The sequence below is a fragment of the Sphingomonas sp. Ant H11 genome (genome assembly GCF_000797515.1).
In the GTDB taxonomy this organism is placed as follows: Bacteria; Pseudomonadota; Alphaproteobacteria; order Sphingomonadales; family Sphingomonadaceae; genus Sphingomonas.
In genome coordinates this window covers 1-57,671 of record NZ_JSBN01000007.1, presented here as the reverse complement: position 1 = coordinate 57,671, position 57,671 = coordinate 1, and the positions used below count along the sequence as shown (strand labels likewise).

Here is a 57,671-nt window from a genome sequence, read left to right as displayed (position 1 = left end):
CCGCCCCTATATCGAGACGACCAAGCTGTTCAGCGTCAATCCGGGCGGCGAATGGGAAATCTCGGACACGCTCAAGCTGACGGCGCAGGGCAATTACTCGCGTTCGACCTTCCACCGCGAAAGCCCGACGGTCGGCGCGACCACCCCGCTTGGCGTGGGCACGACGGTCACCTACGCCAACACCGATAACGGCCCGGTGATCACGCCGAACATCGATCTCAACAATCCGGCGAACTTCGGCTGGAACGCCGGCTCCCGCGTCAACATCCAGGACGAGCGGCGCATCAACAAGACCAAGGGCGCGCGCGCCGATCTGACCTGGGGCGGCCCCAAGCTGAACCTCAAGGTCGGCGGTGATTATGACGACGTCTCCCGCCTGATCCAGGGCTTCGACAACAGCCAGGCGTGGCAGAATGCGGTCTGCGGCAACAATCCCAGCATCTTTGTGGGGTCGCCCAACAGCCAGCCGCCATGCGCAGGGATCAATTCGCCCGGCGCGGCTCCTGCAGGCTACCCGACCTATCCCGGCTACGGCACCGGCGCGACCGCCGGGCAGACCGGCACCGTCAGCTATGGCGGCTCGCTCGTCCCCAACAGCGCGTTTCCAAGCTATCTGATCCCGGGGCCGGCCGGCTTCGTCACGGTCGACTTCCCGAAATTCGCCAATGCGACCAATTATCAGCAGTTCCACGATAACGAGCCCGCCTCGGGCGGGGCGAACACCGGCGCAAGCGGCGGCTATATTCGCGAGGTCGTCAAGTCGGCCTTCGCCACGCTGAACGGATCGCAGGAGCTTGGCGGCAACACGCTGCGCTTCAATGCAGGCCTGCGCTTCGTCGACACGATCCAGACGATCACGGGGACGGTGTCGCTGCCGGATCCGCGCAACACGCTCGCCGGCGGTGCCTCGCTGCCCGATGGCAGCCGGTATCCGAACATCTCGACGAGCGTGACTACGCGCAACGAATATCGCAACTGGCTGCCCGCCGCGACCTTCGCTTACGACATTGGCGCGCATGCCGTCGTCCGTGTCGCCGGGTCGCGCACCATGACCCGGCCCGATCCCTCGGCGCAGCTGCCCGGCGTCAACTTCGGCGCACCCTCGGCCGACCAGGCAACGATCGGCAATCCCGCGCTCAAACCCTATCTGTCGACCAATCTCGACCTCGGCTTCGAATATTATACCGGTCGTGAAGGGGTGATCAGCGTCAACGCCTTCCGCAAGTCGATCACCGGCTTCACCACCACCAATATCACGACGGTGCCGTTCAGCTTCCTGGCGCAATATGGCATCACCTACGACACGCTGAACCCGACGCAGCAAATCGCGCTCAATTCGCGCGGCGGCCCGACCCAGGCGCAGGTCCAACTTACGTCGCAGACCAACGTGCCCGACAAATTGACGATCAACGGCCTCGAATTCCAGTGGGTCCAGCCGCTCGACTTCCTGACCAAGCACATCGGCGTGACCGGCTTCGGCTTCAACGCCAACGCGACGATCGTCGACCAGACGAGCAAGGGCGCCGCGATCGCTTATGGCGTCGCTCCCTTCACCTACAATATCACCGGCTATTACGAGAAGCATGGCGTGATGTTGCGCGTCTCGACGACGTCCCGCCGTGGTTCGCAAAGCAGCGGTGCCGCGCAGAACGGCATTCCGGCTGCGGCGTTGTTCAACAATGACTATACGTCGTACGATTTCTCGTCGGCATTCGATCTCGACAAGATCTTCGGCATCAAAAATCTGCCGCAACTAACGGTAAACGTCGCGAACTTCACCGATGCGACGTTGAAATCCTATTTCCAGTTCAGCAACGACACCTTCACCCAGTATAAGCCGGGTCGACAGGTTCTGGTCGGGTTGCGCGGTACTTTCTAATCCCCCCTCGGGACCCTTAGCGGGAGCGGCGCGGCCGCTCCCGCCATTTTTTCGCAGGCGGGCTGGCGCTTTTAGTCGATCTGCGCCTCGATACCCGCCAGCCTGGACAACCGGGCAAAGCGGTTGGGGCAACCAGCGGATGTGAAACGGCTAGGTATGGGTGCGTTTTGTTGGCAGCACCCGCACCGGACGGTGTCACACTTTACCCGTGATCGACCTGATGACGCCGTTTGCCAACTTTACCTTGTTGCCATCGCATCCCCGCGAACTTGCAGCAGTACCACATCGTTGGCAGGAACCGTGAAGGTCGAGACCTGCGGGTCGAGCGCAACCCCCGTCCAGACGTCGCGCATCGCCGTGAACGACCCCAACCCGATATCGGCCGGGCGTAGCGTCAGGGTAACGGGCGCATCGGCACGATTGAACAATGCAATCGCATATGCCCCACCTGCCAGCGGCTTGAGCCAGATTTCCGAGCCGCCATCCTTGCGCACCGCCTTGCCCTGCACACCCCTGACATCCTGATCGATGGCGATCACACCGCGGTTTTCAAGCAGGCGTTTCGCCGCCTCGCTCGTCGTACGGACATCGTGGCCCATCATCAGTGGGGCGGCCGACATCGCCCATAGGGTCATATGCGTGCGATAGGCGCTTTCGGACATGCCGCCATTGCCGATTTCGAGCATGTCGGGGTCGTTCCACCCGCCCGGACCGGCGTCGCCTGGATCGCCATTCTTCTCGAATCCAATCCGCGCCATCGTCGCATAATCGTCGGTGATGTCACCCGTCGTGCGCCACAGATGACCGCCCACCGCCCTGCCCCAACTGCCGACGTGGAACCGGCCATATTCGCACAAGGAATAGACGATCGGCCGCCCGGTCGCGCGGAGCGCAACGCCCATTTCGTAATAGCTGCGCTGAACGGTGTCGGCATCGGCGTAGAAATATTCGCCGGAGCACAGATCGTATTTGAGATAGTCGACGCCCCAGCCTGCGAAGGTGTTCGCGTCCTGCCGGACATGACCGTAGCTCCCTTCATAGCCGGCGCAGGTGCGTGGCCCGGGCGAGGAATAGAGGCCAAGCTTCAGCCCGCGCGCGTGAACATAGTCGGCGAGCGCCTTCATGTCAGGAAATTTGGCGTTGGGCCGGATCTGCCCGTCGGGCCCGCGCCCGCCTTGCCAGCCATCGTCGATATTGACGTAGGTGTAGCCCGCATCGCGCAATCCGGTCGAGACCATCGCATCGGCGATCGCGCGGATCGTGGTGTCGTCGATCTTGTCGGCGAACTTGTTCCAGCTGCTCCACCCCATTGGCGGGGTCAAAGCGAGGCCGTCGGGCGCAAGCGTACCGAGCGCCGGCAGCGTGGTTTCGTGGAACGTCAGCGCGGTGCGTTCGGCAGCGGTGGCGCGGTGCCCGGTCAGAGCGACCGTCGACTCCCAGATGCCACCGTCGAGCAGCACGCTCTGCCCGCGAACGCGCGCGCGCCAATGACGGATGGGCACACCCGGCGTGTTGAGATTGCGCATGTCGAAACTGAGCAGCGTCGGCGTCACGACGATCTGCTGCATCGTCATTCGGCCATACCAGTCCGACGTCACCCAGCCCGACACGCTCCCGTCGGCGGCGCGGTGCAGCTCGAGCATGCGGATGCCGGGGTTGGCCGGTGCGCCGGGGAACACGAACGCGATGTCATAGGCCCCCTGCGCCGGGGTGAAGCTGAGCGGGTGCGCGACGGCTGGCGATCCGGCGAGCAGCATTCCCAGCCACGCTACCGCACCCGCGACCATGTGCCGCCATGGTCGCACGCTCAAAGCGCCGCGACCGATGCCGCGCGCGCCGTCACGTCGCTATGCTGTCGGCTGTAGGCGAAGTAGATGACCAGGCCGATCACGTTCCAGCCCGCGAAACGCACCAACGTCATCGGTGGCAGGCTGACCATCAGATACAGGCAGCCGATGATCGTCAGCGTGCCGACCACATAGGGGGCGGGTGCGCGGAACAACCGCTTGGCATCGGGCGCGGTGCGGCGCAGCACCATCAGGCACGCGCCAACGGAAATAAAGGCGAGCAAGGTCCCAGCATTGGCGAGTTCGGCGATCTCGTCGAGCCGGAATATCCCCGCGACCAGCGCGATCGTCACGCCGGTCAACACGGTGATCAGCGTCGGCGCGCCGGTACGCTGCGAGACTTTCGCGAGGCGACGCGGCAGCAAGCCATCGCGCGCCATCACGAAGAAGACGCGGCTTTGACCGTACATCATCACCAAGATAACCGAGGGCAACGCGATGATCGCGGCCAATGCGATGAGATGCGCCGCGAGCGGCTGCCCGAGATTGCGCAGCACCAAAGCGAGCGGCTCGGGCGAATTGGCGAGCGCGGTGAACGGCAGCGCACCGACCGCAGCGATCGCCACCGCCATATAGATGATCGTGCACAATACCATCGACCCGATGATGCCGATCTTGAGATCGCGCGCGGGGTTCTTGGTCTCCTCGGCCGAGGTCGCGACCGCATCGAAGCCGTAGAACGCGAAGAATACGATCGCCGCCGCCGCCATCACGCCATGCTTGCCGTCGCTGCCGAAGCCATAGGGCATGAACGGATGCAAGTTGGCGGTGTGGAAATTGGGCGCGGCAAAGGCGACGAAGACGCCGAGCGCCACTAGCTTGATTACCACCAGGATGATGTTGAGCGTCGCGCTTTCGCGCGTTCCCGCGATCAACATGCCCATCACGGCGAGTGCCACCGCGACCGCTGGCAAATTGACGATGCCGCCGCCATGCAGCCCGACCAGCAGCGCGTGCGGCAGATGCACGCCTGCGGACTCGATCCAACCGACCAGATAGCCCGACCAGCCCACCGCCACGGTCGAGCAGGCGAGCGAATATTCGAGGATCAAGCTCCAGCCGACGATCCAGGCGATGCCTTCGCCGAGCGCGGCGTAACTGAACGTATAGGCGCTGCCCGCCGCAGGGATCATCGTTGCGAGCTCGGCATAGGCCAAGGCGGCACATCCGCATACGAGCCCGCAGATGACGAAGGCGAGGATCACCGCCGGGCCGGCGCGTTCGGCCCCGACGCCGACCAGAGTGTAGATACCCGTGCCAACGATCGCGCCGACCCCCAGCGCGATCAGATGCGGCCAACTTAACGTTTTGGCGAGGCGCGCGTTCTTGGGGTGACTCGTAACGCTGTCGAGCGGCTTACGTGGTCCGAACATGACCTCTCCTGGAATGATGAATCAGGTCGCGGCGGCTGCCGCAAACTCAATGCGCAGATCGTCGAGCGTGGCGGCGATATGCTCGCTCAGCATCGACTCGATAGTGGTTTCGTCGCGCGCCAGCCAGGCATCAAGCAGCCCGCGATGCTCGACATGTGCGCGTTCGTCGCGGCCGGCCGGTGCCAGATGCGCGATGACATACCGCTCGGCGAGGATCGTGAGACGTTCGACCACCTGGGTGGTCAGGATACGATCCCCCGGGCGGACGAGGGCTGTGTGGAAGTCGCGATTGCGGATCGCCACCTCGGCGAGATTTCCTTCCGCAGCTTGATCGAGCCGCTCGAAGCTTTCGATCGCCGCCCGGCGGTCGGCTTCGGTGGCGACGCGCGCGGCACGCGCCGCCGCAACCGGCTCGACCGCAAGCCGCAGCTCGAAGATTTCCTCGGCTTGGGCGCTCGACATCGGCTGGACGAAATAGCCGCGATTGGCCTGGCTGGTCAGCAGCCCTTCCTGCTCGAGCCGCGCCAGCGCCTCGCGCAGCGGGATCTTGCTGACCCCCAACTCGGCCGCCAGCGCATCCTGGCGGATCGGCAAATCGTGCGGCAACTGCCCAGTGACGATTTGCTCGCGGACGATCTCGAATACGCGTTCCGATAAAGTGCGAACGACGATGCTCATGCGGGCGTGCTCCGGAGAAACGGCGGGTTTGCTCATTTAACCTGGAAACCTTCCCAGAAGTGATCGGCACGATCAATCCAGATCGTATTAAATCCGGTGGCGATCGCCGATCCTTCGATCGACGGGATAATCGCCGGCAGATCGCCAAGCATGGTATCCGCTTCAACGCGACCGATGAAGCGGCTGCCGATATAGCTTTCGTGTACGAAGCGGTCCCCCACCTTCAGCCGCCCTGTCGCAGCCAGGTGTGCCAGCCGCGCCGAGGTGCCCGTGCCGCACGGCGATCGATCGATCGCCTTGTCCCCATAGAAGACCGCGTTGCGACCGTCGGCGTCGTTGGCGAGCGGCGCGTCGGCCCACAAGATGTGGCTGACGCCGCGGATCGTCGGGTCGAGCGGATGGACGGGCTCGTATTGCGCGCGCACCGCTTCGCGAATGCGCCCGCTCAGCTCGACCAGCCGCGCCGCGCCGAGCGCATCAAGCCCGGTATAGGCCCCCTGCGGCTCGATGATCGCGTAGAAATTGCCGCCATAAGCGACGTCGATCGTCAGTGGGCCGATCCCCTCGACATCGACCGCGATGCCGCGCTGCGCGACATAGGCAGGGACGTTGGTGATGGTCACCGCCGTCACCTTATCGCCGTCGGTCGTGTAGCGCACGTCGATCACCCCGGCCGGCACCTCGATCCGCAATTCGCCAGGGGTCGCGGGCTGGATCAGCCCATGTTCGAGCCCGAACGTGACCATGCCGATGGTGCCATGCCCACACATCGGCAAGCACCCCGATGTCTCGATGAACAGGATCCCGATATCGGCATCGGCCGTGGTCGGCGGATAGAGGAAACCGCCCGACATCATGTCGTGCCCGCGCGGCTCGAAGCACAGCCCCGTGCGGATCCAGTCGAACCGCGACAGGAAATCCTGCCGCCGCGCCGACATGCTGTCGCCTTTCAGGAGCGGCGCGCCACCCGCCACCAGACGAACCGGGTTTCCGGCGGTGTGGCCGTCTATGCAGAAGAAAGTGTGGCGCACGCTCTACCTTCAGGCCGCCTTGGCCACTTCGATCGTCGGACGCGTCGCCGCAGCCTTTTCGACCATCGCAATCACCTTTGCGCGGCGTTCGCCGATCAGCGGCAAGCGCGGCGGGAGCACGCGTTCCGACCCGCGCCCCATCACTTCTTCGGCCAGCTTGATCGATTGCACAAGATCATGCTCGGCATCGAGATGCAGCAGCGGCATGAACCAGCGATAGATTTCGAGCGCCTTGGCGTGATCGCCGCGCTCGAACGCGCGCACCAGTTCGACCGATTCCTGCGGGAACGCGTTGGTGAGGCCGGACACCCAGCCCTGCGCGCCGAGATAGAGCCCTTCCAGGGCGACGTCGTCCAGCCCGGCGAACAAGACATAGCGGTCGCCGAAATGGTTGCGGAAATCGGTGAAGCGGCGGGTGTCGGGCGCCGATTCCTTTACGCAGACGATGTTGGGCGTATCGACCAGCTCGGTCAGCACCGCCTTGTCGATCACGGTGCGATAGGCCGGCGGGTTGTTGTAGAGCATGATCGGCAGCGCGGTGTTGTTCGCGACGCCCTTGAAGTGCGCGACGAGCTCATGTGGTTGCGGCACATAGACCATCGGCGGCAGCAGCATGAGGCCGTCGGCACCGATCTTCTCCGCCGCCTGCGCATAACGCACCGCGCGGCGCGTATCATATTCGGAAACGCCAGTGAGCACGGGCACGCGGCCGGCCACGACTTCGACGATCGCCGAGAGCACCGAGACCTTCTCATCATATTCGAGCGAGTTGTTTTCACCGACCGTGCCAAGCGCGATCACACCGGTGACGCCGTCGCGGATCAGGTCGTCGACAACGCGCTGCGTGTCGGCCAGGTCGATTGACAGATCCGCGCGCAACTGCGTCGTTACAGCGGGGAAAACACCCCTCCAACCGATTGCCATTTTCCGTGATCCGTCCTTTTGTTTGATCTGGAATACGGTATACGAAGTGAAATGCTGCAGGGCAACAGGAGAAAGTCAAAAGTGAAAATCGCGGTGATCGGCGGCGGCGTGGTCGGCCTCAGCTGCGCGCTACGGCTCGCGCGGGCGGGGCATGCAGTGGTTGTGGTCGAACGCTCGACACGCCGTGATGCCGCATCCTGGGGCAATGCCGGGCATATCGCAACCGAGCAAACTGCCCCGCTTGCCTCGATCGCGACGTTGCGCTCGGCGGGGGACCGTCTGTTCGCACGCGGTGGAGCACTCGATCTGCCGCTCGCCGCGATCGGGGAGTGGCTCCCGTTCGCTTTGCGCATGGTCGCCGCCGCCCGACCGACACGCTTCGCCGCGGGCAAACGTGCGCTCGCGGGATTGCTCGCGGACGCCCTGCCCGCCTGGCGACGCCTGGTGACGGCGATCGAGGCACCCGATCTGCTGCGCGAAGCCGGTCACCTGGTCGTTTGGGAAAGCGCCGCGACCGCAGCTTCAGGACGCGCGGCGTGGGCGCAAGCGGATACCGGCACCGCGCGCTTTGCCGCGGCAACACCTGCGCAAATCGCGGCGTTCGAAAGCGCGACGACGGCGTCGCTTGCCGGTGCCATCCAGTTCTGCGGTACCGGCCAGATCACCGATCTCGCCAGGCTCGCCGCCATGCTGAGCGAAGCGTTTTGCGCGGCGGGTGGCACGATCGTCGAGCAGGAGGCGACGTTGGTGCGCGAGGGCGGACACGCGACGATCCCCGGCCTGGACGCCGACTGCGTGCTCGTTACCGCAGGCGTGCGCTCGGCACCGCTCGTCGCGGCGATCGGGCATCGCGCGCCGATCATCGCCGAGCGCGGCTATCACATTCGCGGAACCGCTGCCGGCTGGCCACAGGACCTCCCGCCGGTCGTGTTCGAGGATCGCTCGATGATCGTCACGCGCTTTGGCGAGCAAGTGCAGGCGGCAAGCTTTGTCGAGCTCGGCACTGTCGACGGCCCGCCCGACCCGCGCAAATGGGAGCGGCTCGAACAGCATGTTGGCGACCTCGGCCTTGCCATTGGCGGACCCTTCACGCGCTGGATGGGCAGCCGTCCGACCCTGCCCGATTATCTCCCGGCGATCGGCCGGTCGCGCCGCGCCGACAATCTTTTCTACGCGTTCGGGCACCAGCATCTCGGGCTCACGCTTGCCCCGGTGACGGCGGAAATCGTCGCCGGGATGATCACCGGGCACCCGGATCCTATCGACATGGCCCCGTTCGACCTCGAACGGTTTGGCGGCAAGGGAGGCAGACGATGATCGGCGGATCCACGGCGGACGAACAACTGGCGAACCTCGGTCGATGGCAGATACCCGCCACGCCGATCGCACCGGCGGAGCGACGCGACCGGCTCGACCGCGCCCGCGCCCTGACCGAAGCCTCCGGCGCGACCGCGTTGCTGGTCAATGCCGGGGCGAGCCTGCGCTATTTCACGGGCCTGCCATGGTCCCCGACCGAGCGGCTGGTCGCATTGCTCTTACCGCTGACCGGTACACCGCGATTGATCTGTCCGGCGTTCGAACTGGGCTCGCTCGAAGCGGGCCTGGCCGTCGCTGCCGAGCCTTTGCTGTGGGAGGAAGACGAAGACCCTAGCGCGCTAGTCGCAGACGCGCTGCCGCGCGGTACGACGCTTGCGGTCGATCCGCTGTTGCCGTTCCATTATGGCGAGCGTCTGCGCCAGCATGGTCTAACGCTGATCGACGGTGCCGCCGCGATCGACGGCTGTCGCATGATCAAGTCCGCCGCCGAACTCGCGCTGATGCAGCAAGCCAAAGCGATGACGCTCGAAGTCCAGCGGCGCGCCGCGCGCATCCTCAGGCCCGGCATCGCAGCAAGCGAGGTGATCCGCTTCATCGACGCCGCACACCGCGCGCTTGGCGCGGCAGGCTCGACCTTCTGCGCCGTCCAGTTCGGGCGTGCGACCGCGTTCCCGCACGGTCTGCCTGGCGATCAGCAACTCGAAGACGACAGTCTCGTCTTGATCGACACCGGCTGCACAGTCGATGGCTATCACAGCGACATCACCCGAACCTACGCCTTCGGGCAGGTCGAAGACGATGTACGCGCACTCTGGTCGCTGGAGCAGGAAGCACAGGCCGCTGCCTTCGCCGCGGTCGAGCCCGGCGTGCCGTGCGAAGCGATCGACGCCGCAGCACGCGCGGTGCTGGAACGCGCGGGGCTCGGGCCCGACTATCGCTTGCCCGGCCTCCCGCACCGCACCGGGCACGGCATCGGCCTGTCGATTCATGAGCCCGCCTATCTGGTCCGCGGCGACCGTACCCCGCTGGCACCGGGCATGTGTTTTTCGAACGAGCCGATGATCGTCGTGCCCGATCGCTTCGGCATTCGGCTCGAGGATCATTTCCATGTGACCGCGACCGGCGCGCAGTGGTTCACCCAACCCCAACCATCGCTCGACCGTCCCTTCGTCGATTGAACGCGCCGATGGGATAGCCCGAATGGCGCATGGGTTCAGGCCAGACGGGTCAGCGTAACCGCAACGGGCGAAGGACCGCGCAAGGCAAGCGGGATGGTGCCGCCAGCCTCCGTGACGATCGCCCCCTCGATCGCGACCCGCCACCGTCCTGCGCCGAGATCGAGCGTGACCGATGCCGCGCCGTGTTCGACAAGAAATCCGACGCTGCGCCCGTCATGCGAAAGCGTGATCTCACGATCGGCGGCAAAGCGCCCGGCGTGCAAGGTGAGATCGACCGTCCCGCCGGCCCAGCGCGCGTGGAACCGTCGCCGCACGCCATCGCGCGGCACGACCGCGATCGTGTGGTCGCCCTCGCGCAGTGTGCCGCCAAAAACGATCCGCCCGAAGATCGGATCATCCGCGACGATCGTCGCCGCGCTGCGTAGCGCACCGCAAAAGCCCAGATCGATTTCGCAGGCATAATACCATGCGCCGCGGTGATGCGGCTGATCGAGCCAGGTCAGCCCGTTAGGGGCCGGCTCAAATCCGCCTGCTGCCGCACCGTCATTGGCCTTGCCCGGATACCAATAGCCGTAATCGGTTTCCGCAGTCCCGCTGTTGAGCAGGGCCCAACTGCTGAGAAACGACGCATAGCCAAGCCGAAGCAGAGTATGCGGATCCACGGGATCGCGAAGCGCGTGGTCGAGCACCGCCCAGCCGCCCATCTGCGCCATGTAGCTGAGCGTATAGGCATTGCCACCCGACCCGCGATAATCGCTGCCGAGCAGATAATAAGCCGGTTCGAGCCAGCCACGGCAAAACAGATTGGCCGCCATTTGCCGAGCGCTGAACGCCTTGACCGCGTCGCGCGAAACGCCCGCGACCGGATGGTCGAGCGCGTACCGCACGATCGCCTGGGTCGATTCGAATCCCGTCGAATCGAAGGCATATTCGGAGCCGAACAGATCCGGCTCGCCGGTGACGAAGAAGCGCACCTTCGTTTCCCAGAACTCGCGCAATTCCTGCGCCTGCGCGGATCGACCGGCAGCGTCCAGCGCGACGATCAGCTCCGGGAGGACGCATTCATTGTAGAAGCCCGTCTCATAGGCCGACCAGTTCGCCAGCGCTTTCGGGATGGTGAACATCGCCCGCGCCGTGCCGAACGCGCGCTCGAGATAGGCCTTCGCGTCCAGCCGCGTCGCGACGCCGGGGTGGTCGGTCGCGATGCGATACAGCGAAAGGTAAAGCAGGATGATATGCGGGTAATCGTAGACCCGCCAGATGTGCAGCTTCCCCTTGGTGCCAGCATCGGCACTGTCGCGATTCTGTTTCCAGTCGGGGATGCCATAGATCGCATAGGGATAGGTCTCGGCGGTGCTGCGCTGCAGCCCGCCCCATACGAAGTGCTCGATATAGTCGTCGAGCGCGGTGACTTCGGCCTGGACCGGGTGCTCGGCATTCTTGGCAGCGAGGAAAGCGGGTTTGCTGAGCCCCGGATCGTCGCAGGTCACTTCGTAGATACGCCAGCCCTTGATCTGATCATAAGTGTCGGGCCCGAGCAGCGTCTGGCTCTGCATGTTCCACTCGCCGAGCAAACCCCGATACCATTTCGTCGGATCGCGGTGCTGGTGCGCGGCGATGAAGGCACCGCGCTTGGCGATCAGTGTCTCGAGCGGCTCGGTCGCGAAAAATTCGAGATGCGTGAGGCGCGCGTCACCGTGGCGGATCGTCAGGCGATTCTCGCCGAGACGGCCAAAGCGTACGCGGTATAGCTGCCGCCCCGCCCGTTCTCCGAGGGGCTCGATCTGCGTTGCAGCGGGATGCTCGGCATCGATCCCGTGGATCGGGTCGGACGAACGCAATGCCAGCGTCACGAACAAATCGCTCGGGACGGTCATGCCGGGCACGACTTCAACATCGATCCCGCCCGCAGCGGCGATCGCGTCTCGCGCGGCGGCATAGTCCGCGACCAGGCTGAAGCGCAGCGCGTAGCTGCGCCGCTCGCCCGGCGCGAGCATCAGATTCGTGACCGGAATACGCCAGCGTGTCCCCTTGGCCGCACTTTCGGCCGCCGCGGCGGCGGCATGGATGTAGACGCAATAGCCGTCGTCATGGTTCTCGGCGGCGGCCATATCCCAATATTCAAGCTGGGTATCGCGCTCGGGCATCAACAGGAGGTACGGCCCCACGCTGTTGCGCCGCATCCAGAACAGATGCGAGCCGTGACCCGAGACGAAGCTGTGCTTCAGCACGGCGTTGCCGTCGTCCTTTGCCGCGCCGGCGATGTTGTTCATCGGCAACGGCAGCATCAGATCGCCGATCTCGACCGGGACGGCCGACACATTGTGCAGCGTGATGCGCCACACCAGATCCGCTCCTTCGAGCCCCTGTTCGAGCTGCAGTTCGAGCGTGTCGGCGATCGCGTAGCTGGCCTTCCTGCCAGCATCGGTCTCCACCGTGCGTACTGCCACGCGCGGGCGCTGTCAAAGCGCTCCCAGTCCCCTACGCCGTGCCGCCACACGATGCGCGCGGTGCCGAGCGCTACGCCAGGATAGACATAATCGGTCGGGAATGGATCATCGCGGACGGACAGGCTGGTTATACCGGTCGCGTCGGTCCCGACGACGAAGCGCGACGCGCGCGCCTGAAGGGTGCGCGCCACCCGCCGTTGCGGTGTCTCCATCGCCCACGCCGCCGGAGCTAGGCGGAGCGCGCCCACCGCGACCGCCGAACAGAGCAAAGCGCGACGGCTAAGCGCTGTCATGAGCCGCAAGGCTCCGACGCGGCGACAGGTGCGGCGGTCGGCCGTTGCTGCGTAGGCGCGATCACCTCCCATTCGGTTACCGCAACTCCGGCGGTGGCACCGCCCGCCTGCGAAGCGTCGAACGTCGCGCGCAGGCAGCGCGTGGTGATTGTGGCAAAGCGCGTCTCCTGCGCCGCATCGACCGCGACGCCATAACCGCTCGGTTGCGGCACCGGTTTCCAGCGTCCGTCCCAATAGTCGATCCGCCAGCGCGCAGGCGGCGCAACGCCTTCGCCCGCCCCGGCCGGATGATCCGCCCAGAACCAGATGCGCGAGCCATTGAGCGTCACCGGCTTGGCCCAGCGATATTCGATCCACGGATGCGCCGGATTGTCGGCACCGCGCCAGGTGCCCCACATGTCGGGCGGCAGCGGAGCCTCGCGCCGAATACCGTCGTTGAGCGCCTTGATCCAATATTGCACCGGCACCGGGGTGTTCGAAGCGAACGCCGTGGCCGAACCGGCGACGTTCCGCGTCGGTGCTGGCGTTGGCTGGGGCGACCGCGTCGGCACGACCGGGCGAATTCGCGCCGGGGTCACGCTATCGTCCCATTCGATTCGGTCGAGCGCCACGCTGCGCCGGAAATGCCCGCCGCCGACCGCGTCGGCGGTGTGGTAGGCAAGATACCATTGGCCCTTGAACTCGACCGCCCCGGAATGCGAGGTGGTCGAGGAAACCGGCTTCAGGATCACGCCGCGATAGGTCCACGGCCCGAGCGGCGAGCTCGCGGTGCCATACGCGATGCAGGCATGATACACCGCTGGCGTGCAGTCGCTCGTCGGCCCGGCGTTATTGCCAGCGTAGAGCATGTAATAGACGCCCTTGCGCTTCATCAGCCACGGCGCTTCGAAGAAGCCCTTCAGCCCGTCGACCCGGATTTCGCGGCCGGTCGGCGTAATCATGTCGCGGGCGAGCGCCATCCCGCGCAACTGCCCGAACGTGCCCCAATAGATGTACGGCGTGCCATCATCGTCGATCATCACGGTCGGATCGATATTCTGGATCGTGGTGCGCTCGGGCACGCGCTGCGAGAGGATCGGTCCCGATGGATGCGCATCGCGCCATGGGCCGACCGGAGTGTCGGCCACCGCGACGCCAATCGCGAAGCGGTCGGGGGCGTCGCTCTTCGCCTCCGACACGGGCGCATACATGTAGAATTTGCCATCGGGCCCAGGCACGATCTGGCCGGCATAAGCGTGCCCGGGCTCGGCCCATTTGAACACGCTTTCGGGCCGCGCGATCGCCGGATAGTGCGTCCAGTCGCCTTTGGCCGGGTCTTTGGTGGCAAGCAGCTGCCACTCGTTCATGATGAAATCATTGACGCCCGGCGGAGCCTCGTCGCGCCCCGCAAGGATCCACAAGGTATCGCCGATCACGACCGGCGCAGGGTCGGTCGAATAATAGCGGCCGTCCGCGAGGATCGGATTGCCGTTGCTGTGGACCGTCTCCTGTGCCGCGAGCGGGGTCGTTGTCAGCAAGGCGAGGGCGAGGATGGAGCGTCGCATCGTCATTCCGTTTGGGGATAGGGGCCTTTGCCGCCATCCTTGATCAGTTGATCGGTCCGCGCATCGAGCACCGGGAGCGGCACCGAACCCAGCTCAAGCATCGCGTCGTGCCACGCGCGCACATTGAACTTGGGCCCGAGCGCCTGCTCGGCGTGTGCGCGCGCTTTGCGAAACGCCAGCTCCCCCATGTAATAGCTCAGCGCTTGCCCCGGCCAGGCGATGTAGCGATCGACCTCGGTTTCGATTTCGTGATCGGACAGTGCGGTATTGTCGTGCAGGAACTGCTGCGCACGCTCGCGCGACCAGCCTTGCGTATGGATCCCCGTATCGACGACCAACCGCGCCGCGCGCCACATCTGGTAGCTGAGCATGCCGAAGCGATCATAGGGATCGTCATACATCCCCATATCGTCGCCGAGCTGCTCGCAATACAGCGCCCAGCCCTCGCCATACGCCGAGAGATAGGCGTCGCGACGGAATTGCGGCAACCCGGTATTTTCGGCGGCAAGCGGCATCTGCATGGCGTGGCCCGGTGCCGATTCATGGAGCGTGAGCGCGACCATCTGGTAATAAGGCCGCGAGGGCAGGTTCCAGGTGTTGACCAGATAGATCCCGGGGCCGCCGCGCCCGCCGGTGTAGAAGGGCGCGAGGTCGGCTGGCACCGGCTTGATCGCGAAACGGCTGCGCGGCAAATGCCCGAACCAGTCGCTTGCCTTGCCGTCGAAGGTCTTGGCGATCCAGGCGGCGCGGTTGAGCAGATCCTGCGCGGTCTTGGGGTAGAAGCGCGGATCGGTGCGCAGGTAATGCAGGAAGGCGGGCAGGTCGCCATCGAACTTCACCTGGCGCAGCACGTCGAGCATCTGCGCGTGGATCTTGGCGACCTCGGACACCCCAATCGCGTGAATCGCGTCGGGGCTGATGTCGAGCGTGACGAACTCGCGGATCTTCGACTGATAATAGGCCTTGCCGTCGGGCAGATCGTATGCCGCCAGCGTCTTGCGCGCACCCGGAATATAGTCTGTTCGCAGGAAAGCGAGCAGCTTGGCGTGCGCCGGCACCGCTGCCTCTGTGATCGCCGCCGCGCCGTCTTTGCGCAGCGCGGCCTGGGTCGCTGCCGGGATCGCCGCCGGGAAGCTCGCGAAGGGCGCATAGAGCGGGTTGTCGGCCAGCGTCTTGGCTTCGGCGACTTGCGCCACGCCGATGTCGCGGCCCTGCAGCGTCACTTGGGGCGGCGTGAACCCGCGTTTGAGACCGGCGCGCATATTGGCGATCTGCGCGTCGAAATAGCCCGGCAGCTCGCGCAGGGTCGCGATATAGGCGCGGTAGTCGGCCTCGGTGTGAAAGCTGCGGCGTGCTCCTTCAGCGACGTCGCCCCAGAAGCTGGTGTCGGAATTGAGCGGCTTTTCGTAATCGCGATAGGTCTGTTCGGCGAGCAGCGCGTCGATCTGTCCCTTATAGACCGCGTAATCGACCTTTGCCTTTGTCGATAACTGCGCGAACGGGATCGCGGCGAGCAGGCGCTCGGTCTCGGTCCAGCGCGCGAGTTTTGCCGCCTGAGCCTTCGGGCCCACATCGGGCAAATGGGCCTGGGTTTCGGGCGGGCTGTTCTCATCGGGTCCCTGCATCTTCTGCCGCCAGGCATATTCAGCGGTATAGATCGCCTTCAGCCGATCGTCGGCGGAAACGGCGCGGCCCGCCGTCTTGCGTGGTGCCGCGTCGGCCACCATCGGCATCGCTGTGCCAAGCAGCACGAGGAGTAACCAGCCATGCCGCATCTTCATTCTCCTGCCACCAGGGCATCGATGTCGGCGAGCAACGCCGCCGGAATATCGACGCCGTGCACCATGCTCTGCGCGCGCGCTGCGTAGCGGCGTTGCGAGGGCAAGCGCGCGCCCTGCTCCTCGATCGCCGCAAACATACCTTCGGCCCGCGCAAGGTGCGCCTCGACCTGATCGCCGAGAAAACCCGCCGGGTCGATCGCCACGATCAACTCACCCCCGAGCGGCGATCCGCCCGCGCCGCCGTCGGCGGCGAGCGATTCCGCGCTGGTCATGTCGCCGATCAGCGGCCCGGCGATCAACTCGACCATCGCCGCCAGCGCCGACCCCTTGTGCCCGCCGAAGGTGCGCATCGCCCCCGCGAGCACGGCCTCGGCGTCGGTCGTCGCCTGGCCTGCGGCGTCATACCCCCAATCGTCGGGCACCGGCTTACCGGCACGACGATGCAGCTCGATTTCGCCGCGCGCCACCGCGCTGGTCGCCAGATCAAAGACGAACGGCAGCCGACCGGGGCGGGGCCAGCCGAAGGCGATCGGATTGGTGCCGAACACCGGCTGCGTACCGCCGGCAGGCGCGACCCAGGCATGGCTCGGCGTGCAGGCCAGCGCGACGAGACCTTTCTCTGCCAGCCATTCGATTTCGGGCCAGAGCGCGGCGAAATGCACGACATTATTGAGCGCCAGAGCGGCAATGCCGTAACGCTGCGCCTTTTCGACAAGCATTGCGCGGCCCGTTTCGAAGGCCAATTGGGCGAAGCCGCCGCCGCCATCGACCCGCACGAGCGCGCGGGCCGGCTCCGACAGAAGCGGAATCGCCTCGGGCGCAACTGTCCCGGCACGAACGCTTTTGGCGGCGACGAGCAGACGGTACAGACCGTGCGAGGTGCAGCCGTCGCGTTCACCCGCCACCATCGTTTCCGCGACAGCGTGCGCGTGATCGCCCGACAGCCCGACCTGAAGCAGCACGCGCCGGGCGAGCGCACGGACCTCCGCCAGCGTCATGCGCACCGAGACCGGCGCGGTCGCGATGGTCATTTGACGGTGCCGGGCTTGGCCGTGAACAGCACCACGCCAAACACCGGCCCCGCCGAACTGCGGTCGTGCGGTACGAAGCGCACCTTCAGCGCACTTTTCTTGTCGGTCAGCGCCTGTGGCAGCGGATATTCGATATCGATGAACTTGCCCGGCACGTCGCCGCCAAGATGCTGGGTCGCGATCTTCACATTATCGACCAGAATGTCGAAATCGCGCCCTCGCTCCTCGCCCCAATAGGTCGCCTGCAGCACGAGCGGCCCGGGCTTTGCCTTCATCGTGAATTCGAAGAAGCCGCCCGATCGCGCATCACGCCCGTTGCGGTTGCGATAGCTTGTCGGGAAGGACAGCTCCGAGATCAGGCCGTGATCATGCTCGGGCTGCATCTCGCCGAGATGGACGACGTCGACCGACCGCGCGGCGATGTCCTTGAGCCGCGCTTGCTCGGCGACGAACGCGGCTTGCTCGGTCTTCCATTCGCCTTCGGAGAAGCGTTTGAAATACACCGCGCTGCGCCGTTCATATTGCTTGTAGAACGGCACGAAACTCAGGTCGCCCGGCCGCACGACGCCGCTGGTGGTGTAGCTCGCCGGTGTGGCGCTCGGTCGGAAGCTGGCAAGCAGATCGGTGCCGACCAGCGCCGGATCGGGGGACGTCCAGTCCCCCTCGGTCGTGCCGAGATCGGCGGCGAGAACCATCGGCCCGCGCAGGATCGCGACCGTCCGGTCGTCGCCCGGCGCCGCCTCGATCCGCAGCTCGAGCGGCAGCGTGATCGCGACCGTATCCCCCGCTTTCCAGCGTCGCTCGACGATCGCATAGCCGCTGGCGAAGCTCGGGGTGACCGGCTGGCCATTCACGCGCACCGCGGCTTTGCCCGCAGCCCAGCCGGGCACGCGCAGCGCGATCGCGAAGCGACCCGGGCGGGCGAGCTTGGCGAGCGTCAACGTCGAGGTCGGCTCGAACGGATAGCGCGTGTCGAGCGTCAGCGCCGCGCCGCGCGCGCGCCACGTCGCGTCGGCGGGGATGTAGAGGTTCACCAGCAAGGCACCCTCCCCTTCCCAGAAGATCGACTCGCCATGCTTGGCATGGCTTTCCATGCCCGTGCCGACACAGCACCAGAACGCGTCGTCGGCGGAGGTCGAGTATCCGCGCACCGCCCCCGTCAGCAGCGGCGTCATATAGGTGAACCCCGCGGTCTTGGGATCCTGCGCCGCCATAACGTGGTTGAGATGCGCGCGCTCGTAATAATCGAACAGCGCGCCATCGGGCTGCCAGCTATACAATTGTCGCGTCAGCTTGAGCATGTTGTAGGTGTTGCAATGCTCGCAGGTCTGTTCGGTAATGTGGCGGCTGATGCTGTCGGGTTCGGAGAAATATTCGCGATCGGCATTGCCGCCGATCACATAGCTGTGATGCTGCGTCACCGCCTGCCAGAAGAAGCGCGGCGCAGCGGCCTTTGCCGGTTCGCCGGTCAATTCGTGGATCCGCGCAAGCCCGATCAGCTTGGGCACTTGGGTGTTGGCATGAAAATTGGCGAGCTTGTCCTGTCCGGCGGTCAGCGGATCGAGTACCTTGCGGTCGTACAGCCGCTCGGCGATCGCCAGCCACTTGCGATCCTTGGTCCGCGCGAACAGTTCGGCAAAACTCTCGTTAAGCCCGCCATATTCTGTGCCGAGCATGGTTTGCATCTGCGCGTCGTCGAGTGCCGCGAACACCGGCTCGAAATAACCGGCGAAAGCGGTCGCGACCGAGAGCGCCTTGGCATTGCCCCAGCTCGCATGCACGTCGAGCAGCCCTGCGAACAGCTTGTGCACCGTATAGAAAGGTGACCAAGCACCGTTGAGATCGAATCCGCCCGAGCGGATATCGCCCTTGATGATCTCCGGGAAGATCTCGATCGCATCGACGACCGTGCCGTCCTTCCGCTTGCGCTGCATCGCGCCAATATAGCCGTTGCCGCGCGCCGCCTGCGCCTCCGCCAGCTCATCGACGATATAGTCGGCGCGCACCTTCGCCTGCGCATCGCCGGTCTGTTCGTGCAGCAGCACCAGCGCCGACATGTAATGGCCAAGCGTATGACCGGCGATGGTATCGCTCTCCCAGCCGCCATAGACCTCACCCTTGGGCTTGAGCCCGGCATAGGCACGGAAATTGTGCAGTAACCGATCCGCGCTGAGGCGCAGCAAATAGGCGCGGTTGACCTCGACGGCAGTCGCGTAATCGGATGGGCGCAAGCGCACCGCCGACAAAGGAAACGGCGTGGCCCGGCGCGGCAAACCTGCGGCGAGGGCGGCAAACCCTGCGGTTGGCCCAGCCAGCAGCGCCAAGGCGCTTGCTCCGGCCATCACTTCGCGACGCGTGCCCTGCATGATCACTCCCTTGTAATACGGTATACGATTAGGGCGGTTGGAAAGAGAGGTCAATCGCAGAACGCCCCTTCCCATGCTGTTGATCGGCCCGACGATTCCAACACCGCCCTTCACGATCATATACCGTATAATATTATTGACGAGTGGTGACATGCCTGCTGTATCGTGCCGCAAAAGGGGATCGCCGTGCCTGCTCCAAGCCTATCGTCACCACGTACTCATCGGCGTCTCATTGTGCACCTAGCGCTGCTGACCGGCGTAGCGCTGGCACCGATCGCGGCTCGCGCAAATCCCGCGCCTTTGCCGACGATCGAACAGCGCTACCAATTGGCCGACCGCTACCTTGGTGATGCCATGCGCAAGCTGATCGTCGATCAGAATCTCGACGCGCACTTCATCAATAACGGCAATGGCGTGCTGTTCCGTCGCGGCCCGACCGACGCCCGCGATATCCTGTTCCTCGATCTCGCAACGCGCGAGGCACGTCCGGTTATCAACGAGGCCGTACTGGCGCGGCTTGTTTCCAACGCGACCGGCAAATCGGGCCCACCGAGCGGCCTATATCTGGACGCTCCGGACTATGACCCGGCAACAGGCGTGCTCGGTTTCGGCGCGTTCGACAAGCGCTGGACGTTCAAGGATGGCGCTCTGACCGAGGCCGTCAAGGCCTCGCCCAAGGGCGACGATGCGGTTTCGCCCGACGGCCGCTTCCGCATCGTTGCCGAGGATCACAATTTGGTCGCGGTCGATCTCAGGACCAAGCGCCGCGTCGCGCTCACCACCGATGGCACGCGCGACAAACCTTACGGTCGCGGCATCGCCGAACTATCGGAAATCCTGAAGCAAGGCACCGAAGACCCCGTGCTGCCGGTGTCGGTACGGTGGTCGCCCGACAGCAAGCGCATCCTCACCTGGCGGCTCGATACGACCGACGTGCAGCGCTTGACGATGACGCAGGAAACGCCGCCCGGGGCCTTCTATCCGCGCAGTTTCTCCTACATTTATCCGCTCGCGGGCGCGGCGAAATTGCCGCAAGCCAGCCGCCTGGTGATCGACGTCGAAGATGCGGTGAAGCATCGCAAGGCAAAGATCGTGCCCCTCCAAGTCCCGAGCGAATCGCTGCTCTATCCGGCCGATCCCGATCTGAGCTGGTCGGCGGGCAAGGTCCGCTCGCAATGGGTCGAGCGCGGCTACGGCCAGATTGTCGTCTACCTGTCCGACCCGGTCACCGGCGCATCGACGATCACCGCGCGCGAAGCCATGAAGCCGCTGGTCACGGTGACGTCGAGCTTTCTGCAACCAGCCCCCGAACTGGGCGGCGAACTCGACGTGTCCGAGCGTACTGGGTGGGCACAGCTTTACCTGGTGCGTCCCGACGATCCCAATGGCGGCATACCGCTGACCAAGGGCAATTGGGAGGTCACGTCGGTCAATTATGTCGATGGCGAGAAGCGCTCGATCCTGCTCACCGGCGTCGGCCGCGAAGCCGACCGCAACCCCTATTATCACGCGCTGTACCGCGTGACGCTCGACGGCAGCCAGCCAGTCCTGCTCACACCCGAACCCCTTGAGCATGAGTTGCACGTCTCCGACGATGGCCGGTTCGTAATCGACGCGATGTCGAGCCCGACCGTACCGACGCGCACCGTCGTGCGCGACACCAGCGACGGACACATCCTCTACGAGCTCGGCCATGCCGACGCGTCAGCGCTGGTCGCGACCGGCTTCACTATGCCCGAGCCGTTTCGCGGGCTTGCCGCCGACGGCAAGACGCCGCTTTATGCGATGATCTATCGCCCGGCGCATTTCGATCCGACGCGGCATTATCCGATCATCGACAATGTCTATACCGGTCCGACCATGCACGTCGTGCCGAGTGCGTTCGGCGACACGCTGCTGAACGGGCCTGGCAGCGTCGCGCAACTTGGGGCGATCGTCGTGGTGATCGATGCGACCGGCACGTCGCAACGCGGTCAGGCGTTCCGCTTGCCGGCGTACCAGAATCTCGGCGAGGTCGGGCTCGACGATCACATCGCGATGATCCGCCAGATGGCGGCGCGCTACCCCTATATCGATACAACGCGCGTGGGCGTCTATGGCGGCTCGGCCGGAGGCTATGACGCGGCGCGCTTCATCCTCCGGCGCCCCGATTTCTTCAAGGTCGCGGTCTCATCGTCGGGCAATCACGATCTGCGGCTCGACAAAGCCTGGTGGCCCGAGGTGACGATGGGCAATCCAGACCCGGCGGTGTGGGATCGCAACTCCAACATGTCGGTCGCGGGCAACCTAAAGGGCAAATTGTTGCTGATCCACGGCGATATCGACGACAATGTGCCGATTACCGAGAGTTTCCGGCTCGGCAACGCGCTGATCCAGGCGCATCGCAGCTTCGACATGGTGGTGCTGCCCAACACCACGCACCGCGTCGCCCAGCCATTCTTCTGGCGCAAGTTCCGCGATTATTTCGTCCGCAACCTCCTCGACGAGGCACCACCTGCCGACGCCGCGTTTGAAGACCAGAGCCCCCATCCAGCAGCGCCCGCCGCCGCCAAACAGTGAGAAACTCGATGCTCCCTCCCCGCATGCTGCGTGTCTCGCTCCTGGCGTTGGCGATCGCGACTCCGCTCGGCGTCATGGCGCAGGACGCCCAACCACCCAAGCCGGTCTACCAGCCGATCGCCACCACGGCGGTGCGTGTCGCCAATCTGCAACTGCTTCTGCGCAACGACACGCAGACCCTTGCCGGCCTGTCACCGCTCGCCGATCCGACCTTTGATTTCGTCCCCGGCAAGCGCGAGCCGGAACGGCAAGGCGACGGCTACAATCATGTCGGCGACATAAACCTGCGGCTACGCACCCTGGCGGGGAATGGCGCGACTATGCCTCGGCGCATCGGCGCAAGGCGATCACGCTATTGCCGACCAACCCCACGACGCTCGCCGCAGCCGACATCACCGCCTCGCTTGGCGATGGCCTGCCGCTGCGGGTCGAACGCCGCTGGCTCAACGTCGGCGGGTCACCCGTGCTGCGCTTCACGCTGGTCAACACGTCGCCGACCCCGGTCGAAATCGGCGTGCTTGGTATGCCGATGGTGTTCGACAACATCATCGATGACCGCACGCTCGAACAGGCGCATGCCGAGGCGAGCTTCGTCGATCCCTATATCGGGCGCGATGCAGGCTATCTCCAGGTGACCCGGCTGAGCGGAAAGGGCTCCGCTTTGCTTGTCCTGCCCGAGGGGCACAGCCCGCTCGAAGCCTATGTCCCGCTCCCGCAGGACCGCGCCGCCCCCAAGGGCACGACCTTCACCGAGAAAAGCCAGCGTAGCCAGACCTCGGAAGGGTTTTACGACTGGACGATCGCGTCAAAGGGCTATGCCGACAAGGAATGGAGCAAGGCCGGGCCGCAATGGAACGCGCCCACCAGCATCACGCTCGCCCCCGGCGAACGCCGCGATGTCGGCGTGCGCTTCGTGCAGTCGCCCGATATTCGCGGCATCGAGACCACGCTCGCCGCGCAGCACCGCCCGGTCGCGGTCGGCATTCCCGGCTATGTCGTGCCGACCGATCTCACCGCCGCGCTCTTCCTGAAATATGGCAGCAAGGTCGCCAGGATCGAATCCTTCCCGGCAGGTGCGCTGATCGCCACGCCGACTGCGGCTGCCAAAGGCTGGGCGCGCTATGACGTGCAGGCGCGTGGCTGGGGCCCGGCGCGGCTCAGCATCACCTATGCGGATGGCACGGTGCAGACGGTCAGCTACGACATCACCAAGCCGCTCGACCAGGTGATGGCCGATATCGGCCGCTTCACCACCACCAGGCAATGGTATGACGACAAGACCGACCCGTTCCACCGCGCCCCCGCGATCCTGTCCTACGACAAGGAAGCGGGCAAGATCCTGACGCAGGAACCACGCGTGTGGATTTCGGGGATGAGCGACGAAGGCGGCGCGGGCAGCTGGGTCGCGGCGATGATGAAGCAGCTCGACAATCCCGATGCGACCGAGGTCGCCAAGCTTGAGGCGCTGGTCGACGAAACCGTTGTCGGCACGCTGCAAATTGCCAGCGGCGACCATGCCGGTGCGGTCAAGAAGAGCATCTTCTATTATGACCCCAAGGAACATCCCGGCTATTACGATCCGACCGAGAATTGGCGGAACTGGACGTCGTGGTCGCACAAGGATGCCGACGATCTCGGCCGCGCCTACAATTACCCGCACGTCGCGATCGGGCACTGGGTGCTCTATCGGCTCGCGCGCAACCATCCCGGGCTCGTGACAGCGCACGACTGGAAATGGTATCTCGACCATGCCTATGGCACCGTCACCGCGATGATGCGCGATGCGCCTTATTACACGCAGTTCGGCCTGATGGAGGGCGACGTGTTCGTCGACATCCTGAAAGACCTGAAGCGCGAGGGGATGACCGCCGAAGCGACCAATATGGAAGCGCTGATGAAAGGCCGCGCCGACCATTGGAAGACGTTACAATATCCCTTCGGCAGCGAAATGGCGTGGGATTCGACCGGCCAGCCCGAAGTCTACGCCTGGATGCGCTATTTCGGCTATCAGCCGCAGGCGGACACCACGCGCGACGCGATCCTCGGTTATGATCCGACGATCCCGAGCTGGGGCTATAACGGCAATGCCCGGCGCTATTGGGATTTCCTCTACGGCGGCAAATATCCGCGGATCGAGCGGCAAATCCACCATTATGGTTCGGCGCTCAACGCGTCCCGCTGTTCGATGCCTATCGCGCCAACCCAGCCGACACGCACCTGCTGCGCGTCGCCTATGGCGGCATGATGGGCGGAATCACCAATATCGATCGCGACGGCTTCGGGTCCGCGGCCTTCCACAGCTGGCCCGACCGGATGGGGTGGGACCCCTATACCGGCGATTATGGCATGGGCTTTTTCGGCCATGCTTATGCCGCCGCGACCTATCTGGTCGAGGACGACCTTCGGCTGGCTGGCTTATGGCGGCAATCTTACCAAGGCGGCGGACTCGGTCAGCGTCATGCCGAAGGACGGCGCGCGCGCACGCCTGTTCGTCGCGCCTGCGGGGACATGGATCACGCTCGAGGCTGGCAAGATCGCCACCGCGCGCTATACGCCCAAGACCGGCACGATCACGCTGACGCTCGACCCCGCCACCACCGCCACCCCCGCAGCACGCCTGTTCGTCGAAACGACCACAAAGGGCGGCCGCGCTTATACCACCGACGCGGGCACCGATACACGCGGCGGCCGGACCATTCCCCTCTCTGCCGGTCAGACGACCGTAACGCTCACGCCGCACTGAGTCCGGACAAGAGGAACGCAAATGCCGGCGGGGCCCCTGCCCCGCCGGCATTTTGCCGCGCGCACTCAGACCCCGTCAACGTGCATTGGCCGCGATTTCGCTCCGCCGATACATGGTCTGTTTCCACGCCGGTCGCGCATGCGCCGCCCATACGAAAAAGGACCGCGACTTGCGTCGCGGTCCTTCCCAGCAACCATAGAAGCCAATGATCAGAAGCGGAACCGGGCACCCGCCTGAATCACGCGTGCCTGCTGGCGCGCGCCGACTGGCAATGCATTATACGCACCGAAATAGGTCCTGACATTGTTGTGCAGAAGGTTCGTTCCTTCGACGCTCAAGGTCATGAACTTGACCGGCGTAACGTTGATCGCGGCATCGAGGCGCGACGTATCTGCCGAATAGACCGAATAGCCTGGATTAACATAATCGGCATAGGTCTTGTAGGACGAACGATAGTTATACGCGAGGCGTCCGCTCAGTACCGGCGTGTCATACAATAACGCGATGTTCCCGGAATATTTGGAGGTGAACGGCGCGTCGCGGCCATGCGGCACATCCGGAATGTCTCCCGCCAAATCCAGCGTCGCCACGGGCAGATAGGTAAAGTTCGCGTTCACGCCGAAGTGCTTGGCGAAGCCGGGCAGGAAATCGAAGAACGTATTCACCTGCGCTTCAAGACCGAAGGTCTTGCCCGGCCCGGCATTGCGCGGTTGCTCGACCGGATGGATCGCGTTGACCTCGGGCACGTACTCCGATGCTCGAACGGTATAGATAAACCCGGTCTGATTCTTCAGGAAGGTGCCCAGTGACACCAGGCCGCCTTTGCCGAAATAATATTCGAGCGAGGCGTCATAGTTGTTTTCCTGGACCGGCTTGAGCGCGGGATTTCCGGCATAGACCGTCCCGGTCGGGCTCGCGATCGCATCGCGCAATTCCCTGAAGTTGCGGAGCGAGTAAAAATCCGGCCGCTGCACGTTGTGGGTGTATGACAGGCGCAATTGCAGCGTCGGCGTGAAGTGCAAAACGCCGGTGGCGCTTGGCAGCAAGTCCACATAATTGCCCTTGCTGCCAACGCTCGTCACGACCGTATTGTAAACGGCCTGACCATTCGCATTCTTCAGGATCTTGCCGTCAGCACCCAATTGATAGGCATTCTGCGCGCTGGCCGCTGTGCCCCAGGTGTTGACGAAACGAAGGCCGAACGTGCCGTCGATCGGGATGCCCGCCGCCTTGAACGCATAATTGCCCTGGCTGTACGCTGCAAACGTCCGCTCGGTTTCGGCAAAGCCCGAACCGAGATCGGTCGCGCCGGGCTCCGCCTTGGTCCAGTCCGCTCCAGCCAGGTCCGCGCCGTTGGCGATGATGTAATTTCGCACGGCGGTGAAGTTGTTGTAATACTGGGCGTCATTGAGATGATACCAGGTCGGGATTTGGCCCGCACCGCTGATATCGGGCGTCGTCGCGACTGTTCCGATGCCGGTTTGGCTTCCCACCGTCGTAAGCGATGGCCCTGTCGTCACATTGCTGAAGAACGCATCGCGATACCCATAGACGTATCCCGATGTCCGTTTCGTGAAGCGCGTGCCGAACTGGACCGATCGCAGCAGGCCTTCGTCGCTCGTCTTGACTGTGAAATCGAGGTTGGTTGCGAACATCGTGTCGCTGTTGGTACCGTTCTGATCATGTACCTGGAACAGCTTGTAATTGGCGGGATTGCTCAAGTCGGTTCCAAGGAAGGTCACATAGGGACCGCCGCCAGGAACATTTGCGGAGTTGAAGTCGGTATGCACCGACGTCCCGACCGGGAAGTGGTACTGCTGCTGCACAAAATAGACCGAGGTCTTCGACCAATTATACTGTGCGCCGAAATTGATCTGGACCTTGTCGCTGTGCCAGTGGGTCTCGAAGTTGGTGGTGTAGCCGTCGGTCTTGCGCTTCTGGTAAAGGCTCAATGGACCGCCCGGAAGCCCGCCGGTGGACGGCGTCGAATAGGTCACCGAGCGGATCGTGCCGTCCGGATTGGTCACGATATCCGAATAGACGCCGGTATCGACGTTCGTCTGCACCTTCAGATAATCGCTGTAATTGGTTTCGCGTGCGCCGAAATATGATCCTTCGAGCACGAAATCGAGATGGTCGTTCGCTTTCCATTGCCACGAAGCATTGAGCGATGGGCGCTCAACCGAACCGGACTCGACGCCATAAGTGACGGCGTAGGGAATGATGGTGTTCTTCAGGCTCGCCGACTGCGCGTTATAGACCGGGCTGCCGACATAGATGCCGATCGCAACGGCGATTCCGCCGCGACATAATTCTCATTGTAATTGTTCTTGGTATAGGAGCCGTTGAGCAGGAAGCCCATCTCGCCGATCGGCGTGTCGAAGCGGTCGGCCAACAGCAAGCTGGCATAGGGGCTCTTGGTGTTGCCGATGTCGGAGAAGGTCTCGCGAAAGCTCCCCGCGACGGTCAGCCCCTTCTTTAGATCGAGCGGCCGACGGAGTTCGACGTTCACCGTTCCGGCGATGCCGCCTTCGATCTGATCGGCGCTGCGGGTCTTGTAGACCTGCACCGACTTCAGCAATTCGGCCGGAATGTCCGCGAGATTGAGCGCACGCGACCCGGCGCTTGCCGCCTCGAAGCCATTGATCGTCGTCTGCACATCGCCCAAGCCGCGGATCGTGACGTTCTGGCCTTCGCCGTGTGCGCGGTCGATCTGCACGCCCGAAACACGTGCAAGCGCTTCCGGTACGTTATTGTCGGGCAGCTTGCCGGCGTCCTCGGCATCGACCGAATCGACGATCTGCTTGGAGTTGCGCTTGCGGTCGCGCGCCGACTTCAGGCTGGCGCGCAGGCCGACGACGACGATGTCGTTGCCGCCTTCGCCTTTATAGGTTGCCGAATCGGCACCGGCCGCAACGGCTTGCTGCACCGCTTTGCCGCGGCGGCGCGCGGCCTCGCGTTCTGCGCGCGCTTTGCGCCGAGCGGCGATCCGCTCGGCTTTGCTAAGCGGCGCGGCTGAAGCGGCGTCTTGCGTGATAGCCGAAGGTGCGATGGCTGCGGCAGCAGCCACGGGACACGTGGCCGATAGTGCCGCCATGCAGCAGGTGAGCGTTAGAACAACTTTCATTCGCATGCCGATTTTCCCCTCAAGGTCCTTCGCCTGGCCCTTTCGCCACACGTCCCATGACAGAGTTATGACATACGATATAAAGTATACAAGTCGCAATTTGCGCCTTGTGATTCAAGGCTGCGGCGATGCCTTTTCCGCTTAAACCGCTACGGTATCGGCCACGTTCGACGTGTCCGCGATCGTATCGAGGTGCATCAGACGCACGACCAATGGGCTGAGCGCCGCGACCCCCAGACCGACTACGATCGAAAATCCACCGATCCTCGTATAGACATTCAGGATGGTATCCGGGCCCGCGCTTGCGGCACCAGTCGTTTGGGCGATCAAGGCGGCGATGAAATTCCCCGCCGCTGTCGACAGGAACCAGGTTCCCATCATCAAGCCCGTCATTCGCGTAACGGACAATCGAGTCATCGACGACAGGCCGATCGGCGAGAAGCACAATTCGCCCATCGCGTGGAACAGATAGACCAGCACGATGAACAGCGCGGGGGTCAGCGCACCGCGCGGTGCCGCGCCGGCAACCAACACCAGGAAACCGAGCCCGACCAGGATCAGCCCGATCCCAAATTTGAGCGGCACGTTGGGCTCCAGCCGCCGACGCGCCAACATGGCCCACCCCCATCCAAACAGCGGCGCAAGCACGATGATGAAAGCCGAGTTGATCGACTGAAAGACCGCCGCCGGGATCTGATAGCCGAACAGCATCCGATCGACGCGTTCGTCGGTGAAAAACGTTGAGCGAGGATCCGGCCTGTTCGAACAACGCCCAGAAGAGCGGGCTCAGCGCGACGAGAAACAGCGCAGCAAAAAACGCGATCGCGCTCGACCCGTGGCAAGGTGTACACCGACCGCCAGACGATATAGCCAACCGTCAGCACCGCAAAGCCAATCAGCAGAATCCCGACCGCGCCTTGCGATCGGATCAACCACCACACGACGCCGACCGCACCGATACCCCCGAGATAGATTAGCGGTTCGAGCGAAAGCCCGGCAAACACGGCGCGCCGCGCAACGCGCCGGGCGGCCGACCCGCGCCGCGCAGATCCTTTTGAAACACCACAAAACGCGACGAGCCCGATCAGCATACCGATGCCCGCCGCACCGAAACCATAACTCCAGCCGACCGTCTCCCCGAGGATACCGATCAGGATCGGCCCAACCCACGCGCCGAGGTTGATCCCCATATAGAAGATCGAGAAAGCGCCGTCGCGCCGCCGATCTCCACGCGCATACAGCTCGCCAACCAGGACCGACACGTTCGCCTTGAGAAAGCCCGTTCCGACCACGATCGCGGCAAGACCGAGATAGAAACCGTTCAAATACAAGCCCTGTGCTCCGGCCGGCCCTTCGAGCAGCGCGATCAGCAAATGGCCGGTGACGATGAAGACACCCCCCGCGAGCACCGCCTTGCGCGCACCGAGAAAGCGATCGGCCAGATAACCTCCGATCACTGGGGTTATGTAGACCAGTGAGGTGTAGGTGCCATAAACGGCGTACGAATGATCCTTCGCGAACAGAAAGTGCTTGGTCAGGTAAAAGATCAGGATCGCGCGCATGCCGTAATAGGAAAAGCGTTCCCACATTTCGGCGAAAAACAGGACAAAGAGGCCGCGCGGATGGCCGAGCACGGTCCTGGCGTCGGTAGGCGTCTCCGACACTCCAAACCGGCTGGTGTCATCGGTCGCGGGGCGATTGCCGACAGACGTCATGCTGGACAACCGCCATCGAATGTCGGGCAGCGTTCGGGCGCTCGCTCGGCGCATCGCTCACTCTTTCGCGCATCCTCAACCATCGCACCCTCCGCAACATCCTAACCTTCACCCTAGGGTATACGGTATTTTATATGCAATCTTTTAACGTGTAACGTCAGACCCTTGCGAAACGCAGAGACTTTTGAATACCGAATATCGTATATTATATTTGACATACCCCCGCGAGCGTGGTGCATTCGCCTGAAGGCAAAGGGCCAATCAGGGGTATTTATGACCATTCGCAACTCCCGCCGGGGAGCAGCTCTCGCTGCATCGGTATCCGCATTGCTGTCGACCAGCGCTTATGCGCAAATCGCCGCTGCGCCGACGACGGCAGAGCAGACCGTGGCCACGCCCGAAAGCAGCGACATCGTGGTCACCGGCACCCGCATCAAACGCCGCGATTTGACCAGCAACAGCCCGCTTACGATGGTCGGTGAAGCCGAGATCCGCTATCAGGGCGCGACGAGCGTCGAGAGCGTGCTCAACAAGCTTCCGCAATTCACCGCCGATGCGAACGAGAACGTCTCGAACGGGTCTGACGGCACGTCGAACATCAATTTGCGCAACCTCGGGGCCGGCCGCGTGCTGATCCTGCTGAACGGCCAGAGAATGTTGCCGCAGCAGGCGATCGATGTGAATTTCGTGCCGTCGTCTCTGGTCCAGCGCATCGACGTCGTCACCGGGGGTGCCTCCGCAGTATACGGGTCGGACGCTTTGTCGGGCGTCGTCAATTTCGTCTTGCGCGACAATCTCGACGGCGTTCGGATCGACGCGCAAAGCAGCTTCAACCAACATGACAACGGCAACGGTTATCTTCATGGCCTGGTCAACACCAAGGGCTATCCGCAAGCGCCGGGCACCGTGTTCGACGGCGGCAAGACCGACGTCAATGCGAGCTTCGGCAAGAATTTCGCGGACGGGCGCGGCAACATCACCGTTTATGGCGGCTATCGCACGGCGCAGCCGGTAACCCAGGATTCACGTGACGTTTCGGCATGCGCGCTCGACCCCGTGGATGATGCGGGGACCAACCTGAAATGCGGCGGTTCCAGCAACAACGCCTACGGCCTGTTCACATTGCTGACCGGCCCGAACAAGGGCAAGACGCTCGACAATACCAAGGACGGCAAGCACACTTGGGTACCCTACGATTCGAGCTTCGCGTACAATTACTCGCCGACCAATTATTTCCAGCGCTCCGACACGCGCTACACGGCAGGCGCTTTCGCCAAGTTCAAGCTGAGCTCGCTTGCCGAGATCTACGGCAGCTTCATGTATATGAACGACCGTACCTTTTCACAGGCGGCACCGTCCGCGCTGTTCCAGGGCACGACCTTTACGATCCCTTGCAACAATCCGTTTCTGTCGGCGAGCCAGGCCACCACCTTGTGCGGCGCAGCCGCTGGCACCGCGCAGACCGAAGACACGTTTATCGGTCTGCGCCTGACCACCCCGCGCCGCGACGATCTACGGCATGAGGATTTCCGCTACACGGCCGGCGTGCGCGGCAGTTTCGCGAAGGGCTTCAGCTACGACGTCAACTATCTGCGGTCGCTGGTGCGGTACAACGAGACCTATATGAACAATGTCGACAACGTGAAGGCGCAGCGCGCGCTCAACGTCGTCAACGTCAACGGCACCCCCACCTGCCAGTCGGTGATCGACGGAACGGACAAGACCTGCCTGCCGATCGACGTGTTCGCCGCCGGCGCGATCAGCGCCACCGCCCTGCCCTATCTCTTTTCGAACAGCTCGACGCAAAGTCGCAATACACAGACGGTGGTTTCGGGCACGATCAACGGGGACCTCGGGCAATATGGCATTCAGATCCCCTGGGCCGATCGCGGCATCGGCATCGCACTGGGTGCCGAGCATCGCCGCGAGACGCTGAGCGCCAGCGGCGACGCGATTGCGATCCAGAACGGCTATGTCGGCTCCGACGGCACGATCACCGTGAACGAAGGCTATGGCGAGCTCGAGATACCGATCCTGTCGAACCTGCCCTTCGCCAAGGCGCTGACGATCAACGGCGGCGCACGCTATTCGACCTACCATAACCAACAGGATTCGACCGGCTTCAAATCCGATTTCCACGCGCTGACGTACAAAGGCGAACTGTCCTGGGCACCGAGCAGCGACCTGCGATTGCGCGCGAGCTACAATCATGCCTTCCGCGCGCCCAACATCAGCGAACTGTTCGGCGCGGTCAGCCTTGGCAACGTGACCGCGACCGATCCGTGCGCCGGCTCCAGCCCGGCGGCATCGCTCACGGTCTGCCAGCGCACCGGCGTGACGGCGGCACAATATGGCAACATTCCCGAATGCCCGGCGGGGGTCTGCGTGCAGCAATATGGCGGCAATCGCGATGTGAAACCCGAACAGGCCGACACCTACACGATCGGTCTGGTGCTGACCCCGCGGATGCTGCGCACCTTCACGCTGTCGCTCGATTATTTCAACATCAAGGTGACCGATTACATCAGCACGATTTCGCCTTCGCTGACGATCAGCCAATGCGCCTCGACCGGCGACCCTTATTATTGCGGGCTGTTCCACCGCGATCCGCGCAGCGGCGTGCTGTTCGGCAATAACGGTTACGTCGTCGGCACCACGATCAATACCGGCTCGCTCCAGACGTCGGGCCTCGACATCACGAGCAGCTACACGCTCGACCTCAACCGTTTCGGCAAGGTCAACCTCGACCTTGTCGGCACCTTCCTGCTCGACCTTTCGACCGAGCCGCTGCCAGGGCTCGGGACGTACAATTGCAAGGGCCTGTACGGCTATACCTGCGGCGAGCCGTCGCCGACGTGGCGCCATCAGTTGCGCACCACCTGGATGATCCCGGGGAAGGAGAAGGCCACGCTGTCGCTCGCATGGCGCTATCTCGACAGCGTCACGCTTTCGAGCTTGTCGGACAATGCGTTCCTGAATGGCCAAGGCAGCATCATCAACAGCAAGATCCCCGCGTACAGCTATTTCGATCTCGCGACGACGGTCAACTTCACCAAGGGGCTGACGCTCCGCGCGGGCGTGAACAATCTGCTCGACAAGGACCCGCCCGCCATCGCGCAGGGGATTCTGGCGAGCTTCGGCAATGGCAATACCTATCCCGGTGTCTATGATCCGCTCGGGCGGACGATCTTCGTCGGGGCGACCGTCGCCTTCTGAAAGTCCAAGTCCGCGGCACCTCCCATGAAGGGACGTTGCCGACACTGTTAAAGGATTCTCCATGCCCCGCCCGTCGCGCCGCGATCTCCTCAAGACCGCCGGCGCGGCGGGCGGACTTGTGCTTGCGCCACCGCTTCGCGCGGCAGGGGGGCCGACTGCCATCGATAATCCGCGTGCGATCGTGCCACTCGCCCGCGGCTGGCGCTTCGCGCTCGGGCATGCGGCGGATCCAGCGAAGGATTTCGGTTTCGGTACCGGCCACGACACCTATGGGAAATCCGGCGATGTCGGGACACCGGTTGCCGAGGCCAAGTTCGACGACAGCGGCTGGCAAGCGGTCGATCTGCCGCATGATTGGGCGGTCGATCTCCCCTTCGAGCGGTTCGGCGCACCCGGTGCGGAGGCCGACCATATCGGTGCATTCCAGGGTTTCAAACCGCTCGGCCGGATGTGGCCCGCAACGAGCGTAGGCTGGTATCGCCGCGCGATCCCGATCACTGCGGAGGATGCGGGCAAACGCCTGTCGCTCGAATTCGACGGCGTCGCGCGCAACTGCCTCGTCATCCTCAACGGCTTCGTCGTCGGATCGAACGAAAGTGCCTATGCGCCCTTCCGTATCGACATCACCGATTTCGCCAAGCCCGGCGAGGAGAATATTCTCGTCCTCCGCTGCGACGTCAGCCTTGGCGAAGCGTGGTCGTACGAAGGTGCCGGACTCTATCGCCACGTCCGACTGGTCAAAACCGCGCCGACACATATCCGCCAATGGGGTGCCACGGTCCGCTGCGAGGTGCGCACCGACGGCGCGATCGTCCGGATCGAGACCGAAATCGACAATGATGGGCCCGCCGCCACCGCGCGGCTGCGCTCGCGCGTCACGGGGCCCGATGGGCGGATCGTGGCCGAATTGCTGTCCGATCCGCTCGCGCTGCCGCTCTGGGGCCGGACCAGCGTCGCGCAGGAGGCGCGGCTGTCCGATCCGGCCTTATGGTCGCTCGACACGCCGCAGCTCTACGGTCTTGCGAGCGAGATCATCATCGCCGACGTCGCCGTCGATCGCACGGTCAGCCGCTTCGGCATCCGTACGATCCGCTTCGATCCCGACCACGGCTTTTTCCTCAACGGCGCACCGGTGAAGATTAAGGGTACATGCAACCACCAGGATCATGCCGGCGTCGGCTTCGCGGTGCCCGACAGCCTCCACGTCTGGCGGCTTGAGCGGTTGAAGGCGATGGGTGCCAACGCTTATCGCTCGACGCACCATTCGCCCTCCCCCCGCGATCCTCGAGGCGTGCGACGCGATGGGGATTCTCGTGATGGACGAGACCCGCCAGATGTCGAGCAACACCGAAGCGATGAGCCAGCTCGACCGGATCGTCCGCCAAGGGCGCAACCATCCGAGCATCATCCTGTGGAGCCTCGGCAACGAGGAAATCCACCGCGGCACACCGACGGGGGCGCGAATCGCGGCGACGATGAAGCGCCGGGTCTACGAACTCGACGGCACACGCCCCGTCACCGAAGCGTTCAACGGCAAGTTCGGCGAGGGCGCGTCGCCCGTGCTCGACGTGATGGGCTGCAATTACTATCTCGACGCGATCGATCCCTATCACGTTGCGCACCCGACGATGCCGATGATCGGCACCGAAACGGGCAGCACCGTCATGACCCGCGGCGAATATAAACGTGACGATGCCGCCGGGATCGTGCCCGCTTACGATACGGACTTCCCGAAATGGGCGACCACCGCCGAGACATGGTGGAGCTTCTACGATGCTCGCCCGTTCCTCGCTGGCGGGTTCGTGTGGACCGGGTTCGATTATCGCGGGGAACCGACGCCGTTCGAGCGCTGGCCCGAAAAACGCCTCGAATTTCGGACAGATGGACAGCTGCGGCTTCCCCAAGGACAATTATCATTATTACCGCGCCTGGTGGGGGGCCAAGCCCGCGCTCCACCTCTTCCCCCACTGGAACTGGGCGGGGCGCGAGGGCCAGGAGATCGCGGTCTGGGTCCATAGCAATTGCGACACGGTCGAATTGTTTCTCAACGGCCACAGCCTCGGGCACCAGAGCGTGACGCGCAATCGCCACCTCGAATGGCAGGTGCCCTATGCCCCCGGCAGGATCGAGGCACACGCCTTCGCACGCGGTCGCCATATCCTCACCGAAGTGCGCGAGACGACCGGCACGCCGCACCGGATCGGGCTGACCAGCGACCGGCGCAGCTTGGCACCCGGCGAGGTCGCGGTGGTGCGCGCCGCCATCCTCGATGCGAAGCGGCGTGAGGTGCCGACCGCCAGCAACCGCGTGACCTTCACGCTCGACGGTGACGCCACCTTGCTCGGCGTCGCAATGGCGACCCGCGCTGCCTCGAACCCGACCATGCCAGCGCTCGCTCGGCGTTCAATGGCCTGTGCATGGCGATCGTCCAGGCGGGCGAGCGCGGCGGCGCGATCCGCCTCACCGCGACGGGCGATGGCCTCCATGCCGCGATGCTGCCGCTCCTCGCGACACGCGCTTGACGCGTTGCGCTCCTACCGCACGCTCCTTTCCATCGACCGAGACCCTCCGATGATCCCTCTCCGCGCCAAGGCCCTCGTCCTCGCCATCGCCGCCCTGTGCTTTCCGGCCAAGGTGCTCGCCGCGCCCGACGCGGCGGCGTTCACCCGCTCGATCGGTCTGCGCGAGCAATGGCAATATCTCACGCGCGACGTGGCGTGGCCGGCGCGCTGGACCGCGGATGGCGGTCACTTCTTCTACCGCAAAACGGTCGAGGGCGCTTCGCCTTCGAGACGGTCGATCGCCGAACTCTCGCCAAATCGGCGGCGTTCGATCAGGTGAAAATCGCCCACGCGCTCGCCGCCGCGCTCGGGCATCCCGTCGCGCCACTGCGGTTGCCATTTGCGGCGTTCGACTATGATGCGGACGGCACGGCCATCCTGTTCGAGCTGGACGGCGCAGCCTGGTCCTGCGCGCTCGACGGACACGCATGTGCCGTCGTAGCCGACCATCGCCGCCCGCGCGGCTTCGGTGTCGTCCGGGATCTGTCCATACCCGCCGACAATCGGCCAGCGCCCTCCCCCGACGGCAAATGGGAAGCCCTGGTCGAGGACAACCAACTCGTGCTGCGGAGGCCGGGCGGCAAGGACGCGATCCGCCTGAGCAGCGACGGATCGGCCGGCGACTTCTATGATCCAGAAACGCTCGCCTGGTCGCCCGACAGCCGCCACATCCTGCTCTACCGTGTCCGCCCGGGCTATGCACGCCAGGTGCTGCGCGTCGAGGCGGCACCGGCGGGACGGCTGCAGCCGGCGCTGCGCACGCAGCTTTACCCCAAGCCCGGCGACGCGATCGACCAGGAGCAGCCCGTGCTCTTCGACGTCGCAACGCGGCGGGAGACGGTGATCGACGCCGAGCTGTTCCCCAACCCCTATCAACTCTCGCAACCGCGTTGGCGCAGCGACGGGCACAGCGTCGAGTTCGATTATATCCGCCGCGGCTTCCAACAAGCGCGCGTGATCGCGGTCGATGCCGACACGGGCAAGGCGCACGCCGCAGTCACGGAAAACGCCGCAACGTTCGTCTATGCCGATCGTCGGTTCGCGCATACCGTGCACGGGCTCGGCGACGAGATCGTCTGGGCCTCGGAGCGCGATGGCTGGAACCAGCTCTATCTCATCGACGGCCATACCGGCCGTGTGAAAAATCGCATCACCCATGGCAATTGGGTCGTGCGCGAGGTCGTCAAAGTTGACGATGACAAGCGCGTGATCTGGTTCGCCGCGAGCGGCATGAACCCGGGCGAGGACCCCTATTTCAAACATTATTACCGCATCGATTTCGACGGCCGCCACCTGACGCCGCTGACGCCCGCCAACGCGGATCATGACGTTGCTTTCTCGCCCGACATGACGCTGTTCGTCGACACCTATTCGCGCGTCGACTTGCCCACGATCAGCGAATTGCACCGCGCGGACGACGCCACCCTGGTGGCGAGGATCACCACAGGCGACGACACGCGCCTGGTTGCCACCGGGTTTCGCCCGCCCGAAGTCATCACCGCCAAGGGCCGCGACGGCAAGACCGATATCTGGGGGGATCGTGGTGCGGCCGCGCGATTACGATCCGCGCAAGAAATATCCGGTGATCGAGAACATCTATGCCGGTCCGCACGACAGCTTCGTGCCCAAGGGTTTCTGGCCGTTCGGCTATCACGCCGGTGGCGACAAGGTGATCGGGATGCAGGCGCTGGCCGATCTCGGCTTTATCGTCGTCCAGATTGACGGCATGGGCACCGCCAATCGCTCCAAGGCGTTTCAGGACGTCGCCTGGAAGAATCTCGGGGATTCGGGTTTCCCCGATCGCATCGCGTGGCACCGCGCGCTGGCCGCGCGCGACGCATCCTACGACATCACCCGCGTCGGTATCTACGGTGCCTCCGCCGGCGGCCAGAGTACCCTCAACGCCTTGCTGTTCCACGGCGACTTCTACAAGGTCGGTGTGGCCTATGCCGGTTGCTACGACAATCGCATGGACAAGATCAGTTGGAACGAACAGTGGCTCGGCTGGCCAGTCGACAAGAGCTATGCCGCCGCCTCGGGCATCGACAATGCCTGGCGGCTGACAGGCAAGCTGCTGATGATCGTCGGCGAGCAGGACAGCAATGTCGACCCCGCGTCGACGATGCAGGTGGTCGATGCACTGATCAAGGCGAACAAGGATTTCGATCTATTGTCGGTACCGGGCGGCGAACACAGCGTCGGCCGCTCAACCGGCCCGATCGACTATGTCACGCGTCGGCAATTTGGCTTCTTCGTACGCAACTTGCTGGGCGACACCACGCCCGACTGGAACGCTGCGCCGACGCGCATCGGTTAACGGACAGGCTGCCTTAATCGGCACCGATATCCGGCGTTCCACGCGCTCGTGCGTGCCACGCTCCGTCCTGCGCGATAACGTAGCGGGCGTCATGGGCAGTGTCCGGCTATCCTCGGCGCCTTCATGGCGGCGCACCCCCATCTTAGCCTCGGTCCCATCATCACGGAACTCGTCATCAACGCACCGAAGCACGCACTCCCCGGTCGCTACCGAACCGGAGCGATTATCGCCGAGTATGCAGCGACGCGCCGATGGTCGGCGACGACGGCGCAGGTATGCCCAGCGACCACGCAGAAGTGAAACCCGGCCGTGGAAATGGGATCGTGGGTACGATCGCCAAAACAGTTGGAGGCCACGATCGAAATCAAGGCAGCCGATCCGGGCACGAACGTCTCGATTGTGCGTTCTCAGCGACACAATAGCCGCGCCACGCACATCGCCCGACCGGGCAATCGACGTTCCTGAAAGCTCCACCATGCCCGATGTAGAAAAGCCGCTTATACTTTACGTCGAGGATGAAATTTTTACGCAGCATCTTGTTGAAACGGCGCTCAGCGATGCCGGCTATGATGTCTGGACCGCGAGCGACGGCAACGAGGCTTTGGAAAAACTCGCGTCCGCTGGTTCGGCTTTGCGCGGACTTGTAACCGATGTCGATCTTGGTGCCTGCCCCAATGGATGGGAGGTTGCCAACGAGGCGCGGGCAGCGATGCCAGGGGTACCCGTCGTCTATGTTAGCGGCGCGAGTGCTCATGAATGGAGCGCAAAGAGCGTTCCAGGCAGCCAAATCGTACCCAAGCCATTTGCGCCTGATCAAATTGTTGCAGTGATTGCGCTTTTGCTCGGTAAGGCGGACTTATGAACATATCCGATCCGGCGAGTCCCAATGATCGCCCCGCTGGTGTCGAGCAGCTGCTCGCCACAACCGACCTCGCCAATGCCCTGGAAAGCGACCGCTTCAAGCAGTTCCTGGACCATATCCCGATCGCCATTGCCGTCGCCGAACTCACGCCTGAGGAGCGCATCGTATATGCCAATATCGAATTCGAGCGGCTGACGAGCAGAAGCGCGCCCGACCTGTTCGGCAAGGACTGGAGCATGTTCCCCTCCAGCGCGGTCGCGACGGACGGTGGCGAAGGCTTGAGCGAAGCCATTGCATTGGGGGAGGATTTCGTCGGCACCTTCGAACTCGACTGGGGCGAAAAACCGGTGGCGGTTGATGTCTGGTCGAACCTCATTCAGGACGATGGTGGCGAGCCGGTGTTCCGGCTTGTCGCGCTCGCAGAAGCCGGCCGCCGCGCCGATGACGATGAAACCGAGCTCCAGGCCGCCGTTCGCGAAAAGGACACGCTGCTGCGTGAGTTGCAGCACCGCGTGACCAACAACCTCCAGATGATCACGGCGCTGATCCGGCTCGAATCCCGCACGATACCCGATGATACGACGACCGCCCGCTTCGACCGACTGGCGGGCCGGATCGAGGCGCTCGGGCTGCTGTACCGCTCGCTGTCGGAGACCTCGGATCGCGTCACGATCGATCTTGGCGTCTATCTGAGCGAGATCGCATCGGCGGTAATGCGTGCTCACGCCGTGGAGGGCATTCACCTTGACCTTCAGGTCGACACCTGGCCGGTGTCCGTTAACGTCGCGATGCCGGCCGGGCTCGTCGTTAACGAGCTTTTGACGAACGCGCTCAAACACGCGTTCACGGGACGAAGCGGGGGGACAATTTCGTTGCACAGTCTCGTTGATCCCGCCGGGTGTCGCGTTACCATCGCGGACGATGGGATTGGGCTGGCTGTCGGCACCCACTGGCCGAAACCGGGTAAGCTGAGCGCAATGATCGTTCAGTCGCTTCGTCAAAACGCAAAAGCAACGCTCGACGTTGAGTCCACGCCGGGGAACGGAATGCGCGTGACGATCTTTTTGCGCGGGCAGACGCAAACGAATAGCGGCGCTTCCTGATCGGTCTGCGAGGGCCCGGAATCGGACGTTCAAAATTTCCTCACGGTTCCCCAGCTTCTGCGATGTGTTCAGCTTCACGGTCGTGGCCGCTAGACCACCCCTCTGTCGCGCCACTCACAAGCGGTGCCGCATCGAAACACCAGGGAGGCGCGCGGGGCTGCCCTATTACCGCCGCGATGACGCATAAAGGAACCGTCATGGCCCGCATCCTTGTCATCGAAGACGATCCTGCCACGGCAGACCACATCGTGGCGTCGCTGCAGGCGCATGGCCATGTGACGACCCACGTCGCCGACGGTGACCTTGGGTTGGAGCGCGCAACGCGGGAGCCGTTCGATGCGGCGACGCTCGATCGCATGCTGCCGGGTCGTGATGGTTTGTCGGTCGTCGCCGCATTACGGGCGCGGCGCATCGCGCTTCCTGTCTTGATGATCAGCGCGCTCGGTGACGTGGACGAGCGGATCGCGGGCTTGCGCGCGGGTGGCGACGACTATCTGGTGAAACCGTTCGCGCCCGAGGAAATGGCGATGCGGATCGAGGTGCTGCTGCGTCGGCGCGAGGACCCGGCCAATGCCGCGACATTGCAGGTCGGCGACCTCGTTGTTGATCTCATCCGGCGTGAGGTTACCGTGGCGGGGCAGCCGGTGCGCCTGCTGCACATGGAGTTCCGCTTGCTCGAGTTCCTCGTGCGCCATGCGGGCGACACGCTAAGCCGCCGGATCATCTTCGAGCAGGTATGGGGGTATTATTTCGACCCAGGTGCCAATCTCATCAACGTGCATATCGCCAGGCTGCGCAAGAAGCTCGACCGGCCCGGTCGGCCGTCGGCGATCGTCACCGTGAAGGGCGAAGGTTATCGCTTCGATGCCGATTGAACGGCTGCATCTCGGGCAAATCCGCCGGACCAGCACCTTTCGGCTGACAGCCTTGCTCGGGCTGGTGTTTGCGGTGGGCGTTATCGCGCTGCTCGGGTTGATCTACGGGCTGTCGGCGCGCGAACTAACGTTACGCTCCGACCGCGTTCTGCGAATCGAAGCGAGCAGGCTGCGCGCGAGTTCGCCCGATGCGCTGCCCGAACGGATCGCCAGCGCGCTTGCCCATAGCACCAGCGGCCTCAACTATTTCGCACTGCAATCGCGGAGCGGCCAACCGATCGTGGGCAATCTCAACATCGTTCGAAACTTCCGCTTCGATCATCCCGTCAACATCGCCGCGAAGCCCGGCGCGCACGGACCGCTGCGGGTGCTGGCGATCGAGGCCCCGACCGGGGAGACAATCCTGATCGCGCGCGACATCGCCCCCCATCGTCGATCTGCGCCGCCGCATTCTCGAAATCCTCATTGGCAGCGGCATAGCGATCGTGGTCCTCGTGCTCGGTGCCGGCGTGTTGCTGAGCCTCGCGCCGCTGCGCCGCGTGCGCGATCTCCAGGCGGTCAGCCGCGCGATCGCTGCGGGACGGTTCGACCTGCGGATGCCGGTCACCACGCGCGGCGACGAACTCGATCTGTTCGCAGGCACGGTCAACACGATGATCGAAGAGGTCGAGCGCGTGGTCGCGCAGGTCAAGGGCGTGACCGACGCCGTCGCGCACGATCTGCGCACGCCGCTGGCGCATGTCCGCGGACAGCTCGAACGCGCGATCGCGCTGCCCGACGCGGATCCGCGTGCGGTCGCGCTCAGCCATGCCGCGATGGTCGATCTCGATCTCGTGCTCGAACGGTTCGGCGCTTTGCTGCGCATCTCGCAGCTTGAAGCGAGCGGCCGCCAGGCGGGCTTTACCACCGTCCCGCTCGCACCGTTGCTGGACAGCCTGTGCGAGCTCTACGAGCCGCTAGCCGAGGATGCTGGCGTCACGTTGCGGCTCGCGCCGATTCCCGACGCGACGATCCGCTGCGATCCGCAATTGTTGTTTGAGGCGATCAGCAACCTGCTCGACAATGCGATCAAGTTCAGTCCCGTGGGTGGCGAGGTGGTGCTTGGGGCAACGCTCGATCCCGGGGGGCTGAGCCTGACCGTCCGCGACACTGGGCGCGGTCTTGCTCCGCACGAGCGCGACGCGGCGCTCCGGCGCTTCTATCGCGGTGTCGATGCGGCGGGGATCCCCGGCAGCGGGCTGGGGCTCAGCATCGTCGCGGCGATCGCCCATCTTCACGGCTTTACACTTGAGCTCGGCGACGCCGCCCCTGGCCTGATCGTGCGGATCCAAGCGCCGGCCGCCTCCTGAGGTGAAATTCATTTAATTAGCGCTGCACCGCAACACGCATAAATGGAGCCCCGTCTTTCCTCTGGAAACATCGGGTCCACCGTGCTGCAGCTCGTCAAACTTGCCCTCAGCAAGCCCTACACCTTCGTCGTCCTGGCGATCCTGATCGTCCTGGGGGGATCGATCGCCTGGCTCGAAACCGCCACCGATATCTTCCCCGACATCAAGATTCCGGTGATCGCCGCAGTGTGGACCTATCGCGGCCTGCCGCCCAAGGACATGTCGGGCCGCGTCGTCTATTATTACGAGCGCTCGCTCTCGACCACGGTCAACGATATCGACCATATCGAGAGCCAGTCGCTCAACGGCGTCGGCATCGTGAAGATCTTCTTCCAGCCCGGCGTCGACATCCGCACTGCCTCGGCACAGGTCACCGCAGCCTCGCAGACGGTCCTGAAGCAGATGCCGCCGGGCATCACCCCCCCGCAGATCCTCAATTACAACGCCTCGACCGTCCCGATCCTCCAGCTCGCGCTGTCGTCGAAGGACTTGAGCGAGCAGAAGATCTACGATCTCGGCCAGAACTTCATCCGGCCCGCGCTCGCCTCGGTGCAGGGTGCCGCAATCCCCTCGCCTTACGGCGGCAAGGAACGCCAGATCCAGATCGATCTCGATCCGGCAGCGCTGCAGGCGCGGCACCTCTCGGCGGGCGACGTCGGTGCAGCACTTGCCGCGCAGAACCAGATCGTGCCCGCAGGCACCGCCAAGATCGGCCAGTTCGAATATAACGTTCGGCTCAACAATTCGCCCGAACTGGTCGATCAGCTCAACGACCTGCCGATCAAGACCGTCGACGGGACGACGGTGTTCATGCGCGACGTGGCGCATGTCCGCGATGGCTCGCCGCCGCAGCGCAACGTCGTGCGCGTCGATGGCGGCCGCGCGGTGCTGATGACGATCCTGAAATCGGGCGCGGCCTCGACGATCGCGATCGTCGATCAGGCGAAGGCGCTGCTCCCGGGGCTCAAGGCCACGCTGCCGCCCTCGCTCAAGGTCCAGCCGCTCTCGGACCAGTCGCTGTTCGTCAAGGCGGCGGTATCGGGCGTGATCAAGGAAGGGGCGATCGCGGCGGCGCTGACCAGCATGATGATCCTGCTGTTCCTCGGCTCGTGGCGCTCGACCGTAATCATCGCCGCCTCGATCCCGCTCGCCATTCTCGCCGCGGTCGCCGGGCTGGCGGTGGTCGGGCAGACGCTCAACATCATGACGCTCGGCGGGCTCGCGCTCGCGGTCGGCATCCTGGTCGACGATGCGACGGTGACGATCGAGAATATCAACTGGCACCTCGAACAGGGCAAGTCGGTGCGCGACGCGATCCTCGATGGCGCGCAGCAGATCGTCCAGCCGGCCTTCGTATCGCTGCTGTGCATCTGCATCGCGTTCCTGCCGATGTTCTTCCTGCCAGGCATCGCTGGCTTCCTGTTCGCGCCGATGGCGATGGCGGTGGTGTTCGCGATGATCGCGTCGTTCATCCTGTCGCGCACGCTGGTGCCGACGATGGGCAATTTCCTGCTGCGCGAACATGCGACCCAGCACACGGCCGAGATCATGGTGTCGCACGATGCCCGGACCGGTCGACCGGAGACGCGCAACGTCTTCATCCGCTTCCAGAGCGGGTTCGAGCATCGTTTCGAAGCAGTACGCGCTTATTATGTCGCGGTCCTTGCCTTCGCCCTGGCGCGGCGGCGTGTGTTCATTCCTGCCTTTATGGCAGTCGTCCTGCTGTCGTTCGCGCTCGTGCCCATGCTCGGCCGCAATTTCTTCCCGACGATCGACGCCGGGCAAATCAACCTCCACGTCCGCGCGCCGATCGGCACGCGGATCGAGGAGACGGCAGCGCTGTTCGACCATGTCGAGGACCGCATCCGCGCGACCATTCCCGCCGACGAGCTGGTGTCGATCGTCGACAATATCGGCATGCCCGTATCGGGCATCAACCGCGCTTATTCGAACACCGGCGGCGTCGGCTCACAGGACGCGATATCCTGGTGACACTCGCCGAAAACCACAAACCGACCGCCGACTATGTCCGGACGTTGCGCAAAGCCTTGCCCGATGCCTTCCCCGGCTCGGTCTTCTCGTTTCTGCCCGCCGACATCATCAGCCAGATCCTCAACTTCGGCGCACCCGCCCCGATCGACGTGATGGTGACCGGTAGCGATGCCAAGCATAGCGAGGCCTATGCCCATCTGCTCGCCGAGCGGATGCGCCACATTCCCGGTATCGCCGACGTCCGCGTCCAGCAAACAGAGGCCGCGCCCGAACTCGGCTTCGACGTCGATCGCGCGCAGGCGGACCGCGTCGGAATCACCGAGAATGACGTGACGCGCAGCCTCGCCGTCAACCTCGCGGGCAGCTCGCAGATCGCGCCCGCCTTCTGGCTCAACCCCAAAAACGGCGTGTCCTACCCGATCGTCGTGCAGACGCCGCAATACCGCACCGGCTCGCTGTCGGACCTCCAGAACCTCCCCATCACCGGATCGGGCTCTGGTGCCTATCAGATCCTCGGCGGGCTCGGCACGCTCCACCGCGAGCCATCGCCTGCGGTCGTCACGCACTATGCGCTGCAACAATCGTTCGACGTCTATGCAACGACCCAAGGGCGTGACCTCGGCGCGGTGGCGGGCGATATCCAGAAGGTGATCGACGGCACCAAGGCGGCGCTGCCGTCTGGGTCGGCAGTGACCTTGCGCGGCCAGGTGCGGACGATGAACGCAGCTTTCTCGGGGCTCATCTTCGGCCTGATCGGGGCAATCGCGCTGATCTACCTGCTGATCGTCGTGAATTTCCAAAGCTGGGTCGATCCCGCCGTCATCGTCTCGGCGCTGCCCGCAGCACTCGCCGGGATCGTATGGATGCTGTTCGCCACGCACACCCCGCTTTCGGTGCCCGCGCTGACCGGTGCGATCATGTGCATGGGCGTCGCCACCGCCAATTCGGTGCTGGTGGTCAGTTTCGCGCGCGAACGACTGGCCGAGACCGGCGACGCGCTGCGCGCCGCCGCCGAAGCGGGCGCGACGCGCTTTCGCCCGGTGCTGATGACCGCGCTCGCGATGATCATCGGCATGGCCCCGATGGCCCTCGGTCTCGGCGAAGGCGGCGAGCAGAATGCGCCGCTTGGCCGCGCCGTCATCGGCGGACTGATCTGCGCGACGCTTGCCACCTTGGTGTTCGTGCCCGTCGTCTTCGCGATCGCGCATCGCCGCGAACGCCGCCCCTCCCCCACCCCTTCGACAATCGGACAGCTCGCTCATGGATGAAGCCCTCGCCGCCGCCCCGCCCAGGGGTCTCAAAACCGCCGGGATCGCCGCGCTCGTCGTCGCAGCAGGCGTGGTCGCCGCCGGTACGTTTGTTCGCTTTCACGACACCAGCGAAGCGCAGACCTGGTCCGACGCGCGATCGGTGCCGACGGTCCATCTCGTCGCCATCACATCCTCGACGGCGGGCGACACGCTCGCTTTGCCCGGCACGATGCAGGCGTGGAACATGGCCAAGCTCTATGCGCGCGTCGGCGGCTATGTCAGCGGCTGGTACAAGGATATCGGCGCGCCGGTTGCGGCGGGCATGCCGCTCGGCCGGATCGACACGCCCGAGCTCGACCAGCAGATCATCGCCGCGCGCGCCGCTTTGGTCAGCGCGCAGGCACATGCCGGTCTTGCGCGCAGCACAGCGGCGCGCTGGAACGACTTGCTCACCGACAATTCGGTTTCCAAACAGGAAGTCGATGAGAAGAATGGCGATCTCGCCGTGCGCAACGCCGCAGTGCTGTCCGCCCGCGCCGATCTTGGGCGGCTGCTCGCGCTGAAAACCTTTGCGACGGTGCGCGCGCCCTTTGGCGGGACGGTGACGCTGCGCTCTGCCGATATCGGCGATCTGGTCGGGCCGGGGGCTTCGGTGCAGCAACCCATGTTCGTCGTCGCCGACACACGGCGAATCCGCATCTATGTCAGCGTGCCGCAAAGCTATTCGGCGACGATGACGCCGGGACTCACCGCCACGCTGAGCGTGCCCGATTATCCAGGCCGCAGCTTTACCGCACACGTCGTCGGCAATTCGGGCGCGATCGCGCCGCAAAGTGGCACCTTCCAGGTCCAGCTCGTCGCCGACAATCCCGACGGTGCGCTGCGCCCCGGCGGCTTTGCGCAAGTCAGCTTCGATGTGCGCGGGCAAGCGAGCACGGTGCAGATCCCCTCGACTACGCTGCTGTTCCGCGCGCAGGGCACGCAAGTCGCGACGGTCGATGCCGCGCACCACATCCACCTCCAGCGCGTCACGCTCGGGCGCGATCTCGGCCAGACGGTCGAAGTGCTGTCGGGGCTCTCGCCGACGCAGAAGATCGTCGACAATCCACCCGATTCTCTCACCGACGGACAATTGGTGCGCGTGGAAGGAGGCGCGCGTGGCTGACCGATTGCGCGCGGCGATCGCGGCGATCACGCTGGCGAGCCTCGCTGGCTGCTCGTTCGCCCCACCCTACCATCCGGCGATCACGCCAACGCCGCCCGCTTTCAAGGAAGCCGGGGCCTGGCAGCCCGCAGTCGCGCCCGGCGCGATCGTGCCCGACGCGTGGTGGAGCGTGTTCGCCGATCCACAGCTCGACGGTCTCGAACAGAAAGTCGCGAGCGACAATCCGACGCTCGCCGGCGCGCTGGCCCGCTACGACACTGCTCGCGCCTATCTTGGCCAGGCCCGCGCCGGGCTGCTCCCGCAACTTAGTGCCGATGCCAGCATCACGCGCAACCGCCAGTCCGACCATCGCCCGCTGCGCGGCAGCAACCAGCCCGACGTGTACGGTGCCAACACGATCGAGGCGGGCTTCGGCTATGAGGTCGACCTGTGGGGCCGCGTGCGCAACAGCGTTACCGCAGGCAAGGCCGAAATGCAGGCCTCGGGCGACGACCTCGCCGCAATCCGGCTCAGCCTGCAGGCCGAGCTTGCCTCCGACTATATGGCGCTGCGCGGGCTTGACCGGCAATCCGAGCTGCTTGCGCAGACCGTCGACGCCTTTGCCAAGGCCGACCATCTGATCGCGCGGCGCTTCCAGGCCGGGATCGTCAGCGGGATCGAGACCAGCCGTTCGGGCGCACAGCTCGCCGAGGCCCGCGCGCAGCTCGCCGACGTTGCCGCCGCCCGCGCGTTGACCGAACATGCGATCGCGAGTCTGGTCGGAACACCCGCCTCGGCCTTCACCATCGCCCCCGCAACGACGCCTTTCGCGATCCCCGTCGTGCCGCTCGGCCTGCCGGCAACCTTGGTCGAGCGACGTCCTGACATCGCCGCCGCCGAACGCCGCGTCGCTGCGGCCAATGCCGGAATCGGGATCGCCAAGGCCGCCTTCTTCCCAGCGATCCGGCTCGGCGGAAGCGCCGGTTTCCAGGATACCGGCCTGCCAGGTCTCCTGTCCGCGTCGAACACGATCTGGTCGATCGGCCCTGGCGCAGTGTTGAACCTGTTCGACGGGGGCCGCCGACGAGCCGAGCTTGCGGTCGCGCGGGCACGATGGGCGAGCGCCGGTGCCGAGTATCGCGCGACCGTGCTGAGCGCATTCCAGCAGGTCGAGGACAATCTCGCGCAGCTCCACCATCTTGGCGACGAGGCTGCGGCCGAGAATGAGGCGGTGCGCCAGGCGGCCGCGACCGAGCGCCTCTCGCTCAACCGCTACGACAAGGGCGCGGTCACCTATCTCGAGGTATTCACTGCGCAGACCACGGCGCTGCGCACTCGTCGCGCCGCGCTCGACCTCGAGACCCGCCGACTACAGGCGAGCATCCGCCTGATCCGGGCACTGGGGGGCGGATGGTCTGCGCAACACGATGGGGTTGCCGCGCCGGGTTGACGCCCATCACGGCGGCGCTGGTTCGACCGCGTGACGCGGTGACCAGCACCGTCGTCTTCGTGACCGCACGCTGCGAGGTTGCGATGTGAACATCGAAAATACCGTCCGCCACCTCGGCGTGGATGTCGCAGATTAAACCACTCCAGGCTTCCGAAGGCGTTGGATTGCAAGTTACTCTGCCGCATCGATGATGTCCGCGGCGGCATAATGTTGTTGTTAAGCTTCGACGGAAAGCAACGGCAGCAGGCGAGCAACGGACTCTCGCTCGATTACGCGGGATTCCACCAGCAACGACTGGATGGCATCGTCCCGACCCTTGATTCGAGCAACGAGCGTTTGCAAGGCGCGTCCGGCGAGGTGTTCGATCGGGATTTCGCAAGTTGATAGCTGGGGCTGTGTCAGGCTGGCGAGATCGATATCATCGAACCCCAGCACAGACAGATCGGCAGGCACCGACAGACCCAGGGTCTGTGCGAACCGAATGACGCCGATCGCGATAATGTCCGCCCCCGCGAAGATAGCCGTCGGGCGGTCCTCGATCAGTCGCGATTTGACGATCGGTTCGAGGTCGAGCGAAAAGCTGTTCTCCAGGTTGAAGACGATCTCCCCGCCCTTTTGAAAGGCCTCGACCACACCCGCGCAGCGGTCCCGCATGCTGGCGATATCGAGAGGGCCGGACACAATCCCGATCCGGCGATGGCCGCGTTCCAGAAGATACTGCCCGGCAAGACGCCCCGCCTCCAGATAGTCCACACTCACGGTGTCATATCCAGGGACCGAGCGATCGAGCACGACCGTCGGCGTATTGGACAGGATGCCGTCCGACGTGTCCTTGTCTCGTATCGAAAACCATATGAGGCCGTCGACGCGCAACCCGACCGCCATCGCCAGCGCTTCCGCCTCGATCTCTTCAGATCCTTCGGTGTTGGTCATATAGATTTGATACCCCGCCGCGCGGGCCTCGCGAAAAACCGCCTGGACCAGCGCCGCGAAGAACGGATTGCCGAGATCCGGAATGACCAGCGCCAACATGCCGGAGCGGCCCGACTTCATCGATTTCGCGCTCAGGTTGAGGCGAAAGCCGATGCGTTTTGCGACATCGAGAATATGCGCGCGGGTCTTCGGACCTACGGAGCCGGTTCCATTAATGGCATAAGACGCGCTGGTGAGCGAGACACCGGCTTCGCGCGCGAGATCCTTCAGCGTCGGTGGTCTTGCCCGCTTCGCGTCCCCCCATTGCGGTTATTATTCCCTCCAACCTGGCACAGCCTTGGGTACGTTTATCGAAATCGATCCACAAGTCGCCGAGGATCGCGCGCAAGCAGGTGAGCGGGCAGATCGATGAGGACGAAGCGGGTCACGACGCGATCGTCGAAATTGTTATCGGTGACCAGGACGAGCTTGCGGTTGTGCCTGGACGAAGTGGTACCTGGCCACCATGCCATCCCCTCGAGATTGCCCGACGCCTCCGGCGAAAGCGCGTCAAAGTCCACGAGCAGCCGTTTTGGCGAGGTCGGCTGTGCCGTATCGAGAAATGCCACGTCAGCAACGTCGGGCGCGCCACCGAAATCCGCGAGATAGAGGCGGCAATGAAAACGAAAACGTTCCATCATCCTGCTGCTCGCCGGATCGCTCCAGAATGAGCAGGCGCTCAGCGTCCAAGGCGAGAATTTCGCTCACGCCATTGTCGGACAGTCGATGCGCGACCGCGCGAACGACCGGGTCGACCCGATACGCGAATTGCTGAGGCGGTCGCCCCGCGCGAAGCCGCGTGAACCTGACGACCGCCGCATGATCAGCATCGGCTACCGGCCCGTCTCCGCGCAATGGGGCCTCCATCGCGACCCAAAGCGCGCCGTCAGGAGCAAAGCTCAAACCTTCGACGGTTCGGTTGGGACGCCCTCGGTTTTGCAGATTGCCAGGCAAGGTGACAAGAGCGCGGACGCGGCCATCGCGTCCGCTTGTCTTAACGCTGGCACCGAAGCCATCGGCGGCGTCGCCCTCGCTTGACCAAAGGAAGTCTTTGCCATCCGGCGTGAATCGGATGGCCTCCGGGTCGACCGCTTCGCTCCCATGGCCCGGCTGAGGGTAAGCGCGCGCAGCTTCACTCCGAAGGGTCACCGGCGTAATATGGTCGACTGCCAGTTGCCGATCCCCTGCGAGCCGCAGACGCAGGCGGTAAGCACGCGCCGGCGCATGTTCTGACTTGTCATCGCTGATCATCAGCCACGCGCGCTGCCTCTGGTCATAGTCCAGACCCGAAATGCCCCCGACATGCCCGTCGCCCGCACCTGACGGTACATCGGCGGTCGCAACAATCCGCGCGGCCGCTGCCGACCGAGCGTGACACATGTCAGCCCCGGTCGACATGAGATTCATCGCGAAAAGCGCCATCGCTGCTGAGCGCCCGCTCGGCACCCTTAGAACCTCACTCTGAAGGAGGCCGTCACGGTGCGCGGCGCACCGATGAAGTAGCGGCCAAGCGACCGTCCGGGCAAACCGGTTTCGGTCGCCGTCGCGGTCGCGCTGGTGACCGAGGCGATATAGCCGACGTCGAACACGTTATCGACGTTGAGTTGGATCGAGGCATTCTTCAGCGCGCCGATCTGCGGCAGGTCATAGCGGGCCATTGCGCCGACCAGCGTGTAACCCGGGATGCGGTCGATCGCGACTTCCTGAAAGGTGGTCGGCGCGATGATGTCGCCCCCCACCCGGCTGCTGATATATTTGATATTGGCCTGCAGCCGCACCCTCGCAAAGGGCTTCAGCGTCAGTTCACCATAGGCGCTGTTGCGCGGGATATCGCGGACATCGCTCCCCGCGATGATCCCGACCGAGGCAAGATTGAGCCGGTCGCGCGACCCGATTGCGGCGTCATCATATTTTGCCTGCTGGTAAGAATAGGTCGCATAGGCGTCGATCCACGGGAAAGTCGCAAGTGCCGCGACCTCGACGCCGTTGGTGGTCTGCCCCAGGATGCTCGCGGCGCGCGTGGCGAGGTTTCCGCGCTGAATGTCGATCGGGTCGGTGACGGTGGGATCGTTGGGCACGATTCCCACGCCGTTTTTCAGATGGACATGAAACGCCTGTACGGACAGCGCCACGTGCCTAGCGGTATAGCGCACGCCACCGTCGATGTTGCTCGACTGCAGCGGCTTGAGGTCGCCGGGCTGGATGACGGCGGTCGAGCCGAGAAAAGCATCCTCCGGAATGCCCGAGAAATTGCGAGCGAAACCGCCGAAGATTTCGAGGTGGGCAAGCGGTGTGAGGCTGAACGCGACCTTTGGCTGAACTGGTGAATTCTGCGAAAAATCGAGCTTCGCCGAATATTCCAGCGGCGACTGCGCTTTATATCGGACATGGTACCACGTTACGCCGGCATCGAGGCGAAGCACGCCCGGTACAAGCTGGAAGGAATCCTGACCGTAAAATTCGAGCGTCGTGATCGACGTCGACCGATTGTAGAGCACATAGGATGGCAAACCGCCCTTCCACGCGAGCTGCGTGGTGGAGGGGATGATCGGATAGAAGTCGCGTTCCTCCGACGACGTGCCGCCATCGAACCAGCCGCCAATGCGGACGCTATTGCGCGGCACCAGGTCAGCGATCGTGAGCTCCGCTGTGCTGCCGTAGCGTTCGCGCTTGCGCGGCGTGACGCGCATGTCGGCCGGGCCACCGACCACGTTCGGATTGGACGTCGTTGCCAGCGCCGGGCGCACAGCGCCGCCGCTCGCGGTATACCCCAGCACCGCATACGGGTCCGCGCCGACAAGCTGACGATGACGGTTCTGATAGCTTAGCGAATAGCCGTCGAGCGTCTGGTAATAGGGGTTGATGGCAAGGGTCACATGTTCGGCAAGGACGAACTTGCCGTTGAGATAGGCGAGGAAATCGCGGCGCGCCCCGCCGAAGGTGCCGCCATAGTTCAAATCCTGATTGGGAATGCCGGTCAGCGTATCGTTGAGGAAATCGCTCTTCGGATTCGCGTTGAACTGCGCCAGCGTCACGATGTTGAAGTCGTTGTCGAACTGGCTGTTATATGACACCCGAGCCTTCAGGAACGAACCGTTGTCGAACGTCTTGACCGCTTTGAACTCGCCATGGTCGCGATTGGAATGTCGCGCATTCGGCCCCGCCCACACAGCATTCCGCTGGTGCGAGAAGCTGCCATACATGGCGACACCGCCTGGAAGATTGCCGGTGTCGATCCGCAGCGAGGCGCGATTATAGTCGAAACTGCCGACGCCCCCTTCCGCCGTCACGCCGAAGTCGCGGGCCGGCTCCTCGGTACGAAAATCGATGAAACCGCCGAGCGCGAAGCGTGATGGCGCGCCGATGTCCCCCGCGCTCTGCGACACGACGATGCTGCCGATGTTGCTCGAATCGATGAAGCGTTGTGGCGGCGACCCGCCGTTGAACCGCGCATCGCCAGTCGGAATACCGTCCAGCGTCAGGCCGATCTGTTCCTTGTTAAGACCGCGCAAGAACAGTTCGAACGAGAACGAGCCGCCTCGGGCGTCGCCGGTCGAAACCTTGACGCCCGGCACTTTGGCCAGGCTTTGGGTGATGTCCGCGCCCAACGGACGGTCGGCGATGTCGGTACGGTCAAGCTCAAACGTCGCGCGCGCCTTGCCCGCGCCGAGCTTTTGCCCGGTCACGACGATGTCGCTCCCATCTGCTGCGGCGACCTCGCTGGTGTGGTGCCCGGGGGCTCCGTGCGCTGCGCATGCGCCTCTTGCGCGCACAGGATGGCAACGAGCGCGCCGCTGGCCACCCGGGCCCCTACGGCTCCGGATATTTTCTTGAAAGCCATGTTTGTCCCCCTTTTTTCCGATTCGGTACCGCGCTGTCGCATCGCAGTATGACGCCTTTGTGAAACGTTTTCACTTTTTGCGCATCTTTTGTTCGACGTTAGGTCTCATGGGACAGTTTCAGGGTTCAGAGACCGGAGGATTTTGGTCTCGACGCTGGGATGATTTCACTGAGGTTGATGCGATCGAGGTGATGCGCTGCCGCGCTGCCGGTGCGCGATACGGCTGGTCTGACCGATTAGGCTGCGGGGAAAATTCGACACCAAACCATAGGAAGTCGCCCCGCGGGACTCCGCTTGAAGAACTGACCTAGCGGGATTTAAGCAAGTTGAGTTCCGCCAGACTGGTAGCAGTCGCGATGATCGCCTCTTCAGGGGGGCGAGGGTTCCAACCGAGCAGGTGCTGTGCCTTAGCAGCGGTCGCATCTTTTCTTTTTCCAAGCTCGGGCAACAAGCTCCTCACTTCGGGATCGAAGAGGGCGACCGCTCTCAATAGCCAATTGGGCAATTGGCGTGTCGATACGGCGTGGGCCGCGTGGCCAAGGTGGTCCCTCAAGATCTGTGCCATCTGGGCGACGCTCATGAAATGACCAGCAGTCGCGAGGAATCTCTCTCCGGCGGCGCGGGCTGATCCCCCTCGCGGTAAGAGGCGAAAATGGCTACCGGAACTACAGCTCAGACATCCTGGAAACACTCACCTTCATACACCAGGCGCAGGATCTTGGCTTTACCCTCGACGAGGTAGTGCGCCGCAAGCAGCGCATCACCGCACTTATCGAAAAGTATACGTAATCGGTTCAGCTCCCGCGATGCGCTTACAGATAGGTCTAATTCCGCGCAGCACGAGCTTTGGACGAACGCCATCGCGGTTCACGGTGGACCTTTGGGGCATTTCCGGTCATTCGCGAGCAGCACCGCCCTGCACGCGACGTCACGATACTGACCGCCAACTGGCACCGGACCTCCGATCATGATGCCGCACGCGCAAAGGCGTGGTGGAACAGTTCGAGGTCGCCCGGATCGATGTCCGACACCGCCCAGAATTCGAGTCCGCCGCTCGTCCAGCGCACCAGACTATAGCCCTCGCGCCGCGTCGCAATCCCGACCGGCGACGAGAAGGTGCCTGCGGGAATCACGAACAGATTGATGGTGTGCAACCGCCGACGATAGACGATCGCCGGGACGACCCGGCCATCGAGATAGTCCAGTCGCCCGCCGACCAGCGGGAAGCCCTGCGCTGCCAGTTCGGGCACCGGCGGTGCGAAATCGATCCGCCCGTTGAACCAGGGTTTCACGACATGACGGTTCGAGGTCGCGACATCGGTCAGGTGGTTCGCCAGCAAGGAGCGCACATGACTCGCGACCAGCTGGTCCTGGATCGTTCCCGTCGTAAGCTGCGGCACCGCGACCAACAGTGCCAGGCTTGCCGCCATCGCGCTGAATGCACCGCCGGCCAGCCACGGACCGGCTGAGCGGCTGCGGCGCGGCATGCTACCCAGCACACGCCCGGGACGCTCGGCGGCGATGTCGGCCTCGATCCGCGCGCGCAGCGACGCGGGGGCCTGGAGCTGCAATGCGGGGTCGCTGATTTGGGCGTGCACCGCTTCCAGTCGGGCGAAGGCCTCGGCACAGCCGACGCAACTCTTCAAATGCGCCTCGATCGCGACGCTGTTCACCGCATCCAGTTCACCGTCGAGCAGCGCGTGAAGCTGGAGCAGCCGATCCTCGCACCCGGTCATGCGCGTTCCTCCCGCTGCGCGTCCGGCTGGGGCAGCAGCAACGTCGCCAGCATGTCGCGCGCCCGCGCCAGGCGGGACATTACGGTCCCGATCGGAACCTCGGTCACTGTGGCAATCTCCCGGTACGACATCTGCTCCATTTCACGCAGCACGAGCGCCTCCCGGAACGGCTCCGGGATGGCGGCGATAACGGTACGGACATTCTCGACCTCCTCCTGACGGAGCACAGCAGCTTCAGGCGATTCCCCGTCATCGGGATAATTGTCGAGTGCCGCCGCTTGGCCCTCGGTCAAGCCGGCATGGTCCACCAGCACCCGGCTGCGGCCGAGTTCGGCGCTCGCCCGGTCGCGCCAGCAATTGCGGACGATCGCGAACAGCCATGCCTTGGCCGATCCGCCCTGATAGGTTCCGAACGCCCGAAAAGCGTTGAGAAAGGCTTCCTGGACGATGTCCTCGGCCGCCGTCGCGTCGGCGGCAAGGTAGCGCGCGAGGCTATAGGCCGCATCGAGATGCGGCAGCATGACCTCGCGAAAAAACGCCGGGCATCTTCGGGCGCGGCGGCACCCTCCGCCCGCGCCCGTCCGCCTGGGACGAGCCGGGGCCGAAAAATGCTGCCGCGCCCGCCCATCACGCCACGCCACCGCGCATCCGCGCGCCTCCCTCAAGCCGAGACAAGAACCTTGCCCGTCATATGCGGATGGAGCGAGCAGAAATAGCCATAGGCACCCGCCCTGGTGAAGGTGAAGCTGAACCTGTCACCCGTGTCGAGGACCTTGGACTTGAACAGGTTCGTGCCCGACACGACGGTGTGCGGGATGTCGTCGTCATTCACCCAGGTGACGGTCTGACCGACCTTCACCTTCAGCACCTGGGGCCCGAAGGTGAAGTTCGAGATATGAACCATCGGCGCGGCTGCGGCTGCCTGGGCCGCCACGGGGCGGCTGGCAACAGGCGTGGCGACGGCACCGGCGAGCGCGGCAAGCAGGACGATAGAATAACGGACCATAAGGATAATCTCCGGGATCAGGCAGAAAGCGTAGTGTCGACGAGCGCGATCGGATGCTCGCCGCGCTTGAACGTCGCCTCGGTAATGCCGAGCAGACCGCGCAGCTGCCCCGCCGGCACGACTTGCGGGCCGGGCGATGGCGCAGTCGCCGGCATCGGTTGCGGAAAGGCAGTCGAGCGCGCGGTATGGAAGATCATCGTGCCTTCCACCTTCTGGGCGATCTGGTGGATATGGCCGTTGAGGATCGTGACCGAGCCGAAGCGGCGCAAATGGGTCAGCGCCTGGGCGGCGTCATCGGTGCCCCAGCCCCATTCGGCATAGAGCATCCATAGCGGAATATGCGCGAAGATCACGATTGGGGTCGAGGACGCATGACCGGCCAGGTCTTTGGCCAGCCACGCAATCTGCTCGGCACCGAGCCGCCCTGCCCCGCCCGGCTTCAGGTCGGCAACATTGACCAGCCCGACAAAATGGACACCCTTATGGTCGAAGCTGAACCAGCCCGCCCCTTTGCTACCCTTACCATAGCGGGCGAGGAACGCCTTGCCATTGCCTTCGTCGAGCATGTCGTGCTCGCCAGGCACATGAAAGGTCTGGATGCCGGCTTCCTTCAGGATCTGGTCGGCATCGTCGAACTCCTGGTCGCGCGACAATTGGGTGATGTCACCGGTATGGATGATGAAGTCGGGCTTTTCCGGCATCGCGATCACCTTGGAGACGGCCTCGCGGTAGGTCGCGCGCGCATCGGGATTGGCGGGCTTGGCGAACCCGACATGGCTGTCGCTAAGCTGCAGGAAGGTGAAGCTCGGAACAACGTCGGCGCGCGTCCCCTTGCCGACGAGCATCGTGCTCGAGGCGACACCGCCGGACATCGCCCAGAGCGCGCCGGTCCCTGCCCATGCCATGCACCTGAGGGCATCACGGCGATCGGCCGGCGTGTCGAAGAGGTCCATGTGCAGCACTCCAATTGGGGGGTCGGAGAGCAAGACGGGAGATCGCCTTCGTTTATTCCCTGAAATCGACCAAAAAGTGCGATTCTGCCCACGACGCCTGCTTCCAGGGCAGCATCGACTGCAGCACATCGTCGCGACCACATGGTGAAAGATCGCAGCGAGCCCATGAAGCGTGATCCGCCCCAGCGGCAGCCAGGCCGCCTGCTCATGCACCTCGCGAAAGAGGTGCGTCAGGCCCTTGTCCCGTTGCAGGAGCGCCGGAAGTTCGCAGCCGAACCCGGTCGATCAGCGTCAGCGAAACGCGCACGTCGGGATGACGGGCGGTTCACCAACGGCAGGATGTGCCGCCGCCCGAAGGTGAAAGGTGACCCGCCACCGCCCGGCTCGCCGCAGTCGGCGATACCGTATGTGGTGCGCAGCCTTGGCGAAGCTCGCCAGTCGGCGACCGCGACGAAGGTGCGCAGCTCTTCCAGCCGCCCCGCGATTATCCCGATATCCGCATGAGTGAATTGTATAATGAACAGATTATCACAATCACTCAGGAATGACATCTTCAATGGGCAAGCGGCATCCAGCCGCCAGCCCGGAGAAGTTTCGATGTCCCGCCTCGCCATCCCCGCCCGTGAAGATGCCCCCGCCGCAGCGCAACCGCTGCTCGACGCCGTCGAGAAGCAACTCGGCGTCGTCCCCAACCTGTTCCGCCTCGTCGCCACCAGCCCCGCCACACTCGAAGGCTATCTTGGCCTCAACGCCGCACTGGGCCGCACGCTCGATGCCAAGACGCGCGAACGGATCGCCATCGCCGTCGCCCAGGCCAATGGTTGCGACTATTGCCTGTCGGCGCACACCTATCTCGGGCTGAACCTCGCCAAGATCGACGAAGCCGAGATCGCGCTCAACCGCGCCGGCCATTCGGGTGACGCGAAGGCCGATGCCGCGATCGTGTTCGCCCGTCAGGTCCTCGCCGCGCGCGGCAAGGTCAGCGAAGCCGACATCGCTGCTGTCCGCCTTGTCGGCTTTAGTGAGGCGCAAGTGATCGAGATCGTCGCGTCGGTCGCGCTCAATGTGCTGACCAACTATATCAACAACGTGGCTGAGACCGACATCGACTTCCCCGTCGTCCTCGCCGCGCAAGCCGCCTGATCCCCTTGCCGTCGCGGCGTTCGCCG

At 64.2% G+C, this 57,671-nt stretch carries 36 protein-coding genes and 6 pseudogenes (1 of these 42 running past the window's edge); 20 read left to right on the top strand and 22 right to left on the bottom strand.

Going from position 1 to position 57,671, the window contains the following annotated elements; genetic code table 11:
• Positions 1–1,879, top strand: partial view of a TonB-dependent receptor gene (locus NW75_RS02015; protein ID WP_033963414.1) — the 3' portion only. Its footprint begins 1,271 nt before the window's first position; only the last 1,879 of its 3,150 coding nucleotides appear in the window; its start codon lies off the left edge, out of view; its stop codon occupies positions 1,877–1,879.
• A gap of 239 nt (positions 1,880–2,118) precedes the next feature.
• On the opposite strand, the gene NW75_RS02010 is transcribed toward NW75_RS02015, so the two are convergent.
• From NW75_RS02010 to NW75_RS01990, 5 genes are read right to left on the bottom strand one after another with little or no spacing between them, the layout of a single operon-like run.
• Entirely contained in the window at positions 2,119–3,684 is a 1,566-nt protein-coding gene (locus NW75_RS02010) for a glycoside hydrolase family 27 protein (RefSeq protein WP_231564895.1), read from the bottom strand.
• 2 nt (positions 3,685–3,686) lie between these two features.
• Complete coding sequence (locus NW75_RS02005) at positions 3,687–5,099, bottom strand: amino acid permease (RefSeq protein WP_033963411.1); 1,413 nt, start codon at positions 5,097–5,099, stop codon at positions 3,687–3,689.
• 21 nt (positions 5,100–5,120) lie between these two features.
• The gene (locus NW75_RS02000) at positions 5,121–5,777 is read right to left on the bottom strand and encodes a GntR family transcriptional regulator (RefSeq protein WP_033963409.1); all 657 of its coding nucleotides are present in this window, start codon (positions 5,775–5,777) and stop codon (positions 5,121–5,123) included.
• Positions 5,778–5,809: 32 nt separating this feature from the next.
• The gene (locus NW75_RS01995; RefSeq protein WP_033963408.1) at positions 5,810–6,808 is read right to left on the bottom strand and encodes a 4-hydroxyproline epimerase; all 999 of its coding nucleotides are present in this window, start codon (positions 6,806–6,808) and stop codon (positions 5,810–5,812) included.
• A 9-nt stretch (positions 6,809–6,817) separates the two neighbouring features.
• Positions 6,818–7,732, bottom strand: coding sequence for a dihydrodipicolinate synthase family protein (locus NW75_RS01990; RefSeq protein WP_033963407.1), 915 nt, complete (start codon positions 7,730–7,732; stop codon positions 6,818–6,820).
• An 81-nt stretch (positions 7,733–7,813) separates the two neighbouring features.
• Here NW75_RS01990 and NW75_RS01985 point away from each other — a divergent pair, with 81 nt between their 5' ends.
• The gene (locus tag NW75_RS01985; protein ID WP_033963472.1) at positions 7,814–9,049 is read left to right on the top strand and encodes an NAD(P)/FAD-dependent oxidoreductase; all 1,236 of its coding nucleotides are present in this window, start codon (positions 7,814–7,816) and stop codon (positions 9,047–9,049) included.
• The gene (locus tag NW75_RS01980) at positions 9,046–10,227 is read left to right on the top strand and encodes a M24 family metallopeptidase (protein ID WP_033963400.1); all 1,182 of its coding nucleotides are present in this window, start codon (positions 9,046–9,048) and stop codon (positions 10,225–10,227) included. The genes NW75_RS01985 and NW75_RS01980 overlap by 4 nt, the downstream gene beginning before the upstream one ends.
• Before the next feature lie 35 nt (positions 10,228–10,262).
• On the opposite strand, the gene NW75_RS01975 is transcribed toward NW75_RS01980, so the two are convergent.
• The 5 genes from NW75_RS01975 to NW75_RS01955 all read right to left on the bottom strand — a co-directional run bounded on the left by NW75_RS01975 (position 10,263) and on the right by NW75_RS01955 (position 19,692).
• The gene (locus tag NW75_RS01975; RefSeq protein ID WP_156142948.1) at positions 10,263–12,677 is read right to left on the bottom strand and encodes a DUF5695 domain-containing protein; all 2,415 of its coding nucleotides are present in this window, start codon (positions 12,675–12,677) and stop codon (positions 10,263–10,265) included.
• A gap of 289 nt (positions 12,678–12,966) precedes the next feature.
• A complete protein-coding gene (locus NW75_RS01970; protein WP_231564884.1) occupies positions 12,967–14,514 on the bottom strand; it encodes a family 43 glycosylhydrolase in 1,548 nt (515 codons plus the stop codon).
• A gap of 2 nt (positions 14,515–14,516) precedes the next feature.
• Entirely contained in the window at positions 14,517–16,289 is a 1,773-nt protein-coding gene (locus tag NW75_RS01965) for a DUF885 domain-containing protein (RefSeq protein ID WP_033963468.1), read from the bottom strand.
• Between the two features lie 2 nt (positions 16,290–16,291).
• The gene (locus NW75_RS01960) at positions 16,292–17,326 is read right to left on the bottom strand and encodes an Ldh family oxidoreductase (RefSeq protein ID WP_033963396.1); all 1,035 of its coding nucleotides are present in this window, start codon (positions 17,324–17,326) and stop codon (positions 16,292–16,294) included.
• A complete protein-coding gene (locus NW75_RS01955) occupies positions 17,323–19,692 on the bottom strand; it encodes a glycoside hydrolase family 127 protein (RefSeq protein ID WP_033963466.1) in 2,370 nt (789 codons plus the stop codon). The genes NW75_RS01960 and NW75_RS01955 overlap by 4 nt, the downstream gene beginning before the upstream one ends.
• Before the next feature lie 234 nt (positions 19,693–19,926).
• Here NW75_RS01955 and NW75_RS01950 point away from each other — a divergent pair, with 234 nt between their 5' ends.
• Together NW75_RS01950 and NW75_RS01945 are read left to right on the top strand one after the other, a co-directional pair.
• Positions 19,927–22,251, top strand: coding sequence for a S9 family peptidase (locus NW75_RS01950; protein WP_137902388.1), 2,325 nt, complete (start codon positions 19,927–19,929; stop codon positions 22,249–22,251).
• A gap of 8 nt (positions 22,252–22,259) precedes the next feature.
• Positions 22,260–24,994: pseudogene (locus tag NW75_RS01945) on the top strand (DUF5695 domain-containing protein).
• Between the two features lie 209 nt (positions 24,995–25,203).
• On the opposite strand, the gene NW75_RS01940 reads toward NW75_RS01945, so the two are convergent.
• The 3 genes and pseudogenes from NW75_RS01940 to NW75_RS01930 all read right to left on the bottom strand — a co-directional run bounded on the left by NW75_RS01940 (position 25,204) and on the right by NW75_RS01930 (position 29,836).
• Positions 25,204–27,117, bottom strand: a complete 1,914-nt coding sequence (locus tag NW75_RS01940) for a TonB-dependent receptor domain-containing protein (RefSeq protein ID WP_033963394.1) — start codon at positions 27,115–27,117, stop codon at positions 25,204–25,206.
• A 110-nt stretch (positions 27,118–27,227) separates the two neighbouring features.
• Positions 27,228–28,064, bottom strand: a complete 837-nt coding sequence (locus NW75_RS01935; protein ID WP_033963392.1) for a TonB-dependent receptor plug domain-containing protein — start codon at positions 28,062–28,064, stop codon at positions 27,228–27,230.
• Positions 28,065–28,262: 198 nt separating this feature from the next.
• A pseudogene (locus tag NW75_RS01930) lies at positions 28,263–29,836 on the bottom strand (peptide MFS transporter).
• Between the two features lie 273 nt (positions 29,837–30,109).
• Between NW75_RS01930 and NW75_RS01925 the strand changes: the two are divergent.
• From NW75_RS01925 to NW75_RS01880, 13 genes and pseudogenes are all read left to right on the top strand, one after another.
• Positions 30,110–33,052, top strand: a complete 2,943-nt coding sequence (locus NW75_RS01925) for a TonB-dependent receptor domain-containing protein (RefSeq protein WP_052192016.1) — start codon at positions 30,110–30,112, stop codon at positions 33,050–33,052.
• A gap of 61 nt (positions 33,053–33,113) precedes the next feature.
• Positions 33,114–34,076, top strand: a pseudogene (locus tag NW75_RS27170) (sugar-binding domain-containing protein); the annotation flags it as partial.
• Positions 34,077–34,353: 277 nt separating this feature from the next.
• A pseudogene (locus NW75_RS28035) lies at positions 34,354–34,590 on the top strand (glycoside hydrolase family 2 TIM barrel-domain containing protein); the annotation flags it as partial.
• A gap of 343 nt (positions 34,591–34,933) precedes the next feature.
• Positions 34,934–35,893, top strand: a complete 960-nt coding sequence (locus tag NW75_RS28030) for a DUF4982 domain-containing protein (RefSeq protein WP_443024427.1) — start codon at positions 34,934–34,936, stop codon at positions 35,891–35,893.
• Positions 35,890–37,335, top strand: a complete 1,446-nt coding sequence (locus NW75_RS25685; RefSeq protein ID WP_231564882.1) for a DPP IV N-terminal domain-containing protein — start codon at positions 35,890–35,892, stop codon at positions 37,333–37,335. Before NW75_RS28030 ends, NW75_RS25685 begins: the two co-directional genes overlap by 4 nt.
• A complete protein-coding gene (locus NW75_RS25680; RefSeq protein WP_331385958.1) occupies positions 37,292–37,930 on the top strand; it encodes a prolyl oligopeptidase family serine peptidase in 639 nt (212 codons plus the stop codon). The genes NW75_RS25685 and NW75_RS25680 overlap by 44 nt, the downstream gene beginning before the upstream one ends.
• A 475-nt stretch (positions 37,931–38,405) precedes the next feature.
• On the top strand, positions 38,406–38,792 hold the full coding sequence (locus tag NW75_RS24860) for a response regulator (protein WP_033963385.1): 387 nt from the start codon (positions 38,406–38,408) through the stop codon (positions 38,790–38,792).
• Positions 38,789–39,895: a sensor histidine kinase gene (locus tag NW75_RS01905; RefSeq protein WP_052192014.1), complete on the top strand. Its 1,107-nt coding sequence runs from the start codon at positions 38,789–38,791 to the stop codon at positions 39,893–39,895. The genes NW75_RS24860 and NW75_RS01905 overlap by 4 nt, the downstream gene beginning before the upstream one ends.
• A gap of 197 nt (positions 39,896–40,092) precedes the next feature.
• Positions 40,093–40,770: a response regulator transcription factor gene (locus NW75_RS01900; RefSeq protein ID WP_033963384.1), complete on the top strand. Its 678-nt coding sequence runs from the start codon at positions 40,093–40,095 to the stop codon at positions 40,768–40,770.
• 485 nt (positions 40,771–41,255) lie between these two features.
• Complete coding sequence (locus NW75_RS25675; RefSeq protein ID WP_231564881.1) at positions 41,256–42,119, top strand: sensor histidine kinase; 864 nt, start codon at positions 41,256–41,258, stop codon at positions 42,117–42,119.
• A gap of 81 nt (positions 42,120–42,200) precedes the next feature.
• Positions 42,201–45,418, top strand: a pseudogene (locus NW75_RS01890) (efflux RND transporter permease subunit).
• Positions 45,411–46,565, top strand: coding sequence for an efflux RND transporter periplasmic adaptor subunit (locus tag NW75_RS01885; RefSeq protein ID WP_033963383.1), 1,155 nt, complete (start codon positions 45,411–45,413; stop codon positions 46,563–46,565). The pseudogene NW75_RS01890 and the gene NW75_RS01885 overlap by 8 nt, the downstream one beginning before the upstream one ends.
• Positions 46,558–47,994, top strand: coding sequence for an efflux transporter outer membrane subunit (locus tag NW75_RS01880; RefSeq protein WP_033963382.1), 1,437 nt, complete (start codon positions 46,558–46,560; stop codon positions 47,992–47,994). The genes NW75_RS01885 and NW75_RS01880 overlap by 8 nt, the downstream gene beginning before the upstream one ends.
• A gap of 216 nt (positions 47,995–48,210) precedes the next feature.
• On the opposite strand, the gene NW75_RS01875 is transcribed toward NW75_RS01880, so the two are convergent.
• From NW75_RS01875 to NW75_RS01865, 5 genes and pseudogenes are all read right to left on the bottom strand, one after another.
• Positions 48,211–49,047 carry a LacI family DNA-binding transcriptional regulator gene (locus tag NW75_RS01875; protein WP_052192011.1) on the bottom strand — a complete coding sequence of 279 codons (837 nt, stop codon included), beginning with the start codon at positions 49,045–49,047 and terminating at the stop codon, positions 48,211–48,213.
• 33 nt (positions 49,048–49,080) lie between these two features.
• Positions 49,081–49,197 (bottom strand): annotated as a pseudogene (locus NW75_RS28025) (LacI family DNA-binding transcriptional regulator); the annotation flags it as partial.
• A 77-nt stretch (positions 49,198–49,274) separates the two neighbouring features.
• Positions 49,275–49,535, bottom strand: coding sequence for a hypothetical protein (locus tag NW75_RS27160; protein WP_052192009.1), 261 nt, complete (start codon positions 49,533–49,535; stop codon positions 49,275–49,277).
• 1 nt (position 49,536) lies between these two features.
• The gene (locus NW75_RS25670) at positions 49,537–50,346 is read right to left on the bottom strand and encodes an esterase-like activity of phytase family protein (protein ID WP_269430250.1); all 810 of its coding nucleotides are present in this window, start codon (positions 50,344–50,346) and stop codon (positions 49,537–49,539) included.
• A 68-nt stretch (positions 50,347–50,414) separates the two neighbouring features.
• A complete protein-coding gene (locus tag NW75_RS01865; protein ID WP_052192005.1) occupies positions 50,415–52,652 on the bottom strand; it encodes a TonB-dependent receptor in 2,238 nt (745 codons plus the stop codon).
• 758 nt (positions 52,653–53,410) lie between these two features.
• On the opposite strand from NW75_RS01865, the gene NW75_RS28020 reads away from it, so the two are divergent.
• A complete protein-coding gene (locus tag NW75_RS28020) occupies positions 53,411–53,596 on the top strand; it encodes a MerR family transcriptional regulator (RefSeq protein ID WP_081988593.1) in 186 nt (61 codons plus the stop codon).
• A gap of 176 nt (positions 53,597–53,772) precedes the next feature.
• On the opposite strand, the gene NW75_RS01855 is transcribed toward NW75_RS28020, so the two are convergent.
• From NW75_RS01855 to NW75_RS01840, 4 genes are all read right to left on the bottom strand, one after another.
• Entirely contained in the window at positions 53,773–54,543 is a 771-nt protein-coding gene (locus tag NW75_RS01855) for an anti-sigma factor family protein (protein ID WP_033963379.1), read from the bottom strand.
• On the bottom strand, positions 54,540–55,064 hold the full coding sequence (locus tag NW75_RS01850) for a sigma-70 family RNA polymerase sigma factor (protein WP_052192002.1): 525 nt from the start codon (positions 55,062–55,064) through the stop codon (positions 54,540–54,542). Before NW75_RS01850 ends, NW75_RS01855 begins: the two co-directional genes overlap by 4 nt.
• Positions 55,065–55,204: 140 nt before the next feature.
• Positions 55,205–55,549 (bottom strand): cupredoxin domain-containing protein, encoded by a 345-nt coding sequence (locus NW75_RS01845; protein WP_033963377.1) that lies wholly within the window; start codon positions 55,547–55,549, stop codon positions 55,205–55,207.
• A gap of 17 nt (positions 55,550–55,566) precedes the next feature.
• Positions 55,567–56,502, bottom strand: a complete 936-nt coding sequence (locus NW75_RS01840; RefSeq protein ID WP_033963376.1) for a metallophosphoesterase family protein — start codon at positions 56,500–56,502, stop codon at positions 55,567–55,569.
• Between the two features lie 597 nt (positions 56,503–57,099).
• Between NW75_RS01840 and NW75_RS01835 the strand changes: the two genes are divergently transcribed.
• Positions 57,100–57,645: a carboxymuconolactone decarboxylase family protein gene (locus NW75_RS01835; protein ID WP_033963375.1), complete on the top strand. Its 546-nt coding sequence runs from the start codon at positions 57,100–57,102 to the stop codon at positions 57,643–57,645.
• Positions 57,646–57,671 lie beyond the last annotated feature (26 nt).

What these genes read in the sequence shown, in the direction of transcription:
- NW75_RS02005 (WP_033963411.1), bottom strand. Translation starts at nt 5,099, where the DNA reads ATGTTCGGACCACGTAAGCCGCTCGACAGCGTTACGAGTCACCCCAAG.
- NW75_RS02000 (WP_033963409.1), bottom strand. Translation starts at nt 5,777, where the DNA reads ATGAGCATCGTCGTTCGCACTTTATCGGAACGCGTATTCGAGATCGTC.
- NW75_RS01990 (WP_033963407.1), bottom strand. Translation starts at nt 7,732, where the DNA reads ATGGCAATCGGTTGGAGGGGTGTTTTCCCCGCTGTAACGACGCAGTTG.
- NW75_RS01980 (WP_033963400.1), top strand. Translation starts at nt 9,046, where the DNA reads ATGATCGGCGGATCCACGGCGGACGAACAACTGGCGAACCTCGGTCGA.
- NW75_RS01970 (WP_231564884.1), bottom strand. Translation starts at nt 14,514, where the DNA reads ATGCGACGCTCCATCCTCGCCCTCGCCTTGCTGACAACGACCCCGCTC.
- NW75_RS01965 (WP_033963468.1), bottom strand. Translation starts at nt 16,289, where the DNA reads ATGCGGCATGGCTGGTTACTCCTCGTGCTGCTTGGCACAGCGATGCCG.
- NW75_RS01960 (WP_033963396.1), bottom strand. Translation starts at nt 17,326, where the DNA reads ATGACCATCGCGACCGCGCCGGTCTCGGTGCGCATGACGCTGGCGGAG.
- NW75_RS01955 (WP_033963466.1), bottom strand. Translation starts at nt 19,692, where the DNA reads ATGCAGGGCACGCGTCGCGAAGTGATGGCCGGAGCAAGCGCCTTGGCG.
- NW75_RS01925 (WP_052192016.1), top strand. Translation starts at nt 30,110, where the DNA reads ATGACCATTCGCAACTCCCGCCGGGGAGCAGCTCTCGCTGCATCGGTA.
- NW75_RS28030 (WP_443024427.1), top strand. Translation starts at nt 34,934, where the DNA reads ATGGACAGCTGCGGCTTCCCCAAGGACAATTATCATTATTACCGCGCC.
- NW75_RS25680 (WP_331385958.1), top strand. Translation starts at nt 37,292, where the DNA reads ATGCAGGCGCTGGCCGATCTCGGCTTTATCGTCGTCCAGATTGACGGC.
- NW75_RS24860 (WP_033963385.1), top strand. Translation starts at nt 38,406, where the DNA reads ATGCCCGATGTAGAAAAGCCGCTTATACTTTACGTCGAGGATGAAATT.
- NW75_RS01905 (WP_052192014.1), top strand. Translation starts at nt 38,789, where the DNA reads ATGAACATATCCGATCCGGCGAGTCCCAATGATCGCCCCGCTGGTGTC.
- NW75_RS01900 (WP_033963384.1), top strand. Translation starts at nt 40,093, where the DNA reads ATGGCCCGCATCCTTGTCATCGAAGACGATCCTGCCACGGCAGACCAC.
- NW75_RS01885 (WP_033963383.1), top strand. Translation starts at nt 45,411, where the DNA reads ATGGATGAAGCCCTCGCCGCCGCCCCGCCCAGGGGTCTCAAAACCGCC.
- NW75_RS01875 (WP_052192011.1), bottom strand. Translation starts at nt 49,047, where the DNA reads ATGAAGTCGGGCCGCTCCGGCATGTTGGCGCTGGTCATTCCGGATCTC.
- NW75_RS25670 (WP_269430250.1), bottom strand. Translation starts at nt 50,346, where the DNA reads ATGTGTCACGCTCGGTCGGCAGCGGCCGCGCGGATTGTTGCGACCGCC.
- NW75_RS01855 (WP_033963379.1), bottom strand. Translation starts at nt 54,543, where the DNA reads ATGACCGGGTGCGAGGATCGGCTGCTCCAGCTTCACGCGCTGCTCGAC.
- NW75_RS01850 (WP_052192002.1), bottom strand. Translation starts at nt 55,064, where the DNA reads ATGCTGCCGCATCTCGATGCGGCCTATAGCCTCGCGCGCTACCTTGCC.
- NW75_RS01845 (WP_033963377.1), bottom strand. Translation starts at nt 55,549, where the DNA reads ATGGTCCGTTATTCTATCGTCCTGCTTGCCGCGCTCGCCGGTGCCGTC.
- NW75_RS01840 (WP_033963376.1), bottom strand. Translation starts at nt 56,502, where the DNA reads ATGGACCTCTTCGACACGCCGGCCGATCGCCGTGATGCCCTCAGGTGC.
- NW75_RS01835 (WP_033963375.1), top strand. Translation starts at nt 57,100, where the DNA reads ATGTCCCGCCTCGCCATCCCCGCCCGTGAAGATGCCCCCGCCGCAGCG.